Raw genomic sequence first — 56,515 nt, forward strand, 5'->3', positions numbered from 1 at the left:
GCTGCTGGGTGCGACGCTCGTTGGCCAGTGCCATGCCGGCGTTGTCGCGGGCCTCGCGGGCCAGGTCGAGAAGGGTGTCGAGCGGTTGCTGTTGCATTATTTACCCCCTCCAATGAGTGCTGTCAGCGACTGACGTGACTGGTCGGCGGTGGCTTGTTCATCGATCCGCTGCTGCAGGAACTGCTCCAGGTGCGGGTAGATCTGTACCGCATGGTCGAGCTGCGGGTCGTGGCCGGCGCTGTAGGCGCCGACGCTGATCAGATCGCGGTTGCGTTGGAAGCGCGAGAATAGCTGCTTGAACTGTTGCGCCTGGCGCTGCTGGTCGTCGGCGACGATGGCGGTCATGGCGCGGCTGATCGAGGCCTCGATATCGATGGCCGGATAGTGGCCGGACTCGGCCAGGGTGCGCGACAGCACGATATGGCCGTCGAGGATCGCCCGCGCCGAGTCGGCGATGGGGTCCTGCTGGTCGTCACCCTCGGTGAGCACGGTATAGAACGCCGTGATCGAGCCGCCGCCGCGTCGAGCGTTGCCGGCACGCTCGACGAGCCCCGGCAGCTTGGCAAATACCGACGGCGGATAGCCCTTGGTGGCCGGCGGTTCGCCGATGGCCAGGGCGATCTCGCGCTGGGCCATGGCGTAGCGGGTCAGCGAGTCCATGATCAGCAGTACGTTGCGGCCAGCGTCGCGGAAGCCTTCTGCCAGGCGGGTGGCGTAGGAGGCACCCTGCAGGCGCTGCAGCGGCGAGGTGTCGGCGGGGGCGGCGACCACCACGGCGCGGCGGCGCCCCTCTTCGCCGAGAATATTGTCGATGAAGTCCTGTACCTCGCGGCCGCGCTCGCCGATCAGCCCGACGACGATGACGTCGGCCTGGGTGTAGCGGGCCATCATGCCCAGCAGCACCGACTTGCCAACGCCGGAGCCGGCAAACAGGCCCATGCGCTGGCCGCGGCCGACGCTGAGCAGGGCGTTGATGGCGCGGATGCCGACATCGATCTGTGCCTCGATGGGCGCCCGCGACAGCGGGTTGAGCGGTGGTGTGGCCAACGGTGCGAAGGGGGCGTCGTCGAGCGGGCCCTGGTCGTCCAGCGGGCGGCCGTTGCCGTCGACCACCCGCCCCAGCAGCGAGTCGCCGATCGGGAAGCGCCGCGCGCTGCCGCCGTCGCCGTCGCTGAGCGGCAGTACCCGCGCGCCAGGGGAGAGCCCGCTGATCTCGGCCAGTGGCATGAGGAATAGTTTGTCGCCGGAGAAGCCCACCACCTCGGCCTCGGCGTACTGCGTCTCGCCGTGGCCGCTGAGTTCGATCCTGCAGGCGCTGCCCAGCGCCACCTTTAGGCCTACCGCCTCCAGCACCATGCCGGTAGCGCGCACGATGCGCCCGCTACTGCGGTAGTGGGGCACTGTTTCGATACGCGAGCTGACCCGCGACAGCGTCTTCTGCCAGTGGCGCTGGTGACGGTTGTCGGCGACGACGTCAACCATTGTCGGAGCCCTCTTCGCGGAGTGCCGCATCGCCATCACGGTCGCCGTTGGCGCGGGTGTCGCCTGGCTTGCGCTGGCGCACCATGGCGGTGATGGTGGCCCAGCGCCGCTCCCAGGTGGCATCCAGTTCGCCGCTGGGGCTGGTCACCCGGCAGCCGCCGCGGCTGATGGTGTCGTCGGGCTGCAGCTGCCAGTTGGCGGCATCGAATTCGTTACCGAGGTGAGCCTTGACCAGGCTCAGGTCGGCGGGATGTAGCCACAGCCGCGGGCGACCGCTGAGCGCCGGATCGGCGTGGAGCAGCTCGCGAACGATGTCGAGGATCTGCTCGGGATGGGCGTCGAGGGCCTCGCCGGCCAGCTGGCGCCCGGTGGTCAGCGCCAGCTCGACGAGGTCGTCGGCGATGTCCTGGTCGAGGCGGGACAGCGCCTCGCTGAAGTGCTGGGCCAGCGGGGCGAGTGGAGCCAGGGTCTTCTGGGCCTGGCGCTTGAGCTCTTGCTCGCCGGTCTCGCGGCCTTCGGCGAGGCCCAGGTCGTAGCCGGCCTGGTAGCCCTCGGCCTGGCCGGCGGCATAGCCTTCCTGGCGTGCTTCCTCGCGAACCTTCTCGCGCAGCGCTTCGATCTCGGCATTGCGCTGGAAGGCCTGCTGGCGGATCGCCTCGCGGCGCTTGCGCTCACGCTCTTGCTGGGCACGCTGAGGCTGCCCCAGCTCGTCCATCTGCCAGCGCCGCCAGTCGTCATCCTGGCGATCATCGAGATCGCGCCAGGCGTCAGACATAGGTGTCGTCTCCACCACTCAGTACGACTTCGCCGGCGTCGGCCAGGCGCCGCACCACTTGCAGAATGTTCTTCTGTTCGGTCTCGACCTGGGAGACGCGGATCGGCCCGCGGGCTTCCATGTCCTCCTGCATCAGTTGGGCGGCGCGCTGCGACATGTTGCGCATGAACTTTTCCATCAGCGCGTCCGGGGCACCCTTGAGCGCGATCACCAGGGAGTTGGTGTCGATCTCCTTGAGCACCAGCTGGATGGCGCGATTGTCCAGGTCGAGCAGGTTCTCGAACAGGAACATCTCGTCGATGATCTTCTGCGCCAGGTCTTCGCTGTGGGCGCGCACGGTCTCGATGACCACCTCTTCCTGGCTGGAATTCATCAGGTTGAGGATCTCGGCGGCGGTTCTTACGCCACCCATCTTGCTGCGCTTGAGATTCTGGCCGTCGAGCATGCCGCCGAGCACTTCGGTGAGCTCCTGCAGCGCCGCCGGCTGCACGCCGCTGAAGGTGGCGATGCGCAGCACCACGTCGTTGCGCAGCTTGTCGTCGAAGTGCTCGAGGATGTCGGCGGCCTGATGGCGCTCCAGGTGCACCAGAATGGTGGCGATGATCTGTGGGTGCTCGTCGCGGATCATTTCGGCGACCAGCGAGCCTTCCATCAGGTTGAGCGAGTCGATGCCGGAGCTGGTACTGGTGGTCTCGAGGATATCTTCGATAAGGCTCGAGGCGCGTTCGCTGCCCAGCGCCTTGGTCAGCACCGAGCGGATATGGTCGCTGGAGTGCAGGTTGATAGCGGTGAACTGCTCGGCCTCGTCATGAAAGTCGTTGAGGACCTGACGCATCTCCTCGTGGGAGACCTGGTCCAAGGTTGCCATCTCCTGGCTGATCTCCTGCACCTCGCGCGGCGCCAGGTACTTGAACACCTCGGCGGCGCTGTCCTCGTCGAGGGCGAGCAGCAGGATGGCGCTGCGGCGGGCGCCACTCATGGTGATTTGGGCGGTCTTGCTCATCAGCTGTTGCCCTCGTCTTTGTGGATCCAGCTGCGCACGATCATGCCGATCAGGCGCGGGTCTTCCTGAGCCATCTCGCGGACATCCTTGAGCTGTTGCTCATAGGCCGACGACTTGCGCTTCTTGCGCGGCGGCGGTGCGTAGCTGTCGTCCTCGAGCTGCTCGCTGGGCTCGCCGTCCTCGTCGTTGCCGACGGTGGCGCGGAAGCCCGGCTCGGGGATGGCGGCCGCGGCCAGCGGTTGCTCGGTGTAGCGCTTGATCAGCGGGCGCAGCAGCAGCAGGTAGAGCAGCAGGGCGATAAAGGCGATCAGCAGGTAGCGACCGGCGCTGATGGCCATGGCCTGGAGTTCCGGCGACTCCCACCAGGCGCGCTGGTCGAGCTCTTCCTGGTCGAGGGTGAAGGGGCTGTTGACCACTTCGACAGCATCGCCGCGCGCTTCGGAGAAGCCCATGGCCTGGCGCACCAGGCGGTTGAGCTGGGCGATCTCGGTATCGCTCAAGGCGACGCGCTGGGTGTCGCCGTCGGCATCGGTCTCTTCGCGGTAGTTGACCACCACCGCCACCGAGAGGCGCTCGATCTGGCCGCGACGATGCTGAATATGCTCGACGTTGCGGTCGACTTCGTAGTTGATGACGTTGTCGTGGCGCAGGTCGCTGGGGGCATCGCCCTCGGCCAGTGCTTCCGGCTCGATGGGATTGCCCTCGTCATCGAGGGGCTGGTTGATCGGCGAGGGGGCTACGCCCGGTGGGGTGTTGGTCAGTGCTCCGGGAATACCCATCGCCAGCTCATCGCCGCCGCGATAGGAGGTGCTCAGCTGCGAGCTGCGTACCGCGGCTTCGTTGGGCGCCTGGTTGGGCCCATAGCGCTCGGAGGTCTCCTCGCGGGTGGAGAAGTCGATCTGGGCGGCGACCTGGGCACGCACGTTCTGGCTGCCGAGGATCGGTGACAGGATGTTCTCGATGCGGCGTTTGTAGGAGCGCTCGACTTCGTCGATATAGGAAAGCTGGGTGCCGTCGAGGTCGCGGCTGGTGCCACCACGCTGCGAGAGCAGGCGCCCGGCCTGGTCGACCACGGTGACGTTGTCGGCGGAGAGTTCGGGCACGCTGCTCGAAACCATGTGCACGATGGCATCGACCTGGCCCTCGCTGAGGCTGCGCCCGCCATGCAGGGTGAGCACCACCGAGGCCTTGGCCGGCTCGCGCTCGCGCACGAACACCGACGGCTTGGCCATGGCCAGGTGAATGCGTGCCCGGTTGACTGGGCCGAGGGATTCGATGGAGCGCGACAACTCGCCCTCCAGGCCACGTTGGAAGTTGACCTGCTCGGCAAACTGGCTGACCCCGAAGGCCTGGTCGTCCATCAGCTCGAAGCCGACATTGCCGCCCTGGGGCAGGCCTTGCTCGGCGAGCTGCAGTCGCAGGGTATGGACTTGGTCGCTGGGCACCAGCAGCGCCTGGCCGCCAGGGCCCATGCGGTAGTCGACACCGCGGGTGTCGAGTTCGTTGATGATGCGTCCGCCGTCTGCCTCGCTGAGATTGCTGTAGAGCACGCGGTAGTCGGGGCTCTTGGCCCACAGCAGCAGGGCGATGATGATCGCGATGACCACCGCCACGGCGATCATCAGCGGCACCAGCGGATTGGCGCGCAGTTGCTCGGCAAGCTTGGCGGTCGTCAGGCCGCGCATCCCTGTCGTTGCGGCGCCCTCGGCGCTGCGCTGGTTGCCGGCCGGCTGTGCGCCAGCGTTGGTCTGGGCCTCGCTCACAGCGTGTCTCCTGAGGTCCTGCGGCGTTGCCCTGCGTCGGTGTCGAAAATCATTGCGCCATCCGGCTCCACAAGCTGTCCGATTCGCCGCCCAGTGTCGGCAGGCGGTCGTGTTGATGAACGCCATTATGCGGAGGTAGGTAAAGGCTAAAGGGAAGAAAAGCCGGAGTTTTGCTCGCCAATTGCCGCTTTGGTGGTAGCGGTTGCCTTGCTAGGCTTGCCTCACGCTCTCCAACCAGCGAGTCGAGACGCATGAGTACACCCGCGATTCAGTCGGCCGTGGCGCAGATGCAGTCGTTGGCGACCCAGGCCGCCGGCGCCCAGCACAAGGGCCAGCACCTCTCCACGGCGGTCGGCCAAGGCGGCTTTGCCAATGAGCTGCAGGCCTCGATCCAGCGCATCAACCGCCTGCAGCAGACCGCCAGCGCCAAAGCCACCGCCTTCCAGTCCGGCGACCCGGACGTGGCACTCAACGACGTGATGGTCGATATGCAGAAGGCCAGCGTGGCCTTCCAAATGGGCGTGCAGGTGAGAAATCGCCTGGTTACGGCCTATAAGGACGTGATGAATATGCAGGTCTAGGTAAACACTGAATAAAGGTCTGCACGAGCGAATCGCTGCGTTGCGCGTCATCTCGTTCGACGATTTCTTCAGTGCTTCCCTTGTTTAATACTGGCATTACATGACGATGCCCGGCCAAATGGCCGGGCATCGTGGTTACTGGTGGGTGGGCATCAGCTCTTGCGCAGCGAGGCGTCGAGGTGGTCGACCACCTCGGCCCAGTCGGCGTCGTCCTCCAGCGCCTCGTGAAGGAAGTTGGCCTGGGCGCGGCTCCAGAAGGGGGCGTCGGGCAGTGGCAGGGCGTCGGGCAGCGGGGAATGCTGTTCGATGAAGGCTTCGATGGAGGCGGCGTCAGCGGCCAGGCCGAGCTGTTCGAACAGCTCGCTGAAATGATGGACCGGTGGTTCCATGGCAGTTTCCCTGATGGACGATATGTCCCTACACCATAGCGGGTCGCAGCGGCCTTTGCCGCTCAACGTTCGCCGGCCAGCGCAGTGAGAAAGCGCCGCCTGCGCTCGGTGTCGTCGAGCGGCTGGGCCAGCAGGTGGACCAGTTTGGTGAAGGCGGCTTCCGGTGTCATGGCGTCGGCGGAAAGCACGCCGGCATCGGCAAGGCCGCGCCCGGCGGCGTAGTGGCCGATCTCGATGCCGCCGTGGGGGCACTGGCTGAGGGCGGCCAGCAGCTTGCCTTCGCCGCTGGCGCGGGCCAGTACGCCAAGCAGCTCAGAGTCGTCGGGAGCGTTGCCGCCACCCCAGACTTCGAGCAGGGCGCCCTGCACTGTGCTGGGCTCGAGCCAGGCAGCAACCTGCCAGGCGGCGATGCCGGGCCACAGCGCGATGCGTACTACGCTATTGCCGGCATAGTCGGGCAGCTCGAAGCGTGGTGCGCCGCGCTGCTGCTCAGCCAGGCCGCGGCTGGGATAGAGCACCGGGCGGTGGTCGACCAGTTCGCCGAGCAGCGGATAGTTGGGACTGGTGAAGGCATCGGCTGCCTGGGTATGCCATTTGCGCGTGCGGGTAGCGCGCAGCAGCTTGCCGGAAAAACACACCACGACCTCCTTGAGACCCGGCTCGGCGGCGAAGCGTAGCGCCGCCTCGATATTGTCCAGGGCGTCGGAGCCCTCGGCTTCCAACGGCAGCATGGCGCCGCTGACGACCACTGGGATGTCGATGCCCTGCAGCTGGTAGGCGAGGCTGGCAGCGCTCCAGGCCAAGGTGTCGGTGCCGTGTAGCACCACGATGCCGGTATAGCACTGGCGGCTGTGTTGTGCGGCGATCAGCCCGGCCAGCGCCTGCCAGGTGGCTGGGGTGGCGGTGCTGGAGTCGATGGGCTGTGGCGTCTCGACCAGCTCGTAGGGCGGCAAATCGGCGCGGCGTGCCGGCGGCAGGCTGGCTAGGGCGGCGTCGAGGCGGCGGCCGATGTCACCCCCGGGTGCCAGGCCCGCGGCGCTGGGCAGCATGCCGAGAGTGCCGCCGGAGTAGACGACGAGAAGCGGGCGAGGGGGCAGCGCCATGGCATGGTTCCTGTTGCGGCTCTAAGGATTCGGGCTGCCATGATACCCGAGGTTGGCGGTACGATTCAGTCGCCGACCCGGCGGCTGAGGAGGTCGATGCCGGCCATGTCGCCACGATCTCGGCGCTGCCAGCCGCCGCCGTGGACCAACCAGCGCCGCGGGTCATCGAGGGGCAGGTAGACATCTGTCTGTAACGCCCGGGGCCAGGCGCCGGGGATGTAGGTCAGCCCGCCATTTAACGAGATTGGCTCCTAGACCTCCAGGTTGATCAGGCGACCCTGCAGTTCGCTCAGCGATTCGGCGATGCGCAGTACTTCTTCACTGGGAATCTGGCGAATCACGTCACCGCTGTCGCGGTCGACGATCCGCGTCACGGTGCGCGAGTCGAACTCATCGAGGTGGAATTCGACGCCGTAGGGGCGCATCACTTCGTTGATACGCAGCACCGGCTCAATGAGATCACCCGCTGGTGGCAGCGCGGCAGCACCGCGCTCTGCCTGGCTCTCGGGGGTGGGGAGCGGGCTGTGACCGAGCTGTACGAGCATGCTGTCGAGGCGCTGCTGGGCGCTCAGGCCGCGAGTCGCGGGGCTAATATCGTTGATCAGGTCGCTCATGGTGGGGCCTCTTACCCTGCCGACTACTATTGTCATTGAATAGTATCGGCAGGGCGAGGAGGTTCTTTAGCGGTTGATCGATGGTTCGCTCACGGGCTAGGCGTCAGGCCGGCGTGGGGCTGGGCGTGGCCAACCGCGCGACCATGGCCGTGACCATCCGTGCCGAGTGGTCGGCAGCGGTTTCCAGGAACTGCTCGAAGCTAACGTGGTTGTCGTCTCCGCCGGCGATATCGGAGAGTGCACGGATCACCACGAACGGGCAGCCGTAGAGATGGCAGGTCTGGGCGATGGCGGCGGCCTCCATCTCGGCGGCGAGCATGGTGGGAAACCGCGAACGCGTTTTGGTGACCAGCTCCGGGCAGGACATGAACACATCGCCAGTGGCGATCAGGCCTTCGACCACGCGCACCTCGCCGAGCGACTCGACGCTCTGGCGTGCCACCGTGACCAGCCGCTGGTCGGGCAGGTAGGCGGCGGGCATTTGCGGTACCTGGCCGTGTTCATAGCCGAACACCACGGCGTCGACGTCATGGTGTCGCACTTCGCTTGAGATCACCACGTCGCCGATCTCGAGCCCTTCGCCGAAACCGCCGGCGGAGCCGGTGTTGATGATCGCCTCGGGCTGGTAGGTGTCGAGCAGCAGGGTAGTGCCGATGGCGGCGTTCACCTTGCCGATGCCGGACTGCAGGATCACCACCTCGACGCCGTGCAGGCGGCCGGTATAGAAGGTGCAGCCTACGTGCTGGCGGGTCTTGCTGTCGTCGAGCAGGCTCGCCAGGTGGGCGACCTCCTGGGCCATGGCGCCGATGATGCCGATACGCTTCATGCGAACACGTCCGTCCACTCGTCACGCTTGGCGAGGAACTCGCGGGCGATCTGCTGGGCGCCTGCGAGGCTGTGGCTGGCCGCCCAACCGCACTGCATCTCGTTGCAGGCCGGGACCTCTGTGGCGACCAGGATGTCTTCGAGGGTCTTGCGCAGCAGCTCGAGCACGTCGTCGTAGTCGTCGTGGTTGATCAGCGCGACGTAGAAGCCGGTCTGGCAGCCCATCGGGCTGATATCGACGACCTTGTCGCTATGGTTGCGCGACAGTTCGGCCATCAGGTGTTCGAGGGAGTGCAGTGCGGGCATCTCCATGTGCGCCTGGTTGGGCTGGCAGATGCGCATGTCGTACTTGTGAATCTGGTCGCCGTTGTCGCCGACCTTGACCCCGGCCAGGCGCACGTAAGGGGCCTTGACCTTGGTGTGGTCGAGATTGAAGCTTTCCACGTTCATCTGCTGTTCGCTCATGACGGCCTCGCGATGCTGGAAATGGGGGGCGTGTAGCCTTGAGAAGGCGCGCATTCTACCTGACTCGGCTCAGCCTTGCATGGCGTCGTGTAGGTCGGCGGCGTAGAGCGTGTTCTCGAGCAGCGAGGCGACGGTCATCGGTCCCACGCCGCCGGGCACCGGGGTGATGTGGCTGGCGCGCTCGGCGGCCGGGGCAAACTCGACGTCGCCGATCAGGCGTCCGTCGTCCTCGCGGTTGATGCCGACGTCGATGACGATGGCGCCGTCGCGCACCCACTCGCCCTTGACCAGCCCCGGCTTGCCGACGGCCACCACCAGCAGTTCGGCGCGCCGCACGTGCTCCTCGAGGTCGCGGGTGAAGCGGTGGCAGACGGTGGTAGTGCAGCCGGCCAGCATCAGCTCCAGTGCCATCGGCCGGCCGACGATGTTGGATGCGCCGACCACGGTGGCATTCAGGCCGCGGACCTTCAGGCTGCTCTCCTGTAGCAGGGTCATGATGCCCTTGGGGGTGCAGGGCCGCATCAGCGGCTGGCGCTGGGCCAGGCGCCCGAGGTTATAGGGGTGAAAGCCGTCGACGTCCTTGTGCGGCAGAATGCGCTCGAGGATCGGTCCTGCGTCGAGATGCCCAGGCAGCGGTAGCTGCAGTAGGATGCCGTCGACGCTGGGGTCGGCGTTGAGCTCGTCGATCATCGCCTCGAGGTCGGCCTGGGTGGTAGCGGCAGGCAGTTGGTGCTGGACCGAGTGAACGCCGGCCTCGTCGCAGGCGCGGTGCTTGTTGCGCACATAGACGTGGGAGGCAGGGTCGTCGCCAACCAGGATCACGGCAAGGCCGGGTGTGCGTGCGCCAGCCTCACGGCGCGCCGCCACCCGGCGAGCTACCTGTTGGCGTACGTGAGCGGCAATCGCCTTACCATCGATCAACTGGGCGGTCATCGAGAAATCCCCTGGAGCATGGTGGTCGCCCGTGGCTGGACGCGGGCTGAAAACGTCGTGGGCGGCGATTTTCGCATGCCCCGGGCCGGAGTCAAAGCGTCCATGCGCGACACTGATGGCGCTAAGGGCTTGACCAGAGGCGAAACATACGTAGAATACGCCTCGCATTGTCGGGGCCTCAGAGGCGCCGATAAGCCGAGCGAGATGTCGCCGGGGTGTAGCGCAGTCTGGTAGCGCGCCTGCTTTGGGAGCAGGATGTCGGGGGTTCGAATCCCTCCACCCCGACCATTTCAACCCTATGATTATATTGAATAAATATCATCCTTGGGTTGTCGGTATGAGCCTGAAGGTCGTAGAATGCGCCTATAGCTCAATCGGATAGAGCAACGGCCTTCTAAGCCGTAGGTTGCAGGTTCGAGTCCTGCTGGGCGCGCCAAGTAAGGCGCCGTCGTGGCGGGTTCGATGAGTGGCCTTGATCGGTTGTGGGTGACGCAGTGGTGGATGTAGCTCAGTGGTAGAGCCCCGGATTGTGGCTCCGGTGGTCGTGGGTTCGATCCCCATCATCCACCCCATTCGTCAGCATGATCGTTGTTGGTTGTCAGGTGTCAAGGTAGTGGTGGATGTAGCTCAGTGGTAGAGCCCCGGATTGTGGCTCCGGTGGTCGTGGGTTCGATCCCCATCATCCACCCCATTACCTCCCGCATGGTATTCTCTTCTCCCCGTATTTCGTCTCGCTACGCCGGTTGGCGTTGGCGATCTTTGGCGTATGTGTCGTGATAAATCCAGCCCAGTGAGGCAGCACGCCTTGCAAATAGCCGCATCGCCCCCATTGTCGAGGCATGACGCGCTTGCCAGCGGCTGGCGGGGTTCATAGAATTACCCCTTTGCTCTCGCTGCGCAAAACAGCCATTCACGCATTCAACAGACAACGCATTCATCAGAACGCCCAGTCGGTAGAGGACTATTCATGCAAGTTTCCGTCGAAACGACCTCCCAGATCGAACGCCGTGTAAAGGTTCAGGTGCCGGCAGAAGAGGTCGATCAGGCCGTTGCGGCCCGCCTCAAGGATACCGCCAAGAACGTTCGCTTGAACGGCTTCCGCCAGGGCAAGGTGCCGATGGCCGTGGTGCGTCAGCGCTTCGGCGGGCAGGTGCGCAATGAGGTCGTCGGTGAGGTGATGCGTGAGCGTTACGTCCAGGCGATCACCCAGGAGAGCCTCAATCCCGCCGGCTTCCCGCAGATCGAGCCGACCGTCAACGAGTCAGGCAAGGATCTCGAGTTCGTCGCGACGCTGGAAATCTATCCCGAAGTGGCGCTCAACGGCATCGAGGGCACCGAGGTCGAGCGCCCGGTGGTCGAGGTCAAGGACGCCGATATCGATCAGATGATCGAGACCCTGCGCAAGCAGAACGCTTCCTGGGAGAGCGTCGAGCGCGCCGCCGAAGACGGCGATCAGGTCAGCATCGACTTCCAGGGGTTCCTGGGCGATGAGCCCTTCGAAGGCGGCAGTGCCGAGAATCACGACCTGGTGTTGGGCTCCAACAGCTTCATCCCCGGTTTCGAGGAGCAGCTGGTGGGTGCCAAGGCGGGCGACGACCTGGAGCTCAAGGTCACCTTTCCCGAGGACTACCAGGCCGAGAACCTGGCCGGCCAGGAGGCGACCTTCAAGGTCAAGGTGCACAAGGTCAGCGCCCAGCAGCTTGCCGAGGTCAACGAGGAGTTCATCCAGCAGTTCGGCGTCGAAGGGGGTGATGTCGAGAAGTTCCGTGCCGAAGTGCACAAGAACATGACCCGCGAAGCCAAGCAGGCAGTGGATAACCGCGTCAAGCAGCAGGTGCTCGAGGCGCTCAAGAACGCCAACGACATTCCGGTGCCGCAGGCGCTGGTGCAGCAGGAAACCGATGCGCTCAAGCGTCAGGCCGCGCAGCAGTTCGGCCTGGGCGAGGACTTCGACGTCTCCCAGCTGCCCAACGAGCTGTTCGCCGAGCAGGCCAAGAGCCGCGTACAGGTCGGCCTGCTGCTGGCCGAGGTGATCAAGTCCGGCGAGCTCGAGGCGAGCGACGATGAGATCAAGGTCAAGGTCGAGGAGCTGGCTCAGCAGTATCAGGAGCCGGAGCAGGTGATCGAGTACTACCTCGGCAACGACCAGCTCAAGACCCAGCTCAAGTCGGCGATCCTCGAAGAGAAGGCGGTCGACTCACTGCTTGAACAGGCCACCGTCAAGGATGTCGAGATGTCCTACGAGCAGGCGCTGCAGGCCGCTCAGCAGCAGGCCGAGGCCGCTGATGATGGCGAAGACGACGAAGACGCTGAAGCCAAGGGCTGAGCCCCCGCAAGCGTTGACAGGCCCGGCATCCGCCGGGTCTGGCGTCATGATGTAAGGTAGACGATATCCGGGCCAGTCCGGATGCTTACCACAGCAGATAAAGGACATCACACAGATGGGCAACGAGTTCGATATTCAAAACGCCGGTGGCCTGGTGCCGATGGTGGTCGAGCAGAGTGCACGCGGCGAGCGGGCCTACGACATCTACTCGCGCCTGCTCAAGGAGCGTGTGATCTTCCTGGTGGGCCCGGTGGAAGACTACATGGCCAACCTGGTGGTAGCACAGCTGCTGTTTCTCGAGTCCGAGAACCCGGACAAGGACATCCAGCTCTACATCAATTCGCCGGGCGGCTCGGTAACCGCTGGGATGTCGATCTACGACACCATGCAGTTCGTCAAGCCCGATATCTCTACGGTATGCATCGGCCAGGCGGCGAGCATGGGGGCGCTGCTGCTTGCCGGCGGTGCCGCCGGTAAGCGCTTCTGCCTGCCCAATTCGCGGATGATGATTCACCAGCCGCTGGGCGGCTACCAGGGCCAGGCTTCGGATATCGAGATCCACACCAAGGAGATCCTCAGTATCCGTCACCGCCTCAATCAGATTCTCGCTGATCATACCGGTCAGGACATCGAGACCATTGCCAAGGACACCGATCGTGATAACTTCATGACCGGCGCCCAGGCGACAGAGTATGGTCTGATCGATGCCATGCTGGATAAGCGTCCGGCATCCTGATAGCGTGATTTGCTACTGAGATTTCACGATAGGCAACTCCGGCGGCTTACCGGCCGCCGTCCGTAATGAGGTACGCGAATGGCCGACGGCAAAGGCAAGGACGACAGCGGCAAGCTGCTTTACTGCTCGTTCTGCGGCAAGAACCAGAACGAAGTCCGTAAGCTGATTGCAGGCCCGTCCGTCTATATCTGCGATGAATGCGTCGATCTGTGTAACGACATCATTCGCGAGGAAGTCCTCGAGGCCGACGCAGAGGGCGACGAAGATCGTCTGCCGGCTCCGCGCGAGATTCGTCACACCCTCGACGACTATGTGATTGGTCAGGACCGCGCCAAGATGGTGCTGTCGGTGGCGGTGTACAATCACTACAAGCGGCTGCGTGCCGATGTGAAGTCCGACGATGTGGAACTGGGCAAATCGAACATCCTGCTGATCGGCCCGACCGGCAGCGGCAAGACGCTGCTCGCCGAGACTCTGGCGCGACTGCTCAATGTGCCCTTCACCATCGCCGATGCCACCACGCTGACCGAGGCGGGGTATGTCGGTGAGGATGTCGAGAACATCATTCAGAAGCTGCTGCAGAAGTGCGACTACGATGTCGAGAAGGCCCAGAAGGGCATCGTCTACATCGACGAGATCGATAAGATCTCGCGCAAGTCGGACAACCCCTCGATCACCCGTGACGTGTCGGGCGAGGGCGTGCAGCAGGCGCTGCTCAAGCTGATCGAGGGCACTACCGCCTCGGTGCCGCCCCAGGGTGGCCGCAAGCATCCACAGCAGGAGTTTCTGCAGGTCGACACCGGTGACATCCTGTTCATCGTCGGTGGCGCCTTCGCCGGTCTCGACAAGGTCATTCGTGACCGCGCCGAGAAGGGCGGCATTGGCTTCAATGCCACCGTCAAGAGCAAGGACGAGAGCAAGGGCGTCGGCGATCTGTTGCTTGGCGTCGAGCCGGAGGACCTGGTCAAGTTTGGCCTGATCCCCGAGTTCGTCGGTCGCCTGCCGGTGATTGCCACCCTCACCGAGCTCAGCGAGGATGCGCTGATCCAGATCCTCACCGAACCCAAGAACTCGCTGGTCAAGCAGTATGCCAAGCTGTTCGACATGGAGGGGGTGGAGCTGGACTTCCGCGAGGACGCCCTGCGCGCCGTGGCCGGCAAGGCCATGGCCCGCAAGACCGGCGCCCGCGGGCTGCGCTCGATTCTCGAGTCAGTGCTGCTCGATACCATGTACGAGATTCCTTCGCTGGAGGGTGTCACCAAGGTGGTGATCGATGAGTCGGTGATTGCCGGCGATAGCGAGCCACTGCTGATCTACTCTCAGCAAGACGAGGGCAAGGTGGCTGGCAAGGACGGTTGAGTCCGCCGCCGAACCGTGCACGGGGCCATGTCAGTCATGGCCCCGTTCGCTTGTAAACTGCCGGCGGTGCCCCCATCACCAGACCAACCACCCGATTTTGAGGAACGTCTGCGATGCAGCAGAACGCCGAACAGACCCTGAGTCTGCCCCTTCTTCCCCTGCGCGATGTGGTCGTCTATCCGCAGATGGTGATTCCCCTGTTCGTGGGGCGCGAGAAATCCATCCAGGCCCTCGAAGCGGCCATGGAGGCCGACAAACGCGTGTTGCTGGTCGCCCAGCGCGAGGCCGGCCAGGACGATCCCGATACCCAGGACCTGTTTGCGGTCGGCACCGTGGCCGAAATCATGCAGCTGCTCAAGCTGCCCGACGGCACCGTCAAGGTGTTGATCGAGGGCGCCTCGCGCGCCGATGTCGGCGCTATCAGCGTGGCCGAGGCCGGCTATACCCAGGCCAGTGTGGCGCTGCGCGAGAGCGTACCCTTGACCGAGCGCGAGCAGGAGTCGCTGGTGCGGGTGCTGCTCAACCAGTTCGAGCAGTACGTCAAGCTCTCCAAGAAGGTGCCCAACGAGGTGCTCAGCTCGTTGTCCGGCATCGAGGACCCGAGCCGGCTGGTCGACACCGTCTGCGCGCATCTGTCGCTGAAGATCGACGACAAGCAGCAGCTGCTGGAGATGGACCGGGTGCGCGACCGTATCGAGCATCTGATGGCGCTGATCGAATCGGAGATCGACCTGCTGCAGGTCGAGAAGCGGATTCGCTCACGGGTCAAGGATCAGATGGAGAAGTCGCAGCGCGAGTACTATCTCAACGAGCAGATGAAGGCCATCCAGAAGGAGATGGGCGAGCTCGAGAACGTGCCTAACGAGGCCGAGAAGTACGAGACGGCGATCGAGGAGTCCGGCATGCCCAAGGAGGCTGCCGACAAGGCCAATCAGGAGCTGGGCAAGCTCAAGATGATGTCGCCGACGTCCGCGGAGGCGACCGTGGTGCGCTCCTACCTCGACTGGCTGATCTCGGTGCCGTGGAAGAAACGTACTCGGGTCAAGCACGACCTGGCGCGTGCTGCGGCGGTACTCGACGAGGACCACTACGGCCTCGAAGAGGTCAAGGAGCGCATCCTCGAGTATCTTGCCGTGCAGAAGCGCGTCAAGAAGCTCAAGGGGCCGGTGCTGTGCCTGGTTGGCCCCCCCGGGGTCGGCAAGACCTCGCTGGGGCAGTCGATCGCGCGGGCCACCAACCGCAAGTATGTGCGCCTGGCACTGGGCGGGGTGCGCGATGAGTCCGAGATTCGCGGCCACCGCCGCACCTATATCGGCTCGCTGCCGGGCAAGATGGTGCAGCGCATGAGCAAGGCGGGGGTCAAGAACCCGCTGTTCCTGCTCGACGAGGTCGACAAGATCGGCATGGACCATCGCGGCGATCCGGCCTCGGCGCTGCTCGAGGTGCTCGACCCGGAGCAGAACGACAAGTTCAGCGACCACTACCTGGAGCTCGACTACGATCTCTCCGAGACCATGTTCATCTGTACCGCCAACTCGATGAACATTCCCGGGCCGCTGCTCGACCGCATGGAGATCATTCGGCTGCCGGGCTATACCGAAGACGAGAAGCTGGCCATCGCCAGACGCTACCTGGTGCCCAAGCAGCTCAAGGCCAACGGCTTCAAGGAGGGTGAGCTGGAGCTTGCCGACGACGCGCTGCTCGAGCTGATTCGCTACTACACGCGTGAGGCCGGCGTGCGTGAGCTGGAGCGCCAGATCGCCAAGGTGTGCCGCAAGGTGCTGCGCGAGCGGCTCGAAGCGGAGGCCAAGGAGGGGGCCCAGGCGCCACGCGTGCTGGCGGCGGTGGATGTCGAACAGCATGCCGGCGTGCGCCGCTACAGCTACGGCCTGGCCGACCTCGAGAATCAGGTCGGTCGAGTGACCGGCCTGGCCTGGACCTCGGTGGGCGGCGAGCTGCTCAATATCGAATCGGTGGTGACCCCGGGCAAGGGGCGCATCAACAAGACCGGCTCGCTGGGCGACGTGATGAAGGAGTCGGTGAGCGCTGCCCAGACCGTGGTGCGGGCGCGGGCCGTGGCACTGGGGATCGACCCGGAGCGCTTCGAGAAGGAGGATCTGCATATCCACGTGCCCGAGGGCGCCACGCCCAAGGATGGCCCGAGCGCGGGGATCGCGATGGTCACGGCGATGGTCTCGGCCTACACTGAACGACCGGTGCGCTGTGACCTGGCGATGACCGGCGAGGTCAATCTGCGCGGCGAAGTCATGCCGATCGGCGGGCTCAAGGAGAAATTGCTGGCTGCCCGTCGGGGTGGTATAAAGAAAGTGCTTATACCCGAAGAGAACCGTCGTGACCTCAAAGAGGTTCCGGACAACATCAAGAACGCCTTGGATATCATGCCAGTGCGTTGGATTGATGAAGTGCTGGACGAGGCGTTAGTGGCAAAGCCTGGCGTCAAGAGCGACGAGCCGCGCCAGGATGATAAAGGCGCGTCGCACTCAATGATCAGTACGCATTAGTGGTATTTTTTCCATTATGGCTGACGTAGAAGTCAGTCATGATGGGGTCTGGGGCCAATAGTTGCTTGACAGATCTTTGCGTGCATTGCTATAAATCATGCTTTGACGTGATCGAGTAAGCCGATAAAAGATAGCGCCGATTAAAAGTCAATTTCCGAAATAGTCAAGGGGTGAAGTGTGAACAAGTCCGAGCTGATCGAAGCCATCGCTGCATCTGCAGATATTCCCAAGGCGGCTGCTAGCCGTGCGCTTGACGCCATGGTCGATAGCGTGACTGACAGTCTCAAGAAGGGCGATTCCGTTTCTCTTGTGGGCTTCGGGACCTTTACCGTCAAGGAGCGCGCTGCGCGCACTGGCCGTAATCCCCAGACCGGCAAGCCGATCGAAATCAGTGCCGCCAAGGTGCCGAGCTTCAAGGCAGGTAAGGCGCTGAAGGATTCGGTCAACTAAGCAGGGTCAACGCCCCGCCGACGTGCCGTAATGCCGCCAGGCGCATCGCGAAAGCGGTGCGCCTTTTTTACTGGGCGCTATTCGCCGCACCGCGAGACGACGATAGTCGCCGCATGCGGCGGGCAGGTATAATATGCGCCTACTCGATCTCCAGGGATTTCGTGCCACTCTTCAGCTGAGGCTAGCATGCTGCAAAGTATTCGGGACCGCTCCAAGAGTTGGGGCGCCAAGATCATCATCGGTGCCGTCGTGGTGACCATGGCCCTGTTCGGGGTCGACTCGCTGGTGACGCTGTTCACCGGCAGCCCCGACGACGTGGCCGAGGTCAACGGCCAGACCATTACCCGCCAGCAGGTGGAGATGAACGTGCAGCGCGCCATCCGCAGCGGCCAGGTGCCGCCGGAGCAGGAGCGGGCGCTGCGCAACCAGGTGCTGAATGAGCTGATCACCGATGCGCTGCTCGATAGCTACGCCGAGGATGGGGGGTTGTATCTCTCGGAAGGCCAGCTCGACCAGCTGATCGTCACGCTGCCGGAGTTCCAGGACCAGAACGGCCGCTTCTCCTCCGACCTGTTCCGCAACCGCCTGGCCAGCGCCGGCTACTCGCCGACCAGCTTTCGCGAGGAGTTGAAGGCCGACATGCAGCGACAGCAACTGCAGCAGGGCCTCGCCTTTAGCGACTTTACCTTGGACAGTGAGCGTGAGCGGCTGGGTGAGCTGCAACGCCAGGCCCGCAGTTTCCGCTACTACCTGCTCGGCGAGGCCGACCTCGAGACGTCGCCGCAGGTCAGCGAGGAGCAGCTCGAGGCCTACTACGCCGAGAACGCCGACAGTTATCAGCGCCCCGAGCAGGTGCGCATCGAGTACGTGATCATCGATCGCCAGGAGATGGCCGCCGAGTACGACCTCGACGAGCAGCAGCTGCGCGATGCCTACGCTGAGCGTGGCCGTGATGCCGAGCGGCGCGTGTCGCACATCATGGTGACCTTCAACGGCGAGCGCAGCCGTGACGAGGCCGAGGCGCGTCTCGAAGAGGTCCAGGCGCGTCTGGACGCCGGGGATGAGTTCGCCGAGCTTGCCGAGGAGTACTCCGACGATACCTCCACCAGCGAGGCCGGCGGCGACCTGGGCACGGTCAGCCGCGGCTTCTTCGATGATGCCTTCGAGGAGGCGGCCTTCAGCCTTGGCGAAGGCGAGACCTCGGATATCGTCGAAAGCGGCAACGGCCTGCACTTGATTCGCGTCACCGAGCTCGACATGCCCAGTTTCGAGGCGATGCGCGATGAACTGCAGCGCGATGCGGCGCTGTCCGAGGTGACCGATGACTTCAACCGTCGCGTCCAGCAGTTGATCGATGACAGCTTTGCCGCCGATGACCTGCAGAGTGTGGCGGACGATATCGGTCTCGAACTGCATACCACCGACTGGGTGTCGCGTGATGGTGCCGAGGGCGTGTTGTCGGAGCCCGGCGTCATGAATGCCGCCTTTAGCGACGACGTGCTTGTGGAAGGCTTCAACAGCGAGGTGATCGAGCTCGACGATGACCGCCGCATGGTGCTGCGGGCTGCCGAGCATCGTGACGCCACGCTGCTAGAGCTCGATGAGGTGCGCGAGCGGGTCGAGGCCTCGGTGAGTGCCAATCTACGCCGTGAAGCGCTGCGCGAACTGGCCGAGGAGCAGATCGCGGCGCTGCGTGACGGCAATGAACTCGATCTTGACTGGCAGGCCGTGGAGGCCGCCGGCCGCCAGTCCGGCGCCGCACCACGGGCGGTCATCCAAGCCGCCTTCCGTCTGCCGCAGCCCGACGGCGAGACCCGCTACGGCCATGTGCTCGACGGCGACCAGGTAGCGATCATCGCCCTGGATGAGGTCGCCAGCGGCGAGGTGGATGCCGAGGTCGATGGCTTCGTCACCCAGATGGCCGAGCGCCTACGCGCCCAGGCGGCGATCCAGGGGCTGCTGGAGTACCTGCGTAGTACCGCGGAGATCGAGCGCCTCTAGGGAAACACTGAGCGATTTTTCAGCGCTTCCTAAGGCCATTCTGTCAATAGGTAAACGCGTGGCTTTGGCCGCGCGTTTTTTTACCTAAAATATGTTATAAAGTAACGATTGAGAGCCTGCGACTCGAGGTGACCATGCAGCGCAGCGATGACAACACGCAGCCGATACCGGTGCACGTGGTGACCGGCTTTCTGGGTAGCGGCAAGAGCAGCCTGATTCGCCACCTGGTGGCGCATAAACCCGCCGATGAGCGCTGGACCGTGGTGATCAACGAGTTCGGGCAGGTGGGCATCGACCAGGCGCTGTTCGAGTCACGCGACGACGTGGTGGTCAAGGGCCTGCCGGGGGGCTGCCTGTGCTGCCAGTTGGCCTTCGTGCTGCAGGCTGCACTGGTCAATCTGATCCGCCGCGAACGCCCCGACCGGCTGATCATCGAGCCCTCGGGACTGGGGCATCCCGCCGGGCTGCTGGACATGCTGCGCAGCGAGGCCTTCGCTGGGGTGCTGGAGGTGCGCGAGATCATTGCCCTGCTCGATCCGCGTCGCCTGGATGACCGGCGTGCCCGCGAGCACGACACCTTTCGCGATCAACTGCTGATGGCGGATGCCGTGGCCTTGACCATGGTCGACCTGAGCAGCGCGGCCCAGCGCCGCGTGGCCCAGCGCTATGTGGATGCGATGTGGCCGCCCAAGCGCTGGGTGGACGAGGCGCCCCACGGGCGCTTGTCGCCGTCGCTGCTGTTCACGGCGCCGACGACCAGTAGCCTCGAGAGGGCGCCTGGCGTTGATCACCGTCAGCGACCGGCGGCGCTGATGCTGGATGAGTTCAGTTACCGCGAGCCGGTGCCGGGGCAGCCGTGCTTCGCAGCGGGGGAGGCGCTGGGCCATGCCAGCGTCGGTTGGCGCTGGCACGCGTCGGACTGCTTCTCGCTGGATGCCCTGACGCAGCTGCTGGACGGTCTCGACCGGCACTTGCGCGTCAAGGCAGTGTGGCACACCGATGTCGGTTGGCGGCTGTTCAACCGCGGTGACGGCTGCGCCGAGCTCACCCCCAGCGCCTGGCGGCGCGATTCACGGCTGGAGGTGATCGGCGAGGCCGGTAGCTTGCCGGATCCCGGGGAGCTTGGCGCGCAGCTGGCGGCTTGCCGGATGGCCGAGCCACTAACCGAGTGACACGCTCAACCGCCAGACAGTGGGAACTCGAGCAGATGCGGCGGGCGTTGGGCCTCGATGCGCACTTCCCAGCCGCGCTGAGGCTGCCAGTCGCCGAGTACCAGGCGCCGCGCGGGCTGGCCGTCGACCTCCAGTACATGCACGCCGGGGCGGTGGGTGTGGCCGTGGATCAGGGTCGCGACGTCGTGCTCGAGCAGCGCCTTGTCGACCTCTTCGGGCGTCACGTCCATGATGTCCTCGGCCTTGTTGGAGTTGGCCTCACCGGACTGCTGGCGCAGGCTCTTGGCCAGTTCCAGGCGCGCCGCCAGCGGCATCGCCAGCACCTGGGCTTGCCACTGCGGGTCGCGGGCCTGGGTGCGGAAGGCCATGTAGGCCTCGTCGCGGGTGCACAGGCTGTCGCCATGCATCAGCAGCACCGGCTTACCGCCGAGTTCGACACGGTAGGGGTCGGGCAGCAGGGTGGCGCCGCAGGCCTCGGCGAAGCGTGTGCCGAGCAGAAAGTCGCGATTGCCATGCATCAGGTAGAGTCGGGTACCGCCGCCACTCAGCGCCTTGAGTGCCTCGACCACCTGGGCGGCTAGCGGGTCGTGATCCGGTGTGTCGAGGATATCGTCGCCGATCCAGGCTTCGAACAGGTCGCCGAGAATGTATAGGGCATCGGCCTGGCTGGCGCGCGTTGCCAGGTAGGCGAGAAAGCCCTCGGTAACCTCGGGGGCGTCGGGATGCAGGTGCAGATCGGCGATCAACAGAGTGGTCATGGCATGGCTCCGCAGGCGTCAGGCGAAATAAAACGCCCGCGGGTCGGCGGGCGTTCTAGTCTGGCTTCGGGATCAGGCGTCCTTGAGGTAGGCACGCTGGATGACCACGTCCTCGGCAGGCACGTCGGCGTGCATGCCGCGACGGGTCGTGGGTACCTCCTTGATGCGCTCGACCACCTCCATGCCCTCGACGACTTCGCCGAACACGCAGTAGCCCCAGCCCTGGATCGACTTGCCGCTGTGGTTGAGGAAGTCGTTGTCGGCAACGTTGATGAAGAACTGCGCCGAGGCGGAGTGGGGGTCCTGGGTGCGTGCCATGGCCAGGGTGCCGGTGAGGTTCTTGAGGCCATTATCGGCTTCGTTCTCGATTGGGTCACGGGTCGGCTTCTGGTTGAAGTCGGTGTCGAAGCCGCCGCCCTGAACCATGAAGCCGTCGATGACCCGATGGAACAGGGTCCCGTCGTAGTGGCCGTCGGTGACGTACTGTTCGAAATTGGCGGCAGTCTTGGGGGCCTTGTCGTGCTCGAGGCGAATAACGATGTCACCGAAATTGGTCTGCAGAACGATCATGTGGGCTTCCTGAGGGTCTGTAAGGGTGCGCCTTGGCGTAGCGCGGCTGCGTCACGCTATAATAGCCGTTTTGCATCGACACGCGAAGTCGCAAGGGCCGGGCCGTTACCCTCCTTGGGCCGAGGCGGTCGCCATCGCGCCAACCAGAGGTTTGCTCTCACACCATGACCACCGATACTACCAGCGCGCCGAATTTCATTCGCAACCAGATTCGCGACGAGATCGAGGGCGGTCGTGGCGACAAGATCGTCACCCGCTTTCCTCCGGAGCCCAACGGCTTTCTGCATATCGGGCACGCCAAGTCGATCTGTCTGAATTTCGGGCTCGCCGAGCATTTCGGTGGTGACTGCCATCTGCGCTTCGACGACACCAACCCGGCCAAGGAAGAGCAGGCCTACATCGACGCCATCAAGGCCGACGTGGAGTGGCTGGGCTTTCAGTGGGCGGGTGAGGTGCGCTTCGCCTCGGACTACTTCGACCAGCTCTACGCCTGGGCACAGCACCTGATTCGCGACGGCAAGGCGTATGTCGACGACCTCTCGCCGGACGAGATTCGCGAGTATCGCGGCACGCTCACCGAGCCCGGCAAGCCGAGCCCGTATCGTGAGCGCTCCGCCGACGAGAACCTCGATCTGCTGGAGCGCATGCGCCAGGGGGAGTTTGCCGAGGGGAGCAAGGTGCTGCGCGCCAAGATCGACATGGCCGCGCCCAATATCAATCTGCGCGACCCGATCCTCTATCGCATTCGCCATGCCCACCATCACCAGACCGGCGACAAGTGGAAGATCTACCCCTCCTATGACTTTACCCACGGTCAGTCGGATGCCCTGGAGGGCGTGACCCACTCGATCTGCACCCTGGAGTTCGAGGATCACCGCCCACTCTACGAATGGTTCCTGGCCAACCTGCCGGTACCCTGCGTGCCGCGCCAGATCGAGTTCGCGCGCCTCAACCTCAACTACACCCTGACCTCCAAGCGCAAGCTCAAGCTGCTGGTGGATGAACAGATCGTCGACGGTTGGGACGACCCGCGCATGCCGACCATCTCCGGCATGCGCCGGCGCGGCTATACCCCCGGCTCGATCCGCAAGTTCTGCGAGATGATCGGCGTGACCCGCGCCGATGGCGGCCTGGTGGATATCGCCATGCTGACCCATGCGATCCGCTCTGACCTCGAGGACAACGCCCCGCGTGCCATGTGCGTGCTCAAGCCGCTCAAGGTGGTGCTGACCAACGTGGCGGAGGATTTCGAAGAGGTCTATGACGTGCCCGGCCATCCGGCCCGCGACGACCTCGGCGTGCGCAAGGTGCCGTTGACCCGGGAAATCTATATCGACCACGACGACTTCATGGAAGAGCCGCCCAAGAAGTTCTTCCGCTTGGCGCCGGGCAAGGAAGTGCGCCTGCGCAACAGCTATGTGATCCGCTGCGATGAGGTGGTCAAAGACGCCGCCGGCGAGATCGAGGCGCTGTACTGCTCGGTGGATTTCGACACCCTGGGCAAGAATCCCGAGGGGCGCAAGGTCAAGGGCGTGATCCACTGGGTCAGCGCCGAGCACGGTGTGCCCATGGAGGTGCGCCTCTACGACAACCTGTTCCAGGTCGAGCAGCCGGACAAGGACAAGGACGCCGACTTCCTCGAGCACCTCAACCCCGAGTCATTGCAAGTGTGTCAGGCGATCGGCGAGCCGAGCCTTGCCGAGGTCGCGCCGGAGAGCCGTTTCCAGTTCGAGCGGGTCGGCTACTTCTGTGCCGATCGCCATGCCTGTACCGACGGCAAGCGGGTATTCAACCGCACGGTAGGCTTGAAGGACACGTGGGCCAAGGTTCAGAAGCAAGAGGCCCAGAAGCAAGAGCCAGGTCACAAGAAGGGCTGATATGCAGATTTACAACACGCTGACGCGGCGCAAGGAACGCTTTACCCCCATCGAGCCGGGACGGGTGCGCATGTACGTATGCGGCATGACCGTCTACGACTACTGCCACCTGGGGCATGCCCGGGTGATGGTGGCCTTCGATGTGATCACCCGCTACCTGCGTGCCCGCGGCTTTGAGGTGACCTATGTGCGTAACATCACCGATATCGACGACAAGATCCTCAAGCGTGCCGACGAGAACGGCGAGAGCATCGGCGCGCTCACCGAGCGCATGATTGCCGCCATGCATGAGGACGAGGCGCGGCTCTTCGTGCTGCGTCCGGATGCCGAGCCCCGCGCCACCGGCCATATTGACGAGATCGTCGCCATGATCGAGACGCTGATCGACAAGGGCTACGCCTACGCAGCGGACAACGGCGACGTCTACTACCGGGTGCGCAAGTTCGAGGGCTACGGCAAGCTCAACAACCGCGACCTGGACGAGATGCGCTCCGGTGCCCGAGTCGAGGTCGAGGCGCACAAGGAGGACCCCCTCGACTTCGTGCTGTGGAAGGCGGCCAAGCCGGGCGAGGCGAGCTGGCCCTCGCCGTGGGGCGAGGGACGCCCCGGCTGGCACATCGAGTGCTCGGCGATGTCGACCTGCTGTTTGGGCGAGACCTTCGACATTCACGGCGGCGGGCCGGATCTGACCTTCCCCCACCATGAGAACGAGATCGCCCAGTCGGAGGCGGCCACCGGCAAGCCTTACGTCAACACCTGGATGCACGCCGGTGCGGTGCGCGTGGACCAGGAGAAGATGTCCAAGTCGCTCGGCAACTTCTTCACCATTCGCGAGGTGCTCGAGCACCACGACCCGGAAGTGGTGCGCTACCTGCTGGTGGCCAGCCACTACCGCAGCCCGATCAACTACGCGCCCGACTCGCTGGCCGAGGCGCGCAAGTCGCTGGAGCGGTTCTATACCGCCCTCGATGGCTTGGATCTGGAGGGCGTCAAAGAGGTCGACAGCGAGGTGCTGGTCGAGGCGCAGCGCGCCTTCAACGCCGCCATGGATGACGACTTCAATACCCCGGTGGCGCTGGCCGCGCTGTTCGACCTGGTGCGTGAACTGAACCGCGCGCGCAAGGAGACCCCCGCGGCGGCCCCCGGCTTGGCGGTGGGCCTCAAGCGCCTGGCCGGCGTGCTCGGCCTGCTGCAGCAGGATCCGGCGCGTTTCCTCCAGGGCGGTGATACTGCGCTGCCGCTGCCGGCGGACGATATCGAGGCGCGCATCGCGGCGCGTGCCGCCGCCAAGCAGGCCAAGGACTTCGCCACCGCCGATCGCATCCGCGATGAGCTGGCGGCGCTGGGGATCGAACTCAAGGACTCCCGTGAGGGCACCACCTGGGTACTGGCCAGCGCCGACGACCCGGCGTAGCGGCGCTGCGCCAGGTCTTACTATCCGCATGTCCTTTGACGCCCGATTCACCCTGAGGGGGTCGGGCGTCTTAGATGGTATCTACAAATTACTGCGCTCGGCCATACTGCGTTGAAATCACCTTCAAAATACTCATTTACACACTCGTAAACTCCGCCTTTTTCAGCTGATTTCGCCTTGCCTGGCCTTCGCTCGTGACGTTTGTAAGCACCCTCTTGGATTACCTTATGAGCAATATATCGCTCACAGTATCGCATCATGGCAATATTTGAGTGATATATTGCTCAAACAGTGGGCTGGCTGCTATCCTTTGAGCATTATATTGCCCATTGGGGGTGCCATGCATCTCACGCTTCAACTCTATCTGGATCAGCACTGGCAGGATGTTGCCGAACTCGAACTGCCGGCGCCCGAGCGGGGTATTCAGGGTCGCGCTGGCCTGCGCTATCAGCAGGAATATGCACTCGACTGGATGTTCCGAGACGACGAACATGCCTGCAGCATGAACCTGCCCGTAGAACTGATGATGACGCATCGCAGCAAAGGCTGGTTCGGCTTCCTGGAAGACATCATGCCCGCGGGTGCCAGCCGGCGATACTGGGTCGAGCAGTTGGGGCTGCAGGGGCTACCTGCCGGTGAACAGGACAGTCGACTGCTTGCCCAGGGGACCATTGCTCCGGTCGGCAATCTGCGTATCAAGGAGGCCGTGCCGGCGCTGCCGGGCGGCTCAGGCTTGCGTGAACGACGCTTCGCGCTGGCCAGCGTGGTCGAGAGGCATAGCGACTTTCTCGAGTACGCCCAGCAGATGGGCGCCGCTTCCGGCGGCGCCACGGGAGCCGGCGGCGAGGCGCCTAAATTGCTGTTGCGGCGGAGCGCGGATGATGAGGTATGGATCGACACCTGGCAGGACGACCCGCAGCAGCGCGATGATTACCTGCTGGTGAAGTTTCCACGCGGTCGGCGCAGCCAGGATGACTGCGATATCCTGCGTGCGGAGTATCACTACTATCAGGAGCTCGCCGCGTTGGGGGTAGACACCATCGCCACCGATGGCATGCGGTTGATCGAGGGTGAGCGCTATCCGTCGCTGTGGCTGCCTCGCTTCGATACTGAGTGGCGCGGCGATCGGCTGGTGCGCCATGGCCTGGAATCCGTCTACTCTGTGCTTGGCACGCCCGCCGGGAGCCATCTGAATCACTTCCAGGTCATTCGTCGCCTGGTGTCTCTCCTGCAAGGACAGTTTCGTGTGGTTGAGCTGAACGAGCGCTTCGATCGAGAGGCGTTCGTGATCGAATGGGTGAAGCGCGACCTGATCAATGTGGCGTTGGGGAATTCGGATAATCACGGCCGCAATACCGCCCTTATCAAGCGGCCCGAGGGGATCTGGTTGGCGCCGATGTTCGATGTCGCCCCGATGAAGGCGGATCCCGAAGGCGTCACGCGCACCACTCGCTGGGGAGCACCCTTCGAGGAGGGCGGCGAGTTTCGTTGGTCCGCGATTGCCGATGCGCTGGACGATCTGGTCCCGGCCGAACGCCTGATGAGCGCGCTGCGCCAGTTCGCCGCTGAGCTGATGGGGGTGGAGAGCCGGCTGCGTCAGCGCGGCGTGCCTGAGCGCATTCTCTCCATGCCGGCGGTGGGGCTGGCATCGCTCGACGAGCGGTTGGTTCGCTGGGGGCTGCAATGAGAACGGGGCAGGAAGACCGTGAGGGGCAGCTGCTGGCGGCGCTGCGCTGCCTGCTTGCCGACGAGATAAGCGAAGGGCAGCTGCTGCGCAAGCTACGGCGCGAGGTGCTGGGTCTGTCGCAGCAGGAGTACGCCAGCCTGGTGGGCGTGAGTCGCCGCACCCTCTCCGACATGGAGGGTGACAGGGGCAATGTGTCACTGGCGGTAATGAATCGCGTCTACCGCCCCCTCGGCCTGCGGGTGGGGCTGCTACCGCGGCAAACGGCGCTGCTGCATGAGGTACTGGAAGCTGAGCGGCCGTCGCAACACGATGCATGACACGGTTTGACAGCGTCTGGCATCCTTCACTAGCCTATTTATCATGATAAATAGGCTGGCGGCGTGTCGTCAGCATCAACCAGGACGACATCATGGCGCTCACCTATGAGCAGGCCGGCGCGCTGGCCTGGCAGTGGCTGGAGCAGATCGCGCGGGTCAGCGAGACCGACGACCCGGAACGCAATGGCGTGACCCGGTTGTGCGCCACTCGCGAGCATCGCCAGGCGCTGGACATGCTGGGCGGCTGGATGCGCGACGCTGGGATGGCGCTGCGCAGCGACAATGGCGCCAACTTGATCGGCCGCTATGCCAGTGCCAACCCAGCGGCTCCTACGCTGCTTCTCGGCTCCCACCAAGACACCGTGCCCCACGGCGGCAAGTACGACGGCATCATGGGCGTGCTGCTGCCCCTGGCGCTGGTCCGCTACCTCGACCATCACGCCATTGCGCTGCCGTTCCACCTCGACGTGGTGGCCTTCAGCGACGAGGAGGGCACCCGCTTCAGCTCGACGCTACTCGGTTCCAAGGTGCTCGCCGGAACCTTCGAACCGGCCATGCTCGATGCCCAGGACGACCAGGGCGTGACCCTGCGCCAGGCGCTGATCGACTTCGGCTGCGACCCGGAGCGCATCGCCGACGACCGCTATGCGCCTGGCGAAGTGCTGGGGTTCGTCGAGGTACACATCGAGCAGGGCCCGCAGCTCGAGGCCGAGGGCCTGCCGATCGGCGTGGTCAGCGCGATCACCGGCATCGAGCGTCACAAGCTCAGTATCCATGGCTTGGCCGGCCACGCCGGCACGGTGCCGATGCATCTGCGCCAGGATGCGTTGGTAGGGGCCGCCCGGGTGATCGGCCTGGTCGATGAGCTGTGCAAGGCGACCGATGAGCTGGTTGGCGTGGTGGGCAAGATCGACAACTCGCCCAACGGGGTCAACGTGATCCCGCAGCGCACCGATCTCACCATCGAGCTGCGCTCCCCCGACGATGCCACGCGGCTGGCCGCCCGCGAGACGCTGCTGACACGTATCGACGCCGCGCTCGCCGAGCTCGACCTGCGCCTCGAGCAGCGGCTGATCTATGAGCAGGCCGCGGTGCAGTGTGCTCCGGCGCTGGTGAGTCGGCTCGAGGCCGCGGTCGCGGCGAGTGGCGTGACGCCGCGCACCCTGTTCAGCGGCGCCGGCCACGACGGCCTGGCGATGCAGGCCTTGTGCGATATCGGCATGCTGTTCCTGCGCTGCGAGCGGGGCATCAGCCACCACCCTGACGAAGCCATCGACCCCAATGACCTCGGCGTGGCGGTGGAGGTGCTGGCACGCTTCGTAACCGCCTTGGCCGAGGCGGAGCGCTGGTAGACCTGCTAGCGAACGGTAGCTGCCGCCAGGGGCGGTAGCGGAATGCGCCGCGGCCAGTCGTCGCCAACGATGAACAGCCGCTGCCAGCCAGTGGTGCCGTGCAGCATCACCGGCAGCGGCGCCGCGCGCGCCGCGAAGTGCGCGCGGATATGGGCATCCAGTGCCGGCATTGACAGCAGTTGAGCCGGCATCGGCGGGGCCAGCCAGTGCGGCTTGCTGAGCCAGGCGCCACGGGTGTCGGCGTCGAGTCCGTCCTGGAAGGCGGCCCACTGAGATTCATGCAGCCAGTGCCCGCGCAGGTGGTCGACGGTGGCCTCGCGAGGGGCGAGCAGGGCGGAGGCATCAGATGCCAGCGGGTAGAACAGTGCACCGGGAATCGCCAGGCGTTGTTGGATGCCGTTGAGCAGCGCATCCTCGACCAGCGCCGCTGAGCCAAGCAGTTGGCCGAGGGTGTCGGTATCGCTGACCCGATCGAGCAGCGGTAGCTGGTGGTCGTGAAGATGCTGTCGTTTGACCGCCAGACTGTCGACGCAGCCGGGGCCGATCCAGCGCGACTGGCTGTCGGCGCCGCCGGGGCCCTCCACCAGGCCCAGGTAGAACTTGATCGCGACCTCCAGGTGTACCAGGCGACCGTCGCGGCGCCGCTGGTAGATCAGGTCGAGTTCGCCCAGGGTGCGCTTATCACGCTCGATGCGGCAGTTGTGGGCAATCAGGCGCGTGCCCGGTGCGCTGGCCAGCAGGTGCTGCCAGAGTCGCTCGTGGTAGTGGCCGAGGCGACCGCTGGCGCTGTCGGCGACGCGCCGTTCCAGCGGCAGCGGGTCGTGCTGCTGGGCGTCGAGGTACTCGGTGAGGGCAGTGCCGATGAGGCCCAGCTCTTCGCCAGTGGGCCGCCCCGGCCACGCCATCGCCAGCAGGTCGGGGGCGGTGATCAGCCAGGCCAGGTCGCGAACCAGCGGGTGGCTGTAGCGTGCGATGAGGCGTTGATCGTCCGTCTGGCACATGCGACTAGCTTCCTTGATACTGAGCCCACACCCATTTGACACCGGAGCGGTTGCGATGAACAGGACGTTGACGTGGATGAGTGCCGTGCTGGCCGGCGGCTTGCTGAGCCTGAGTAGCGCCCAGGCCGACGATCCCGTAGTGGTGTCGTCGAAGATCGATACCGAGGGGGCCGTGCTCGGCCAGTTGATCCTGCTCAGTCTGGAGCGGGCCGGTATCGACGTCGAGGATCGCACCCAGTTGGGGGGCACCAGCATCGTGCGCGAGGCGATCATCGCCGGCGAGATCGATATCTACCCGGAATACACCGGTAACGGCGCCTTCTTCTTCGATATGGCCGACAGCGACCTGTGGCGCGATGCCGAGGCGGCCCATGCCGAAGTTGCCGCGCTGGACCTCGAGCGCAACGGCCTAGTGTGGCTGACGCCCGCCAACGCCAACAATACCTGGGCGATGAGCGTGCGCGGCGATGTGGCCCGCGAGCACGGTCTCGAGACCCTCGAGGACCTGGCTGACTACCTGGCCGACGGCGGCGAGTTCATCTTTGCCGCCAGCGCCGAGTTCGTCGAGTCCGAGGCGGCGCTGCCGGCGTTCCAGGAGGCCTACGGCTTCGAGCTGAGCTCCGATCAGCTGGTGGTGCTGTCGGGGGGCAACACTGCCGCCACCCTGCGTGCTGCCGCGCTGCAGACCAACGGCGTTAATGCCGCCATGGCCTATGGCACCGACGGCGGGCTCAATGCCCTGGATATCAAGGTGCTCGAGGATACCCTGGCGGTGCAGCCGGTCTACCAGCCGGCGCCGCTGATCCGTGAGGATGTGCTCGAAGCCTATCCGCAGATCGAGTCGCTGCTGACACCGGTGTTCGAGGCCCTCGACCTGGAGACCCTGCAGCGCCTCAACGGCGACGTGGCGGTCGAAGGTGCCGACCCGCGCCAGGTCGCCAGCGAGTTTCTCGACGGGCTCTGAGCGACGTGAGTGATGTGATGTCGCCCGCCGCGGCGCCCAATCCGGTGCTGCTGGTGCTCACTGCACTGGCGGCATCGGTCATGCTCGGCCTGCCGCTGATCAGCGTGCAGCCCAATCGCATCATGCCCGGAGAGGGCCTGACGCTATGGGCCCTGGGTGGGCCGCTGGCGGTGGCCGCCGTGCTGACCCTGCTCGCCGCCCTGGCCTGGCTGGCGTGGCGGCCCACACGGCGTGCATTGGCGACGGCCCTGGCGCTGGTTGGCCTGTGCCTGGCGCTGCTGCCGTGGGGCCTGGTGGCGGTTGCGGCCGAGCAGATCGACCCCGACATGGCGTCGGCCAGGATCGGCCTCGGCGCTGGCCTGTGGGCGCTGCTGTTCGTGCTGCTGCTGGCGCTGCTGGAGCTGCTCAACCGCCTGGCGCTGGGGCCGCTGCCGCGCTGGGGGCTGACGCTGGTGTTGGCCTTGTCGCTGTTCGCCGCCTTGGCTGGCGGTGGGCTCGACAGCCTGGCGCTGATGCGTGAGTACCATGGCCGCAGTGCCACCTTTCATGCCGCACTGCGCTATCACCTGGTGCTGGTGGCGGCGGTGGTCGGCATCAGCTTGCTGTTGGCAGCCGCGCTGGCGCTGGCCATGCGCCGCTGGTCGCGGCTGCAGCGCGGCACCTTCAGCGTCCTCAGCGTATTGCAGACCATTCCCAGCCTGGCGCTGTTCGGGCTGCTGCTGGCGCCACTGGCCTACCTCGCCGCACGCTTTACCTGGCTGGGAGATCTGGGGGTTCGCGGTATCGGCTGGGCGCCAGCGCTGATCGCCCTGGTCGCCTATAGCCTGCTGCCGATGACCCGCAACGCCTACGTGGCCCTCGATGAGGTGGCCGCCGATGTCACCGACGCCGCCCGCGGCATGGGCATGAGCCCGGGGCAGGTGTTCTGGCAGGTGAGGCTGCCCTTGGCGCTACCGGTGATGCTGGAGGGCATCCGCATCACCGCGGTGCAGGCCATCGGCCTTGCCGCGGTGGCGGCGCTGATCGGCGCCGGCGGGCTGGGCACCTTCATCTTCCAGGGGCTGGGTCAGGCAGCGATGGACCTGGTGCTGCTGGGCGCCTTGCCGATCATCCTTATCGCACTGCTGGTGGATGGCGCGTTCAGCGCCCTGGCCGAGCAGCTGCGCCGATCTCAGGGACGAGGAGACACAGCCCATGGCGGATGAAAGACAAGCGGCAGCGGCCAAGATCGAGCTCGATGCGGTCACCAAGCGCTTCGGCGATGTCACTGCGGTGGATGCCATCCGCTTGGCCATTCCCCGCGGCGAGCTGTGCGTGCTGGTGGGGACGTCCGGCTGCGGCAAGTCGACCACGCTGCGCATGATCAATCGCCTGATCGAGCACACTGCCGGGCAGATCCGCATCGACGGCCAGCAGATCCGTGACTTCGACGAGCAGCGTCTGCGGCGGCGAATCGGCTACGCCATCCAGAGTACCGGGCTGTTTCCGCATTGGACGGTGGCGCGCAATATCGGCCTGGTGCCGCGTCTGCTGCGCTGGCCGGCGTCGCGCATTGCCGCGCGCGTCAGTGAACTGCTGGCACTGCTGGGCCTCGACGAGAGCGAGTTTGCCGGCAAGTACCCTCACCAGCTCTCCGGCGGCCAGGCGCAGCGCATCGGCGTGGCGCGGGCCCTGGCCGCGGATCCCGAGGTTCTGCTGATGGACGAGCCTTTCGGTGCGCTCGACCCGATCACCCGCGAGAGCCTGCAGGACGAGCTGCTGCGGCTGCAGTCGCGGCTGCACAAGACCATCGTCTTCGTCACCCACGACATGGACGAGGCGCTCAAGCTGGCCGACCGTATCGTGGTCATGGATGCCGGTCGTATCGTCCAGCAGGGCAGTGCCGAGGCGCTGCTTCAGGCGCCGGCCGATGCCTTCGTCGAGTCGCTGCTGGGCGGGCGCGACCGTGGCCTCAAGCACGCCGCGCTGACCCGCGTGGCCGAACGCATGCGCCCGCTCAGCGACGCCCAGCGAGGCGATCAGGCGCTGGAGACGCTGAGCGTTGCCGCCGACGACAGCCTGCGCCAGGCGCTGTCACTGATGCTGTGGCACGGCGTCGACAGCCTGCTGGTCAACGATGTCGAAGGGCAGATGGTCGGCAGCCTCTCGCTGCGCGATGTCGTGGTGGCGAGGGGGGCGAACTCATGAGCCTGGCGCGACGCTTGAGTGCGCCGCTGGCCTGGGCGCTACTGCTGGCGGCTCTGATGCTGCTGATGCCGCTGTTCGAGGAGGTCTTCCGCCTGGTCGCCCCGGACACGCGTGCGGTGATCTACCAGCGCGACAGCTTCGCCAGCTTGGTCGCCAACCATCTGCTGCTGGTCGGAGTAGCCTCGCTGTGCGCCATCGTGGTGGGCATGGGGGCGGCGATCCTGGTTACCCGCCAATGGGGGCGTGATTTCCTGCCCCTGGTCAGCCAGCTGGCCTCGATCGGCCAGACCTTTCCGCCGGTGGCGGTGCTGGCGCTGGCGGTGCCGGTACTCGGCTTCGGTAGCCAGCCGACCATCGTCGCTCTGATCCTCTACGGGCTACTGCCGATCGTGCGCAATACCCTGGTCGGGATCCAAGGCATTGCCCCAGGGGTGATGGAGTCGGCGCGCGGCATGGGCATGTCGGGGCGCCAGATTCTGTGGCAGGTGGAACTGCCGCTGGCACGACCGGTAATCCTGGCCGGCATTCGCACTTCGGTGACCATCAATATCGCCACCGCGGCGATCGGCTCGACCATCGGCGCGCGGACCCTGGGTGACCCGATCATCGCCGGCATCGTCAACGGCAATACGGCGTTCATCTTGCAAGGCGCGCTGCTGATCGCGCTGCTGGCGCTGTGCGTGGATAGCCTTTTCGAGCGGCTGCAGTTACGTTAGCCCCTGCTATTGGCAACCCTTCATCATATACCTCGGCTGTCAGTTGCTTGGCAAGAATGTCGGCAATAAAAGGCGGGCTGTTTATAATATTTCATTGAATTAAAAATTGCTAATTTCTCCCTTCCTTGTCAATGCGCCATGCAGGCGTATGGGGAATAGGTGGAGATAGTTCAATGGAAAACATATCAGTAAAGAAGATGGTGGCGATCCCTCTCTTGTTATTGCTTGGCATGATCGTGTTACTGGGCGGTATGGGTATGATGGCAGAGCGTGAATCGGCTCAGGTGCTGACTGAAATCAACCAGATCAGCGCCCAGCAGGCGAGCGCTGCCAACCGGGCGGAAACCAACCTGATGGAAGTGCGTGTGCGGCTGGAAAGGATGGTACAGCACTACCGTAGCGACCGGCCTGAAAGGGCGCAGGTCGCGCTAGAGGAAGCGCTCCAGGCACTCTCCAGAAGTGATGCGCGGATCGAGTCGCTCGCCAATGTCACGCTGCCCGAAGGCTCCGAACGGCGGATATTGATCGACAACATAGTGGATGGATACCGGTATGTCGTTAGTGATGCGCTGCGTGGCGATCTCGACAGCGCCCGGTTCGACGCCATCGAGCGCCAACTCGACCCTATTAACCAGCGGTTTCCTGCCTTTAGCGAAGCCATTGACGTGTTTAATCGTTATGCCCTGGAAAGAGGCAATCGGGTACATGCCGATAGTGTCAGAGATGGACAGATCTTATTGATAACGGTAGCGGTGCTAATAGTGGTTGCCGTCGGGCTTTATTTGGTGATGCAGCGCTTGCTTAATCGGTTACTGGTCTCACCGTTACAGCGTGCCGTACAAGTTTGTGAAAACATCGCCAAAGGCGACCTGACCAGCGATATAGATGCCAAAGGGCATAATGAGATGGGACGCTTGTATGCTGCGATGGCTAACATGCAGGAGCGCCTCGAAGAGATGATCGGCACACTGCACCAGAGTAGCGAAGCGGTGGCCAGTAGTTCGCAGCAAATTGCCAGTGGCAGTCAGGACCTGGCATCGCGTACCGAGCAGCAGGCCGCGGCGCTACAGCAAACCGCGGCGAGCATGGACGAGATATCCTCCATCGTTCGCCAAAACGCCGAGACCGCGAGCCAGGCCGAACGCCTGACCCAGGAGGCCTCGCGCAAGGCCGAAAGCGGCCAGCAAACGTCACACCAGACCAGCCAACTGATGCATGGACTGGAAGAGAGCTCGAAACGCATCAACGAGATCATTCAGGTCATCGACTCGATCGCCTTCCAAACCAACATACTGGCTTTGAATGCGTCGGTCGAAGCGGCCCGGGCGGGTGAGCACGGCCGTGGGTTCGCAGTCGTCGCCAGCGAAGTCCGCTCGTTGGCGACTCGAACCTCTGACTCCTCGAAAGAGATCCGTCACATGATCGAAGACATCTCCCAACGTATCATCGAAGGCGCCAATCAGGCCCAGCAGAATGGCAAAAGCATGGATGGCATCAATCAGGCGGTGACAAGGGTCAATGACATGATGCAGGCACTGGCGCTAGCGGCTAAAGAGCAAGAGACCGGCATCGACCAGATCAGCACGGCGGTGACCGAGATGGACTCCGCGACCCAGGAAAACGTGTCATTGGTCGAGGAGACCAGCACGGCGTCGGCATCGCTGCAGCATGAAGCCAGCTCCCTGGCCGAGCTTGTCGCCACCTTCCGGCTTACCCGTGCCGCCCAGCACAGCACTCCCACACTGGCCAATGCGTCCGTGGCTCCGCGCTTGCAGCAGCCAGACGCAAGCGTAACGGACGCTAGGCAAGTGTCATCTCGCTCCACTCCGGAGTGGGACACTTTCTAAGCGTTCACCACCATCTGGCGTATCGCGCTACCCTGCCGCTGTGCGGGGTAGCGCATAGGGCTGGACAGCAGCTGGATCAGCATAGGCAAGCTCAATGTAACATCGCGCTTGGTGACGTTAACGTAAACTGATGATAGCGTTGATCCAGATATGGGTGAGATGACGCCGAGCAGCTACCTTGAGATCAGGAGCATAGATCCCACCGCCCAACGGCCGCGCCCACAAGGCGACGCGTCTCCTCCGACCACTACCCCAGGGAGAGGATCATGAATCGCGACACTTCTACCACACACGTCCCGCACTTCATGACCGGTGATGAATGGCAGATTCCGACCTTTGCGCTGCTGCGCCAGAACGGCACGCTGCATGACGGCGCTGCGGCTCCGGAACTGAGCCACGACAAGGCGCTGCGCATCTACCGCGCGATGCGTTTCACGCGGGTGCTCGACGAACGCATGCTCGCCGCCCAGCGCCAGGGGCGGCTGAGTTTCTACCTGCAGTGCACCGGCGAGGAGGCCACCGTGGTCGGTGCCACGGCGGCGCTGCAGGATGACGACATGATCATGGCGCAGTACCGTGAGCAGGGCGCGTTGGCCTATCGCGGTTTCTCCATCGACGAGTTCATGAACCAGCTGTTCGGCAATGCCCTGGACTACGGCAAGGGCCGCCAGATGCCGATCCACTACGGCTCCGCCGAGTACCACTACATGACCATCTCCTCGCCGTTGGCGACCCAGATTCCCCAGGCGGTGGGCTACGCCTATGGCCAGAAGCTGGATGGTGAAGGGCGCTGTACCATCACCTTCTTCGGCGAAGGGGCCGCCTCCGAGGGGGATTTCCATGCCGCCCTCAATATGGCCTCGGTGCATCAGGTGCCGGTGATCTTTCTGTGTCGCAACAACGGCTACGCCATCTCCACCCCGACCTGCGAGCAGTTCGCCGCTGACGGCATCGCCCCGCGAGCCTTTGGCTATCGCATGCACGTGATCCGCGTCGACGGCAACGACCTGCTGGCGGTCTACCAGGCCACGCTGGAGGCGCGGCGGCTCGCCGTCGAAGACAACAAGCCGGTGCTGATCGAGGCCATGACCTACCGCCTGGCGGCGCACTCATCGTCGGACGATCCCTCCGGCTATCGCAGCCAGAAGGAGGAGGCGGCGTGGCGTGAGAAGGACCCGCTGGCGCGCATGCGCCACTGGCTCGAGCGCCAGGGCTGGTGGGACGACGACGAGGAGCGCCGGCGCGAGGAGCAGCTGCGCGACGAGGTGCTGGCCGCCATGAAGCGCGCCGAGCGCCAGCCACCGCCGCCGCTGGCCAGCCTGGTCAGCGACGTCTACGACGCAGTGCCGGCGGCCCTGGCCGAGCAGCTGGCAGCGCTGGAAGCGCATGTGCGCCGCTACCCCGAGGAGTATCCGCGCGGCGCGGCCGGGCTCGACGGCGTCGCTGGGTCAGCGGCGGGAGGGCGGTGACATGGCGCACATGAATATGCTGCAGGCGATCAATCAGGCGCTGGATATCGCCATGCAAAGCGACACCCGGGTGATCTGCTTCGGCGAGGACGTAGGCAGCTTCGGCGGGGTGTTCCGAGCCACCAGCCACCTGCAGGAGAAATACGGCAAGGCGCGTTGCTTCAATACGCCGCTGGTCGAGCAGGGTATCGTCGGCTTCGCCAACGGCCTGGCGGCCCAGGGCCACAGGGCGGTGGCCGAGATCCAGTTCGCCGACTACATCTATCCGGCCTTCGACCAGATCGTCAACGAGAGTGCCAAGTTCCGCTACCGTTCGGGGAATCTGTTCAACGTCGGCGGCCTGACCATTCGCACCCCCTACGGCGGCGGCATCTCCGGCGGCCACTACCATTCGCAGTCGCCGGAGGCCTACTTCGCCCACACCCCGGGCCTCAAGGTGGTGGTGCCGCGCAACCCGCACCAGGCCAAGGGGCTGTTGCTGGCGGCGATCCGCGACCCCAACCCGGTGCTGTTCTTCGAACCCAAGCGCCTCTATCGTGCCTCCAGCGGCGAGGTACCCGAGGGCGACTACCAGCTACCGCTGGGCGAGGCCGAGGTGGTTAAGGAGGGGGCCGATCTCACCCTGGTGGCGTGGGGCGCGCAGATGCCGATCATCGAGGAGGCCGCCGAGCTCGCCGAGCGCGACGGTATCTCCTGCGAGGTGATCGACCTGCGCAGCATCCTGCCCTGGGATCGCGACTGCGTGGCCGAATCGGTGTTCAAGACCGGGCGCCTGGTGATCAGCCATGAGGCGCCGCTCACCGGCGGCTTTGCCGCCGAGATCGCCGCGGCCATTCAGCAGCACTGCTTCCTGTATCTGGAGTCGCCCATTGCCCGGGTCACCGGGCTGGATACGCCGTTTCCGCTGACCCTGGAAAAGGAGTACCTGCCCGATGCCCTCAAGGTGCTAGAGGCGATCCGTGCCAGCGTCAATTTCTAGGGATGGGAGTCGTGTGATGAGCGAATTCAAGCTGCCCGATATCGGTGAGGGCATCGTCGAGTGTGAAGTGGTCAAGTGGCTGGTGGGTGAGGGCGACGCGATCCACGAGGACCAGCCGGTGGTCGAGGTGATGACCGACAAGGCGCTGGTCGAGATCACTGCGCCGGAGAGCGGCCGGGTCACCGCACTGCATTACGCCGAGGGCGAGAGCGCCAGGGTGCACTCGGCGCTGTTCAGCTATCGACCCGCCGGGCAGGCGGAAGCCGAGCCTGCGGCCGAGGCTGAAGCGGAAGGCAACGCTGCGTCGCCTGACGTGGGACCGACCTCGCTGCCGCCCGAATCGGCCAGTGCCGGGGCGAGTGAGCCATTGCCGGCGGCCGCGCAGCGGACCCCGGCGAGCCCTGCGGTGCGACGCCTGGCCCGGGAACTGGGCGTGGCGCTGAGCGAAGTGGTGGGCTCCGGCAAGGATGGCCGGGTCCTCAAGGAGGACCTGCAGGCGATTCAGCGGGCGGCGTCCCGGTCCGCTGTGAGCAGCGAAACGGCGGTACGCGTCGAGCAACAGAGCGGGCTGCGTGCGGCGATGGCGCGGCATATGCGCGAGGCGGTGTCGATTCCGCATTTCCACTATGGCGAGGAGATCGACGTCACCGCGCTGCTGGCGTTGCACCAGCGGCTCAAGGCCACGGCGGATGCCCGAGGCCAGCGGCTGACGCTGATGGCGCTGTTCATGAAGTCCCTGGCGCTGGCGCTGGGCGAGCATCCGCGCGTCAACGCCGGCTATCGGCTGGACGCCGACGAGGTGCACTTTCATCAGCACTGCCATATCGGCATGGCGGTGGACAGTCCCACGGGGCTGATCGTGCCGGTGGTGCGCCACGTCGAGCGCAGCAGCCTGCTGGCGCTGGCCGGCGAGATCGCGCGCTTGACCCAGGCCGCCCGCGACGGCCGAGTGGGCGGCGACGATCTCAGGGGGGCGACCATCACGCTATCCAATATCGGGGCGCTGGGCGGCACCTATGCGACGCCGATCATCAGCGCGCCTCAGGTAGCGATCGGCGCCATCGGGCGGGTACAGCACCTGCCGCGCTTCGATGCGGATGGTGCGGTGGTGGCACGGGCGATCATGACGGTAACCTGGGCCGGCGACCACCGGGTACTCGACGGCGGCGATATGGCACGCTTCTGCCAGGCGTGGAAGGGCTATCTGGAAGCGCCGGAATCGATGCTGCTGCATCTCGGCTGAGGCCGCACTCGATGAGCCAGGCGCCGCTGCAGCAGTTCTACATTCCCGAAGAGCAGTCGATCTATCTGCTCAGCCACGACGATGCGCGCAAGCTCAAGGAGTGGGTGGCGCTATGTCGCTCGCAGCTCGAGCAGCTCGGATATCGTGACATCGAGTTGATTGGCAAGGGTGCCTACGGCTTCGTCTTCGCCGGCCGGCCGCAGGCGCTAGACAGCGCCTGGTTGGTGTTCAAGTTCAACCGCATCACGCTGTCGGTACACCTCAAGGCGCGCCTCGAGGAGGAGGCCTTCATGCTCGAGCAGGTCGCGCATCCGCAGGTGCCACGGCTGGTGGCCTTTCAACGCGTGCGCCAGCAGTCGATCCTGGTCATGGAGCGCGCCCCGGGGCTCAACCTCGAGGAGGTCTCGCTACGCGAGGGGCCGCTGAGCCCACGCCTGGTGGTGCATATTGCCGCGCAACTGGCGGATATCCTGCGCGCCTTGCGCGGCGGGTCGCGGGTGGTGGTGCACGGCGATATCAAGCCCTCGAACCTGGTATTCGATGCCGCCAGCGAGCGCGTCGCGCTGATCGACTGGGGCTCGTCGGTGTTCGCCCAGCTCGACGCCGAGCTGCAGTTTCTCGGCGAGGGGATCAGCGCGCTGATGGCCGATGGAATGCAGCAGACCAATGCGCGGCTGGGCGATGTCTATTTCATTGGCGAAGAGCAGCTCAATGGTGCGCTGTCGTCGCCGCGTTTCGATGAGCAGGGCGCGGCAGCCACGTTGTATGCGCTGGCAGCGGGGCAGTCGTGCCGCTTCGCCTGGCGCGCCATGCCGCCGACCTCGCTGGGGCTGCCGCGGGAGTTTGCGCGGGTGCTCGAGGCGCTGCTCGATGACGACCCGGCGCTGCGCCGCCGTGCCGGCGACTACTTCCTAAGCGAGATGCCGCGCCTGGCGCGCCACGTGTTGATCGACCTGCCAGGCTCGCCACCGGCGCCGCTGGTACCGGTGTGGAGCCGGCGTGCCGACCGCGACATCGATACCGTGGTGTACAGCTCGCGGCGCGCGTTTCTGCGTGAGGAGGGGGCACTGGCTTCGCCGAGCGAGGTCAACGATGTGCAGCTCGATCGCTACTACAAGCAGTTCATGCAGGGCATGGGTGACACCGAGAAGGCCTTCCTGTCGGCGGTCAGCCGGCTGGGGCGCTATCCGGTGGTCGGTGGCCTGGCGGTGCGCTGGGAGCGCGATGGGGTCTATATCGACACCTCGCTGAATCTCCACGATCCGTCGCGGCGTGACGCCTTCGTCAGCGCGGTCAACGCCATGGTCCAGCTGGCCCGGGCCATCTACCGCCAGGGCATCTTCAAGAGCTGCCTGTTCAACGCCCGCGATACCCTGCATATCGACCGCGCCGAACCCAATCAGCCGTTTCGTGCCGAGCCGGGCATGGCGCTGCCCTATGAAGTCAGCGCGGTACCCGAGCTAGAGGATGAGAGTCGTGTGCACTCCTACTTCGAGGATGGCCCCGACCCTGAGGAGCTGCTGGTACTGCCGGCGACCATCATCAATGCGCTGGAGGCGCTCAACGGCATTCGCCATACCGGCATGATCATCTTCGAGGCGCTGCCCACCCATCTCAAGATACACAGCTATTATCGGCTGCTCGATCCCACGCAGGAGCGCACCTTCGCCGAGCTGCTGGCAACGATGCTCGCGGCGGTCGATCAGATCGAGGGGCTCGGGGTATCGGGCTATATGAAGATGCCCTACAAGGACACTCGCTTCTTTACCCATATCGAACGCCTGCCCGAGCGCTACTATCCGGCTAACCCGCGTGCCGAGAGCCATGGTAGGAGCGTTCCCGCTCGGGACTGATCCGTCGACAGGTCTACGCCCCCTCTACGACCTGTCCCCGGCGTCCCTCGCTAGGCGCGCTGCCCCAGGGGCGTTGACCGATTCGGCCCAGGGGCTAGAATGGCTCGCTAACTGCATTCTCACGCCCGGGACGACCCGGCGCGTGCCTGCCGTTTCGGGGACGGCCCCGCCCGACGTGAGTCATCGTTCATGCATATTGCCTGGATATACCTGCTGGCGGCAGGGCTGCTGGAAGTCGCCTGGGCGCTGGGGCTCAAGGCCTCCCACGGCTTCACCCGGCCATTGGCCAGCGTGTTTACCGTGGTCACCATGGCGGCGAGCTTCTATCTTCTCTCATTGGCCATGAAGAGCCTGCCGGTGGGCACCGCCTATGCCATCTGGGTGGGAATCGGAGCGCTGGGCACGGTGCTGCTGGGCATCGTGATCTACGGCGACAGCGCCAGCCCCTGGCGATTGTTCAGCCTGGTGTTGATTTTGGCTGGACTAATAGGCCTCAAGCTGGCCAGTTAGCTGTTACAGCAAGCCCTGGCGACGCATGGTGTCGGTGATGATCGGCACCGGCGTCATAAGGTGTTCGCACATCATCGCACTGGCGCGCTCGGCATCGCGGGCCAGCACCACCTCGACCAGCGCAGCGTGCTCCTGACGCTTGGCCTCCAGCGCGCTTTCCGAGAACACCGTCTCGCGCAGCCACAGATGGCGATAGCGCTCGACTTGGTCGAACAGGCTGTCGCGCACCTGAAGCAGATGCGGGGAGTTGCAGCCGGCCACCATGGCGGTGTGAAACGCCTTGTGGCGGCTGTCCCAGACGTCGAGCACCTCGTCCGGGCCGTTGACCTCCATGACCCGCGATAGGGTGTGGGCCTTGGCCAGGATATTGGCCTCCCAGGCATCGTCGCCGCGCTCGATGGCCAGGCGCAAGAGCATGGCCTCGAGCTGCGAGCGGGCGTCGTAGAGGTCGTGGAGTTCGGCCAGTGACATCGGCGCGACCCGGTAGCCGCGCTGGCTGATGGCGACCACCAGACGCTCCGCCACCAGCTGCGACAGCGCTTCGCGCAGCGGCCCCACCCCAAGGCCATAGCGCTCCTTGAGGGTGCTCATGAGTAGCTTCTCACCGGGGCGGAACTGGCCGCGGGTGATATCGCGCTTGAGGCCTTGATAGGCGCTGATGGCGAGGTTCTGGCGCGGTTGGCTGTCCGTGGTCGAGGGCATGGCGGTCCTTGGCTGAGTGACGATACTGCCCCGGATGATACTCAAACCGCGCGGAGCTGGCGAAATATTCGCCTGGAAGCTGATATTATCCAGTAATGTCAACATTCAGCCTAGCGTGAGGCGCGCGTGTACGATTTCATCATCATCGGCGGCGGGATTCTCGGGCTCTCCACGGCCATGCAGCTCAACCGCGTCTATCCTGGTCGTCGCATGCTGCTGCTCGACAAGGAGGAGGGGCCGGCGCGCCACCAGAGCGGGCACAACAGCGGCGTGATCCATGCCGGCGTCTACTACACGCCGGGCAGCCTCAAGGCGCGCTTCTGCCTGGCCGGTAACCGCGCCACCAAGGCGTTCTGCGATGAGCACGGGATCGCCTACGACACCTGCGGCAAGCTGCTGGTGGCCACCAACGCACTGGAGCTGGAGCGCATGCAGGCGCTATGGGAGCGCACCGAGGCCAACGGCCTGGAGCGTTACTGGCTGAGTGGCGCCGAGTTGCGTGAGCGGGAGCCCAATATCGTTGGAGAGGGGGCGATATTGGTGCCGTCCAGCGGCATCGTCGACTACGCCGAGGTGACGCGGGCCATGGCCGCCGAGTTCGAGCGCCAGGGCGGTGAGCTGCAATTCGCCACCGAGGTCACCGGCATCGAGGAGCGCCCCCACGAGGTGGTGCTAAAGACCCGCCAGGGCGAGTTCGTCAGCCGCTACCTGGTGTCCTGCTCCGGATTGATGGCCGACCGCCTGGTACGCATGCTGGGCAAGAACCCAGGCTTCACCATCTGCCCGTTCCGCGGCGAATACTATCGGTTGCCGGCCACCCATAACGCCATCGTAAAGCACCTGATCTACCCGATTCCCGATCCCTCGATGCCGTTTCTGGGCGTACATCTGACGCGCATGATCGACGGCAGCGTCACGGTGGGCCCCAACGCGGTGCTGGCACTCAAGCGCGAGGGCTATCGCAAGTCCGACGTGTCGCTGCTCGACATGGCCAGGATGTTCTCCAACCCCGGCATTCTCAAGGCGCTGGGCAAGAACCTGCGCCCGGGGCTGGTGGAGATGAAGAATTCGTTCTTTCGCAAGGGCTATCTCGAGGAGGTGCGCAAGTACTGCCCGAGCCTGACCCTGGACGACCTGGGCCCCTACCCCTCGGGAGTGCGCGCCCAGGCGGTGTCGCGGGAGGGCAAGCTGATCGACGACTTCCTGTTCGTCAATACCAAGCGCACGGTCAACGTCTGCAATGCGCCGTCGCCGGCGGCCACCTCGGCGCTGCCGATCGGTGCACATATCGTCGACAAGGTGCGTGCCCAGGTGGACGCCTGAGTCGAGAAGGTGTCGCCGTACCGGGCCATGCGGCCGCTAGTCGCGCTGGCCAAGCTCACTCCAAGCAGCGTAGGTGCTGAGAAACACGCGGCCGGTGATTTCGTCGAGGAAGTGGCTGCGGTTGAGCTGGTCCATCACCGGCCCCTTGATCTCGGCCAGATGCAGGGTGACGTTGGAGTCCTTGAGGCGCGCGTTGATGGCGTCGAGGCTCTCCAGCGCCGAGGCGTCGATCAGGTTGACCGCCGAGCAGATCAGTACCACGTGCTCCAGTTCGGGCCGGCTGGCCACCAGGTCGTAGACGGTATCCTCGAGATAGCGGGCGTTGGCGAAGTAGAGGCTCTCGTCGATGCGCAGCAGGGCGACGTGGCTGGCGGTTTCCACCTCGTGGCGGGTCAGGTTGCGGAAGTGCTCGGTGCCGGGCACGCGGCCGACCAGTGCACTGTGCGGGCGGCTGGTGCGATACAGGAATAGCCCGATGGAGAGTGCGACCCCGGCGATGATGCCTGCCTCCACGCCCTCGACCAGAGTCAGCAGGATGGTCACCGCCATGGCGGCGAAGTCGCTGCGCGAGTAGCGCCAGGTCTGGCGCAGCATGTCGATATCCACCAGGGTCAGGATCGAGACCGTGATGGTCGCGGCCAGGGTGGCGATCGGCAGGTAGTAGAGCAGCGAGGTCATCGACAGCGTGACCAGGGCGATGCCGAGTGCGGCGAAGGCGCCGGCGGCGGGGGTCTGGGCACCGGCATCGAAGTTGATCACGGTGCGCGACAGCCCGCCCGTGACCGGCATGCCGCCGCTGAAACCGGCGGCGAGGTTGGCACCGCCGAGGCCGATCAGCTCCTGGTTGGGCGAGATCCGCTGGCGCCGCTTGGCGGCCAGCATCTGGCCCATCGAGATCGACTCGACGAAGCCCACCAGGCTGATCAACAGGGCAGGGATCAGCAGTGCCCGCCACAGCGACAGCTCGCTGAACGGCAGGGTCAGCGGCGGCAGCCCTTGGGGGATGGCGCCGACCACCGCCACGCCGCCCGCGGCCAGCTCCCAATGCCAGCTGGCCAGCGTCGTGGCGACCACCGCGAACACCGGCCCGGCCTTGGCCAGAAGGTCGGCCAGGCCGTGCATCAATCCCAGGCGCAGCAGTGCATCGCGGCCGTAGCGGCGCATCAGCACCAGGAAGGCCAGGGTGCCCAGGCCGATGGCCAGGGTTGGGACGTGCACGTCAGTAAGATTAGGTGCCAGGGTGATAAGGCGCTCGAGCAGCGTGAAACCGCTGCTGTCGATGCCCAGCATACTGCCCAGCTGGCTGGCGGCGATGAGGATCCCCGAGGCGGTGAGAAAACCCGAAATCACCGGGTGGCTGAGAAAATTGGTAAAGAACCCCAGTTTCATCAGCCCCATGACGGCGAGCATGCCCCCCGACAGTAGCGACAGCACCAGCGCCGCCTGCAGGTATTCCGGGCTGCCGGGGCTGGCCACCGCCGACAGCGCGGCACCGGTCATCAGCGCGATGATCGCCACCGGGCCCACCGCCAGGGTGCGGCTAGTGCCGAACAGACAGTAGACCAGCTGGGGCAGGATACTGGCGTAAAGCCCCACCACCGCGGGAAGGCCGGCGAGAATCGCATAGGCCAGCGACTGTGGGATCACCATCACCGTGACGATAATGCCGGCCAGCAGGTCGGCGCCTAACAGCCGTCGGTGATAGTGGGGCAGCCAGGTGAGAATCGGCAGGTAGCGCTTGAGCATCACGGGCCCGTGTCGGAAGGCGATATGGCATTGATGAGTCTGATAAACAATCAAGGTTACCGGAAATCAACCAGGATGTTGATCGCTAAGCGACGGCTAGCAGGTAACATGCGTCATAACAGGTCCCTGATGCGAGATGCCGATGTCACTGGATACTCACTACCTCGAGAAGCAGCTGTTGGCGCTGCTGGCGATACCTTCGCCATCGCTGCATACCGCCGCGATCGCCGACCACCTGGCGGATGAACTCACGCGCTTGGGAGTGGTGACCCGGCGCACTGCCCGCGGTGACCTGCTGGCCGAGGCGCCGGGCGGCGCAGCGCGGCGGGCGATTACCGCACACATGGATACCCTGGGTGCGATGGTGGTGCGACTCAAGGACAACGGCCGGCTGGCGGTACGCCCGATCGGCTCGTGGAATGCACGCTTTGCCGACGGCGCGCGGGTCAAGCTGCATGACGAAGTAGGAGAGGTGTTGGCGACCGGCACCCTGCTGCCGATCAAGGCGTCGGGGCATGTCTACAATGAGGCGGTCGATCGCCTGCCGGCGGACTGGGCGCATATCGAGCTGCGCCTTGATCTGGTCGAGACCGCTCCGGCGGCGCTGCGTGAGCAGGGTATCGAGGTGGGCGCGTTGGTCAGCGTCGACAGCCAGCCCAGCGTCACCGAGAGCGGCTTTGTCAATGCCCGCCATCTCGACAACAAAGCAGCCATCGCCTGTTTGCTGGCGGCAATTCGCGCGGTTGGCCTGCCCGACGACGTGCGGCTGGTGTTCTCCTGTGCCGAGGAGCTCGGGGTGGGTATCAGCCACGTGATGTTCGACGGCATCGACGAGGTGCTCAACCTGGATATCGCCGCCCAGGGCGAGGGCCAGAACGTCTGCCACCACGGGGTGACCATCGCCATGCTCGACTCGCTGGGGCCCTTGCATCCCGTGGCGACCCGGCGGCTGATTGCGCTGTGTCGTGAGCAGCAGATCCCCTTTACCCGCGACTGCTTTCCCTACTACTACTGTGACGGCGACGCTGCGGCCAAGGCCGGCCTCGACGTACGCAATGCGCTGGCCTGCTTCGGCGCCGATGCCTCCCATGGCTGGGAGCGGGTGCACCGCGACTCGCTGCTGGCGCTGAGTCGGCTGGTCAGCGCCTGGCTGCCGGCGCCGCAGGGCTAAGCGTCGGGCGTTGATCTGCCCGGCCAGTGGCCCTGCAGCGCCAGGTATTCGCGGCTGGGAGTGCTGGCCGCGCCGGTGGCCTTGAAGAAGGTCTTCTCCAGCATCGCCTCGCGGGTCTCCATCAGCGCCTGGGCGGCACGCATATGCTCGGCCATGACACGGCTGGCGCGCTCGGCGTTTGCGTCGCGCAGCGCGGCGATCAGCTGCTGCTGGTAGTCGTGGCCGCGCTGGCGTAGCTCCGGGTAGGGCTGCTGATAGATGCGCTGGCAGACGGTGTGGTTCATCAGTAGCCGAATTGGGTAGCGACACATCAGTGCCAGCAGTGGATTGGGGCAGTGCTCGACCAGCAGCAGGTGGAATTCGAGCTCCTTGTGACGCTGGGTGCGCTCCTCCTCGAGGGTGGCCGGCGGGTGGTCGTAGTAGGCCATCACCGCCTCCAGGCCGGCGAAGGCCGCGGCGTCAAGCCGGCCGGCGATGCTCGCCACCAGCGCTGGCTCGAGCTGCTTGCGTACCTCGTAGATGTCGTGAATGGTCGGCGGACGAAAGAAGAAGTAGTTGCCGAGCAGCTCCATGCTGCGGTTGGCGCTGACCTCGGCGATAAAGGCGCCGCCCTTGGGGCCGGTGCGGGTCTGGATCAGGCCCTGTGCCTCGAGGGCGCGCAGCGCCTCGCGAATGGTACCTTTGGAGGCGCCCAGGGCGTCGATCAGATGCTGCTCCTGGGGCAGTCGCTCGCCGGGCGTCAGGCCGTGCTCGGCGATATAGTCCTTGAGCGCCTCGGCGATGGCATGGGTGCGCTTGCGGCGCGGAGCAGCGGCGGGCGATGACGAATTCATGGTGCTCCCGGCGTGGTGTTGGTCGAGGCGCTAGCCTGCCATGGCCCCCGCTCGGGGTACAGGCAGGCGGCGCGATGCGAATATTGGTCAAGCGCGTTCAGCGCAGGCGGTGCCTGGCGGCAGTCATCGCGGGCCTTGGGGCAGCGCGGCGCGAAGGCGCAGCCGGGCGGTGGGTCGAGCGGATCGGGCAGCTCGGCGGCGCTGGACTCGGCAACGATGGGCGGCCCGCCGGGTACCGGCGCGCTGCCCAGCAGCAGCCGGGTATAGGGGTGGGCGGGCTCGCTGAACAGCCGGCGCGCGGGGGCCTGTTCCACCACCCGCCCAAAGTACATCACCGCGATGCGCTGGCTGATGGTCTCGACCACCGACAGGTCGTGGCTGATGAACAGGTAGGTGAGGTCGAATTCGGCCTTGAGCCGACGCAGCAGCTGCAGCACCTGGGCCTGGACCGAGACATCCAGCGCCGAGACCGGCTCGTCGAGCACCAGCACCTCGGGTTCGGCGGCCAGCGCCCGGGCGATGCCGATGCGCTGGGCCTGGCCGCCGGAAAACTCGTGGGGATAGCGACTCACGAACTCGGGACGCAGATTGACCACCTCGAGCAGCTCGGCGATGCGCGCGTCCAGCGCCCGGCCCGAGAGGCCACGCAAGTGCTTGAGCGGGGCGGCGAGGATATCGCGGATACGCATGCGCGGGTTGAGCGAACTGAGCGGGTCCTGGAAGACGTACTGGATGCGTCGCGACAGCGCGTGACGGTCGTGGCGGCGCATGGTTTGCAGGTCTTCGCCGGCGAAACGCACCTGGCCGGCAGTGGGGGTGTCGAGCCCGACCAGCATGCGCGCCAGGGTCGACTTGCCGCAGCCGGACTCGCCGACGATGCCCAGGGTCTCGCCGCGCGCCACCTGCAGGTCGACGCCCTGCACGGCGTGCACGCCCGGTTTGGCCACGCCCAGCAGGCTGCGGCCACCGCCGAAGGTGCGCGTCAGCCCGGTGATGTCGAGCAGCGGTTCAGGCATGGGCAGCTCCGGTCGTGGTGCGGTTGGCCAGCGGCTTGATGCAGCGCACCTGGCGCTGGGCGTCGCTGGCGATCAGGGCGATGTCCCCCTCGCGGCAGCGCGGCTCGGCCAGGTCGCAGCGCTCGGCGAAGGCGCAGCCTTCTGGCAGGGCGTTGGCCGCCGGTGGCAGACCGGGAATCGCCGCCGGCTCGTGGTCGGGGTCGCCGAGGCGGGGCACACAGTCGATCAGCCGCCGGGTGTAGGGGTGGCGCGGATTGGCCAGCAGTTCCTGCGTGGGACCTACCTCGACGATGCGGCCGGCGTACATCACCGCCACGCGGTCGCAGATCTGCGAAACCACGCCGAAATCGTGGGTGATGAACAGCACCGCGGTGCCCTGCGCCTCGCGCAGCCGCTTGAGCAGGGCCAGGATCTGCGCCTGAACCGTGACGTCCAGCGCCGTGGTCGGCTCGTCGGCGATGATCAACTGCGGATCATTGGCCAGCGCCATGGCGATACCGACACGCTGGCGCATGCCACCGGAAAGCTCGTGGGGGTACTGGGCCGCGCGGCGCTCGGGGTTGGGGATCCGCACCTGGCCGAGCAGCGCCACGGCACGCTGATGGGCGGCCTGGCGCGACAGCGGCTGATGGGTGCGAATCGCCTCGACCAGCTGCTCGCCGACCTTGATCAGCGGATGCAGGGTCGAGAGCGGATCCTGGAACACGTAGGCCACCTGGTTGCCGCGCACCTTGCGCAGCTCACGGATGCCAAGGTCGAGCAGGTCGCGACCCTCGAACTCGACGCGCCCGCCGCTGATCACGCCCGGCGGCGAGGCCACCAGGCCCAGCAGCGACAGCGCGGTGACCGACTTGCCGGAACCCGATTCGCCGACCAGTCCCAGGCACTCGTTGGGCTCGAGGGCGAAGCTCACGCCGTTGACGGCACGGTAGGTGTCGCGGCCGACCTCGAAATCGGTGTGCAGGTCGTCGACCTCGAGCAGCGCCGGTGCCTGGTTGGGCACGCGCACCGCGTCATCGACCTTGGCATGGCGCCGACGGCGCAGGCGGGTCTGCGGCGCCGGGCGCGACAGCGCGCCGGACTTGAGGCGCGGGTCGAGGGCGTCGCGCACGCCGTCGCCGAGCAGGTTGATGCTCATCACCAGCAGGAAGATCGCGATCCCTGGCAGGGTGGCGACATGCGGGGCGTTGATGATCATGCGCCGGCCCTCGCCGAGCATCGAACCGAGGTCGGCTTGGGGCGGTTGGGCGCCGAGGCCGAGGAAGCTCAGTCCGGCGGTCTCGAGGATCATCCAGCCCACCGTGGTGGAGAGGGTGATGACGATCACCGGCAGCACGTTGGGCAGTATCTCGCTGAGCAGGATGCGCAGGTCGCCCTTGCCCGACAGCCGCGCGGCGTCGACGAACTCACGGTGGGCGATGCTCACCGTGGCGCCGCGGATGTTGCGCGCGAAGAACGGGATATTGACGATGGCGATGGCGTAGAGGGCGTTCATCAGCCCCGGCCCCAGCACCGCGACGATGGCCAGCGCCAGCAGGATATAGGGGAACGCCATCAGCATGTCGATGCCGCGCATCAGTACGTTGTCGGTGCGCCCGCCGAAGTAGCCCGATACCAGCCCGATCAGCGAGCCGATAAAGGCCGCCACCAGCGAGGCGGCGATGCCCACCGCGAGGCTGACCCGCAGGCCCCATAGCAGCCGCGAGAGAATATCGCGGCCGAGCTGGTCGGTACCCAGCCAGTGGCCCTCGGCGAGCGGCGGTTGTAGGCGGTTGGCGGGATTGGTGGCGTTGGGTTCGAGCAGCGGCAGCAGCGGGGTGACCAGCGCCAGCAGCACCAGAGCGAGCAGCAGCAGGCCACCGAATGCCGCCAGGCGGTTGCGCGCCAGCAGTTTGAGGAATGCCATCATGCCTTGATCCTCGGGTCGAGCCAGTACTGCAGCAGGTCGGCGCATAGGTTGAACAGCACATAGCTGGCGGCCACCACCAGCACGCCGCCCTGGACCAGCAGGATGTCGCGGGTCGAGATGGCGGTGACCAGCATGCGGCCGATGCCGGGCCACTGGAACACCGTCTCGATGTACACCGCACCGCCGATCACGAAGCCGGCCTGCACGCCGATCACCGGGATCAGGTTGACCAGCGCCACCTTGAAGGCGTGGCCGAGGATCACGCGATTCTCGTCGAGGCCCTTGGCGCGGGCGGTGCGAATATAGTCCTGGCGTAGCACCTCGAGCATGTTGGAACGGGTCAGTCGCGCAATCACACCCGCCGCCACTACCGCCAGGGCGATGGCCGGCAGCACCAGATGGCGCAGCAGGTCGGGCAGGTCGCCGCCGCCGTAGATCGAATACATGCCGCTGACCGGAAACCAGCGCAGTTCCACGGCGAACAGCAGGATCATCAGCATGCCCAGCCAGAAGGCCGGCACCGAGATGCCGATTAGTACCAGCAGGGTGATGATGCGATCGGCCCAGCCGTACTGGCGCACCGCCGAGACGATGCCGGCAACCACGCCGATCACCACGCACAGCGCCAGCGAGGTGCCGGCCAGGATCAGGGTCGCGCCGAAGCGCTCCAGCACCTCATCGAGTACCGGCCGGTTGAGATGATAGGAGCGCCCGAAGTCGCCCTGCAGGATATTGGTCAGCCACACCCAGTACTGCTGCGGCAGGCTGAGGTCGAGGCCGAGGTTGGCGCGCAGCCGTGCCAGGTTCTCCGGCGTGGCGTAGGAGCCAAGGATGGCCAGTGCCGGGTCGCCGGGGATCAGCGACATGATCAGAAACACGATCACCGTCAGCCCCAGCAGCACCGGCACCGTCATCAGCAGGCGGCGCAGTACGTAGAGATGCATGTCATCACTCCGCTTGGCGTGGGCCTCCGGGCAGGCGTGCCTGCCCGGGGCACGGCGTGCTTACGGCTTGCTGACCTCGTGGAGCAGCAGGAAGAACGACGGCTGCAGGCGGAAGCCCTCCACCGCGGCGCTGGACACCGCGTTCTGCTGCCAGTTGGCGACGAAGGCCCAGGGCGCGTCCTCGTGGACGATGGCCTGCATCTCCTTGTAGAGCGCGGCACGCTCGTCCTGGTCGACGCTGCGGCGGGCCTGCTCGAGCAGCGCGTCGACCTCCGGATTGCTGTAGTAGCCTGAGTTGAAGCCGCCCTGGTCGGGCATGGCCTCGCTGCGCAGGGCCAGGAACGGCAGGGTGTCCGGGTCGTTGGTCATCCACGCCATCTGCGCCATGTCGGCCTTGCCTTCGAGGCCCGGGTTGACCTCGCCGAGGAAGGTGTTCCACTCGTAGGTCGCGATGCTGACGTCGAGGCCTACGTCGGCCAGGTCAGCCTGGATCGCCGCGCCCATGGGGATTGGGTCGAGCATCCCCGAGCCGCCCTCGGTGACGTAGAAGGTCAGCTCGGCGCCCTCGTGGCCGGCCTCGGCGATCAGCTCGCGGGCGCGCTCCGGGTCGTAGGGGTAGGGTTCGAGCTCCTCGTTGTAGGCCCACTCGAAGGCCGGCGGAATCGGGCCGGCGGCCACCGTGGCGGTGCCCTCGAGGATATTGTCGACCAGCGACGCCTTGTCGATGGCGTAGTTGATCGCCTGGCGCATGCGCTGGTCGGCGAAGGGGCCCTCCTTGGTATTGAGGATCAGGAACCAGAGGTGCGGGCCGGCCTGTTCGGACACCTGGTACATCGGGTCCTCGGCGAACTGGGCGACGTTGTCCGGTGGCACCTCGACCATCAGGTCGATACCGCCGGCCATCATCTCGGCGACCCGGGTGTTGGCATCGGTGATCGGCCGAAACACCACCGCCTCCAGCGCCGGCGCGCCGTCCCAGTAGTCGGGGTTGGCGCTGGCCACCACGCGGCTGTTGCTCTGCCACTCCTCGAACTGGAAGGGCCCGGTGCCCGAGGGGTTGCGGCCGAAGTCCTCGCCGTGCTCCTCCACCGCCGCCGGCGAGACGATCAGGCCGGTGGGGTAGGCGAGGTTGGAGAGGAAGGGCGCATAGGGCTCGTCAAGGGTGAAGGTGACCTCGTGCTCGCCGCTGGCCTCGACGCTGTCGATGGCCTCGAAGAAGAACGCCAGCGGGAACGGGCCAGTGTCGTGGTAGGGGTGCTCCTCGTCGAGCATGCGCTCGAAGTGGAACACCACCGCCTCGGCGTCGAAGGCGCTGCCATCGTGGAAGCTGACGTCGTCGCGCAGGGTGAAGGTGTAGACGGTGCCGTCGTCACTGATCTGCCACTCGCTGGCCAGCGCCGGCTCGACCTCGAGGGTGCCGTCGGCGTAGCGCACCAGGCCGTCGTACATGTTCATCATGATGCGGAAGTCGTTGACCGCGGTGACCTGGGCCGGGTCCAGCGACTGCGGCTCGGCGATCTGGCCGACTACCAGCACGTTGGGCGGGGTCTGGGCGGCGAGCGGGGCGCTCAAGCCGGCCACGGCCAGCGCCAGGGCCGAAAGACCCAGGCCCTTGGGCAGTGCGAGGGAGCGAATCATCGTGCCTCTCCTGATGTTGTTGAGGTTGTCGTGGGTGAGCACAAGCGGCTACGCTGAAGGTGTTTTGTATTTATCATGATAAATGTCTCCCATTAGGTATGGCATAGCCCAGAACACGATGCAAGTCGCGGGGTGAGACAGGTGGATACGGGGATTTGCCGAGCAAGAGGGAAGCCGGGCCTTTGCTCATAGCGAGGGACGCTGGGGGCAGGTCGAAGAGGGGGTGTCGATGCCATGGATGGCATCGGTAGCGCCCAGGGATGGTTTACAGCGCCCCCTCGTAGGCCTGCCGACGGATCAGTCCCGAGCGAGCATCTGCGATTACACTGCCGGACCCTTTCATCGCCTGCGCCCCTGTCGTCCCTCGCCTAGGGTGGGGAAGGCAGACTTGCTTATGACCCTATTGGGACGAGGTGGCGGGAAGGTGGATTTCCCGACGATAGGGCAACCGCTGGGAGGTAGGAACACTGGGCCACCGGCAACCCAAGTAATGCAGAGTCGAGGGGGATGCAATGACCTACAGCATTATCGGATATGACTACGCCAGCGGTGCCCACGGCATCGCCTGCGCCACCGGCGGTCCGGCGCTGGGTGCCTTCGTGCCGCATCTGCGTGTTGGGGTTGGGGCAGCAATCACCCAGGGATACAGCACCAATGTACTGGCCGCCGAACAGGGCTTGGCGGCGTTGGCTGACGGCATGTCGGTAGAGGAGGTGGTGGAAGCGCTCCAGCGCGACGACCAGGGTGCCGCCTGGCGACAGATCGCGCTGATGGATGCCCGGGGCCGCAGCGCCGGCTGGAGCGGTGAATACAACGTACCGGTGGTCGCGCTACTGCGCGAGCCGGGCGTGGTGGTAGCCGGCAATATGCTGGCAAGTGATCGGGTCGGAACGCTGATGATAGAGGCGTATCGGCGTAGCCGCGCAAACGCCGACAACCTGGACGCCGCGCTGCTCGCGGCGCTGAACGCCGGCTGCGACGCCGGTGGCGATGCCCGCGGCACGCGCTCGGCGGCACTCAGGGTGCGGGCGCCGGGGGGGTTGCCGCTGGACCTGCGCATCGACGATGCCATGAATGCAGTGGTCGAGCTGCTGGCCCTCAAGCGGCGGGTCGACCAGGATCGCGACTATCAGGCCTTTCTTGGGCGGCTGCCGACGGCCAATGACCCGCATCGTCACTGATCGAGCAGGGTGGCATCAGAGACGGGAATTCACGTGAGTCAATCGATACGCGAATGTTGAAAGATTATAATTTTTAAAACTCAATGCAGGGGCCAGGCTAGGGGCTATCCTAACAACACGCCTGATCACAAGGCCACGACACGAGATGCCCAGCATGCTGAACGTCGATTCCCCGCTCTATCGCGAGCAGGTTGGCAGCGAATCAACCGCCGACCCCGCGCTCAATCACGCCTTCTGGATGCCGTTTACCGCCAACCGCGACTTTCACGCCAAGCCGCGCATGGTGACCGGCGCCGAGGGGCGCTACTTCATCGATCGCCACGGCCGCCGGCTGTTCGATTCGCTGTCCGGGCTGTGGACCTGCGGCGCCGGCCACAACCGCGAGGAGATCCGCGACGCGGTTTCCCGGCAACTGGGCAGCCTCGACTTCGCGCCGGGCTTCCAGGTCGGCCATCCGCTGGCCTTCGAGCTGGCGGAGAAGGTCGCGAGCCTGACGCCGGCGGGGCTCGACCACGTATTCTTCACCAACTCCGGCTCCGAGGCCGCCGACACCTCGGTCAAGATGGCCAAGGCGTACTGGCGTCTCAAGGGCAAGCCGGAGAAAACCCGTCTGATCGGCCGTGCCAAGGGCTATCACGGGGTCAATATCGGCGGCACCAGCCTGGGTGGCATCGGCGGCAACCGCAAGCACTACGGTCAGCTGATGGATGTCACTCACTTGCCGCACACCCTGCAGCCACAGCTCGCCTTTACCCGCGGCCAGGCCGAGACCGGCGCCGAGCTCGCCGATGCGTTGCTCGAACAGATCGCGCTGCATGACGCCTCCAACATCGCCGCGGTGATCGTCGAGCCGATGTCGGGCTCGGCGGGGGTCATCGTGCCGCCCAAGGGCTATCTACAGCGCCTGCGCCAGATCTGCGACCAGCACGACATCCTGCTGATCTTCGACGAGGTGATCACCGCCTTCGGTCGCTGTGGCGCCACCACCGGCGCCGAAGCTTTCGGCGTCACGCCGGATATCATGAACGTCGCCAAGCAGCTGACCAACGGCGCGGTGCCGATGGGCGCGGTGATCGCCTCGGGCGAGATCTTCGACACCTTCATGCACGGCGGCGGTGCCGAGCATGCCATCGAATTCCCCCATGGCTATACCTACAGCGGCCACCCGGTGGCCTGTGCCGCGGGCCTGGCGGCGCTGGAGCTGTTCGAGCGCGAACAGTTCCCGGCCCAGGTGGCAGCCATCGCGCCGCTCTTCGAAGACAAGCTGCACGCCCTGCAGGGGCGGCGGCATATCGTCGATATTCGCAACTACGGCCTGGCCGGCGCCCTGCAGCTGGCGCCACGCGACGGCGATCCCACGCTACGTCCCCGCGATGCCGCGGTAGCGCTATGGGACGCCGGCTTCTACGTGCGTTACGGTGGCGATACCCTGCAGTTCGGTCCGCCGTTCTCGACCACCGGCGATGAGCTCGAGCGGCTCTTCGATGCCGTGGCCACGACCCTCGATCATCTTGCCTGAACCCAGCGCTCAGGCAGCAATATACGTATTTCAGGAGTCAGCATGGAACAGGTTACCCATTTTATCGGCGGTGAGCGCGTCGCCGCCGAGCGCTATCTCGACATCACCAATCCCTCGACAGGTGCGGTGATTCGTCAGGTGGCGGACGCCGATGGCACTACCGTCGAGCAGGCCGTTGCCGCGGCCAAGGCGGCCTTTCCCGCCTGGCGCGACACCCCGCCGGCCAAGCGCGCCCAGGTGATGTTTCGCTTCAAGCAGTTGCTCGAGGACAACGCCGAGCGGCTTACCCGTCTGATCAGCGAGGAGCATGGCAAGGTACTCGAGGATGCGCTGGGCGAGCTCAAGCGCGGCATCGAGAACGTCGAATACGCCTGCGGCGTGCCGGAGCTGGTCAAGGGCGAGTACTCGCATAACGTCGGGCCGAGCATCGATGCCTGGTCGAACTTCCAGCCGCTGGGCGTGGTGGCCGGCATCACGCCGTTCAACTTCCCGGCGATGGTGCCGCTGTGGATGTATCCCATGGCCATCGCCTGCGGCAACACCTTCATCCTCAAGCCCTCGGAGAAGGACCCCACCTCGGCGCTGGCGATCGCCGAGCTGCTCGAGGAGGCCGGCGCGCCCAAGGGCGTGATCAACGTCGTTCACGGCGGCCGCGAAGCGGTCGAGGCGCTGCTCGACGCACCGGACGTGGAGGCACTGTCTTTCGTCGGCTCGACGCCGATCGCCGAGGCGATCTACTCCCGCGGCTGTGCCAACGGCAAGCGGGTGCAGGCACTGGGCGGGGCCAAGAACCACGCCGTGGTGCTGCCCGATGCCGATATCGACAACGCCGCCAATACCCTGATGGGGGCCGCCTACGGCAGCTGCGGCGAGCGCTGTATGGCGATCTCGGTGGCGGTCTGCGTCGGCGATGAGACCGCCGAGCGGCTGATCGAGGCGCTGCGGCCCAAGATCGATGCGCTGAAGATCGGTGCCGGCACCCAGCCCGGCCTCGACATGGGGCCGCTGGTTACCGCCGAGCATCGCGACAAGGTGCTCGGTTTCATCGACGACGGCGTGGCCGCCGGCGCCGAGCTGGTCGCCGATGGCCGTGGCCTGACCGTGCCGGGCCACGAGCAGGGCTTCTTCATCGGTGGTTGCCTGTTCGACAAGGTCAGTGCCGACATGCGCATCTACCAGGAGGAGATCTTCGGCCCGGTGCTGTGCGTGGTCAGGGTCGACAGCCTGGATGCAGCCATCGCGCTGATCAACGCTCACGAATACGGCAACGGTACCTGCTTGTTCACCGGT

49 protein-coding genes and 4 tRNA genes (2 of these 53 running past the window's edge) are annotated in these 56,515 nt (G+C 65.4%); 32 read left to right on the top strand and 21 right to left on the bottom strand.

The features are described from left to right. The 5 genes in view from fliJ to fliF are tightly spaced (each overlapping or abutting the next) and all read right to left on the bottom strand, a layout consistent with a single transcriptional unit that may run on beyond the window. Window positions 1-97, bottom strand: the 5' portion of a protein-coding gene (gene fliJ / locus CK498_RS01420; RefSeq protein ID WP_095619074.1) for a flagellar export protein FliJ. It extends 362 nt beyond the left edge of the window; only the first 97 of its 459 coding nucleotides appear in the window; it begins with the start codon at window positions 95-97; its stop codon lies beyond the left edge, outside the window. Beyond that, window positions 97-1,482 carry a flagellar protein export ATPase FliI gene (gene fliI / locus CK498_RS01425; RefSeq protein ID WP_095619075.1) on the bottom strand — a complete coding sequence of 462 codons (1,386 nt, stop codon included), beginning with the start codon at window positions 1,480-1,482 and terminating at the stop codon, window positions 97-99. The genes fliJ and fliI overlap by 1 nt, the downstream gene beginning before the upstream one ends. Continuing rightward, window positions 1,475-2,257 (bottom strand): flagellar assembly protein FliH, encoded by a 783-nt coding sequence (fliH, locus tag CK498_RS01430; RefSeq protein WP_095619076.1) that lies wholly within the window; start codon window positions 2,255-2,257, stop codon window positions 1,475-1,477. Before fliH ends, fliI begins: the two co-directional genes overlap by 8 nt. Continuing rightward, window positions 2,250-3,260 (bottom strand): flagellar motor switch protein FliG, encoded by a 1,011-nt coding sequence (gene fliG, locus CK498_RS01435; RefSeq protein WP_176475683.1) that lies wholly within the window; start codon window positions 3,258-3,260, stop codon window positions 2,250-2,252. The genes fliH and fliG overlap by 8 nt, the downstream gene beginning before the upstream one ends. Next, window positions 3,260-5,023 carry a flagellar basal-body MS-ring/collar protein FliF gene (fliF, locus tag CK498_RS01440; RefSeq protein WP_407645813.1) on the bottom strand — a complete coding sequence of 588 codons (1,764 nt, stop codon included), beginning with the start codon at window positions 5,021-5,023 and terminating at the stop codon, window positions 3,260-3,262. Before fliF ends, fliG begins: the two co-directional genes overlap by 1 nt. Before the next feature lie 251 nt (window positions 5,024-5,274). Here fliF and fliE point away from each other — a divergent pair, with 251 nt between their 5' ends. Next, window positions 5,275-5,604: a flagellar hook-basal body complex protein FliE gene (fliE, locus tag CK498_RS01445; protein WP_095619077.1), complete on the top strand. Its 330-nt coding sequence runs from the start codon at window positions 5,275-5,277 to the stop codon at window positions 5,602-5,604. Between the two features lie 152 nt (window positions 5,605-5,756). Here fliE and CK498_RS01450 read toward each other — a convergent pair whose 3' ends face one another. The 6 genes from CK498_RS01450 to folD form a co-directional block, all read right to left on the bottom strand. Further along, window positions 5,757-5,993 carry a DUF2789 domain-containing protein gene (locus CK498_RS01450; RefSeq protein WP_095619078.1) on the bottom strand — a complete coding sequence of 79 codons (237 nt, stop codon included), beginning with the start codon at window positions 5,991-5,993 and terminating at the stop codon, window positions 5,757-5,759. Window positions 5,994-6,055: 62 nt separating this feature from the next. Next, window positions 6,056-7,096, bottom strand: a complete 1,041-nt coding sequence (locus tag CK498_RS01455) for an asparaginase (RefSeq protein WP_095619079.1) — start codon at window positions 7,094-7,096, stop codon at window positions 6,056-6,058. A gap of 251 nt (window positions 7,097-7,347) precedes the next feature. Next, the gene (locus CK498_RS01460) at window positions 7,348-7,710 is read right to left on the bottom strand and encodes a flagellar protein FlaG (protein WP_095619080.1); all 363 of its coding nucleotides are present in this window, start codon (window positions 7,708-7,710) and stop codon (window positions 7,348-7,350) included. Window positions 7,711-7,813: 103 nt separating this feature from the next. Further along, window positions 7,814-8,536, bottom strand: a complete 723-nt coding sequence (gene mtnN / locus CK498_RS01465; RefSeq protein ID WP_095619081.1) for a 5'-methylthioadenosine/S-adenosylhomocysteine nucleosidase — start codon at window positions 8,534-8,536, stop codon at window positions 7,814-7,816. Then, window positions 8,533-9,000: an S-ribosylhomocysteine lyase gene (locus tag CK498_RS01470; protein WP_095619082.1), complete on the bottom strand. Its 468-nt coding sequence runs from the start codon at window positions 8,998-9,000 to the stop codon at window positions 8,533-8,535. Before CK498_RS01470 ends, mtnN begins: the two co-directional genes overlap by 4 nt. A 69-nt stretch (window positions 9,001-9,069) precedes the next feature. Further along, window positions 9,070-9,933 carry a bifunctional methylenetetrahydrofolate dehydrogenase/methenyltetrahydrofolate cyclohydrolase FolD gene (folD, locus tag CK498_RS01475; RefSeq protein WP_176475684.1) on the bottom strand — a complete coding sequence of 288 codons (864 nt, stop codon included), beginning with the start codon at window positions 9,931-9,933 and terminating at the stop codon, window positions 9,070-9,072. 211 nt (window positions 9,934-10,144) lie between these two features. On the opposite strand from folD, the gene CK498_RS01480 reads away from it, so the two are divergent. The 11 genes from CK498_RS01480 to CK498_RS01530 all read left to right on the top strand — a co-directional run bounded on the left by CK498_RS01480 (window position 10,145) and on the right by CK498_RS01530 (window position 20,499). Next, window positions 10,145-10,221, top strand: a tRNA-Pro gene (locus tag CK498_RS01480). A 71-nt stretch (window positions 10,222-10,292) separates the two neighbouring features. After that, window positions 10,293-10,369: transfer RNA gene (locus tag CK498_RS01485), tRNA-Arg, on the top strand. 61 nt (window positions 10,370-10,430) lie between these two features. Further along, window positions 10,431-10,505: transfer RNA gene (locus CK498_RS01490), tRNA-His, on the top strand. Window positions 10,506-10,549: 44 nt separating this feature from the next. Next, window positions 10,550-10,624, top strand: a tRNA-His gene (locus CK498_RS01495). Window positions 10,625-10,900: 276 nt separating this feature from the next. After that, entirely contained in the window at window positions 10,901-12,259 is a 1,359-nt protein-coding gene (gene tig, locus CK498_RS01500; RefSeq protein WP_095619084.1) for a trigger factor, read from the top strand. A 115-nt stretch (window positions 12,260-12,374) separates the two neighbouring features. Then, window positions 12,375-12,995, top strand: a complete 621-nt coding sequence (gene clpP / locus CK498_RS01505; RefSeq protein WP_095619085.1) for an ATP-dependent Clp endopeptidase proteolytic subunit ClpP — start codon at window positions 12,375-12,377, stop codon at window positions 12,993-12,995. Between the two features lie 78 nt (window positions 12,996-13,073). After that, entirely contained in the window at window positions 13,074-14,354 is a 1,281-nt protein-coding gene (gene clpX, locus CK498_RS01510) for an ATP-dependent Clp protease ATP-binding subunit ClpX (protein ID WP_095619086.1), read from the top strand. 113 nt (window positions 14,355-14,467) lie between these two features. Next, on the top strand, window positions 14,468-16,876 hold the full coding sequence (lon, locus tag CK498_RS01515) for an endopeptidase La (protein WP_095619087.1): 2,409 nt from the start codon (window positions 14,468-14,470) through the stop codon (window positions 16,874-16,876). Window positions 16,877-17,053: 177 nt separating this feature from the next. Further along, window positions 17,054-17,326, top strand: a complete 273-nt coding sequence (gene hupB / locus CK498_RS01520) for a nucleoid-associated protein HU-beta (protein WP_095619088.1) — start codon at window positions 17,054-17,056, stop codon at window positions 17,324-17,326. A 186-nt stretch (window positions 17,327-17,512) separates the two neighbouring features. Then, window positions 17,513-19,327, top strand: coding sequence for a SurA N-terminal domain-containing protein (locus CK498_RS01525; protein ID WP_095619089.1), 1,815 nt, complete (start codon window positions 17,513-17,515; stop codon window positions 19,325-19,327). A gap of 134 nt (window positions 19,328-19,461) precedes the next feature. Next, window positions 19,462-20,499, top strand: coding sequence for a CobW family GTP-binding protein (locus CK498_RS01530; RefSeq protein WP_095619090.1), 1,038 nt, complete (start codon window positions 19,462-19,464; stop codon window positions 20,497-20,499). A gap of 5 nt (window positions 20,500-20,504) precedes the next feature. Here the strand turns inward: CK498_RS01530 and CK498_RS01535 are convergent, their stop codons facing one another. Together CK498_RS01535 and CK498_RS01540 are read right to left on the bottom strand one after the other, a co-directional pair. After that, window positions 20,505-21,257, bottom strand: a complete 753-nt coding sequence (locus CK498_RS01535; RefSeq protein WP_095619091.1) for a UDP-2,3-diacylglucosamine diphosphatase — start codon at window positions 21,255-21,257, stop codon at window positions 20,505-20,507. Window positions 21,258-21,329: 72 nt separating this feature from the next. After that, complete coding sequence (locus tag CK498_RS01540; RefSeq protein ID WP_095619092.1) at window positions 21,330-21,827, bottom strand: peptidylprolyl isomerase; 498 nt, start codon at window positions 21,825-21,827, stop codon at window positions 21,330-21,332. Between the two features lie 164 nt (window positions 21,828-21,991). On the opposite strand from CK498_RS01540, the gene CK498_RS01545 reads away from it, so the two are divergent. The 5 genes from CK498_RS01545 (at window position 21,992) to CK498_RS01565 (ending at window position 28,474) form a co-directional block, all read left to right on the top strand. Continuing rightward, a complete protein-coding gene (locus CK498_RS01545) occupies window positions 21,992-23,704 on the top strand; it encodes a glutamine--tRNA ligase/YqeY domain fusion protein (protein WP_095619093.1) in 1,713 nt (570 codons plus the stop codon). 1 nt (window position 23,705) lies between these two features. Continuing rightward, window positions 23,706-25,118, top strand: a complete 1,413-nt coding sequence (gene cysS / locus CK498_RS01550; RefSeq protein ID WP_095619094.1) for a cysteine--tRNA ligase — start codon at window positions 23,706-23,708, stop codon at window positions 25,116-25,118. A gap of 340 nt (window positions 25,119-25,458) precedes the next feature. Beyond that, complete coding sequence (locus CK498_RS01555) at window positions 25,459-26,805, top strand: type II toxin-antitoxin system HipA family toxin (RefSeq protein ID WP_095619095.1); 1,347 nt, start codon at window positions 25,459-25,461, stop codon at window positions 26,803-26,805. Beyond that, a complete protein-coding gene (locus CK498_RS01560; RefSeq protein ID WP_095619096.1) occupies window positions 26,802-27,122 on the top strand; it encodes a helix-turn-helix transcriptional regulator in 321 nt (106 codons plus the stop codon). Before CK498_RS01555 ends, CK498_RS01560 begins: the two co-directional genes overlap by 4 nt. A 92-nt stretch (window positions 27,123-27,214) precedes the next feature. Further along, a complete protein-coding gene (locus tag CK498_RS01565; protein WP_095619097.1) occupies window positions 27,215-28,474 on the top strand; it encodes an allantoate amidohydrolase in 1,260 nt (419 codons plus the stop codon). 5 nt (window positions 28,475-28,479) lie between these two features. Here the strand turns inward: CK498_RS01565 and CK498_RS01570 are convergent, their stop codons facing one another. Then, window positions 28,480-29,475 carry a DUF1853 family protein gene (locus tag CK498_RS01570; RefSeq protein WP_095619098.1) on the bottom strand — a complete coding sequence of 332 codons (996 nt, stop codon included), beginning with the start codon at window positions 29,473-29,475 and terminating at the stop codon, window positions 28,480-28,482. 55 nt (window positions 29,476-29,530) lie between these two features. Here CK498_RS01570 and osmF point away from each other — a divergent pair, with 55 nt between their 5' ends. From osmF to sugE, 10 genes are all read left to right on the top strand, one after another. Further along, window positions 29,531-30,439, top strand: a complete 909-nt coding sequence (gene osmF / locus CK498_RS01575; RefSeq protein WP_095619099.1) for a glycine betaine ABC transporter substrate-binding protein OsmF — start codon at window positions 29,531-29,533, stop codon at window positions 30,437-30,439. Window positions 30,440-30,456: 17 nt separating this feature from the next. Then, complete coding sequence (locus CK498_RS01580) at window positions 30,457-31,644, top strand: ABC transporter permease (RefSeq protein ID WP_095619100.1); 1,188 nt, start codon at window positions 30,457-30,459, stop codon at window positions 31,642-31,644. After that, on the top strand, window positions 31,634-32,626 hold the full coding sequence (locus CK498_RS01585) for an ABC transporter ATP-binding protein (protein WP_095619101.1): 993 nt from the start codon (window positions 31,634-31,636) through the stop codon (window positions 32,624-32,626). The genes CK498_RS01580 and CK498_RS01585 overlap by 11 nt, the downstream gene beginning before the upstream one ends. After that, the gene (locus tag CK498_RS01590; protein WP_095619102.1) at window positions 32,623-33,342 is read left to right on the top strand and encodes an ABC transporter permease; all 720 of its coding nucleotides are present in this window, start codon (window positions 32,623-32,625) and stop codon (window positions 33,340-33,342) included. Before CK498_RS01585 ends, CK498_RS01590 begins: the two co-directional genes overlap by 4 nt. Before the next feature lie 173 nt (window positions 33,343-33,515). Continuing rightward, complete coding sequence (locus CK498_RS01595; RefSeq protein WP_095619103.1) at window positions 33,516-35,189, top strand: methyl-accepting chemotaxis protein; 1,674 nt, start codon at window positions 33,516-33,518, stop codon at window positions 35,187-35,189. 266 nt (window positions 35,190-35,455) lie between these two features. Then, window positions 35,456-36,658, top strand: coding sequence for a thiamine pyrophosphate-dependent dehydrogenase E1 component subunit alpha (locus CK498_RS01600; RefSeq protein ID WP_229358923.1), 1,203 nt, complete (start codon window positions 35,456-35,458; stop codon window positions 36,656-36,658). 1 nt (window position 36,659) lies between these two features. Continuing rightward, window positions 36,660-37,637 (top strand): alpha-ketoacid dehydrogenase subunit beta, encoded by a 978-nt coding sequence (locus tag CK498_RS01605; protein ID WP_095619104.1) that lies wholly within the window; start codon window positions 36,660-36,662, stop codon window positions 37,635-37,637. A 16-nt stretch (window positions 37,638-37,653) separates the two neighbouring features. Continuing rightward, entirely contained in the window at window positions 37,654-38,880 is a 1,227-nt protein-coding gene (locus CK498_RS01610) for a 2-oxo acid dehydrogenase subunit E2 (RefSeq protein ID WP_095619105.1), read from the top strand. Between the two features lie 11 nt (window positions 38,881-38,891). Beyond that, entirely contained in the window at window positions 38,892-40,733 is a 1,842-nt protein-coding gene (locus CK498_RS01615) for a protein kinase domain-containing protein (protein WP_095619106.1), read from the top strand. 189 nt (window positions 40,734-40,922) lie between these two features. Beyond that, a complete protein-coding gene (gene sugE, locus CK498_RS01620; RefSeq protein WP_095619107.1) occupies window positions 40,923-41,243 on the top strand; it encodes a quaternary ammonium compound efflux SMR transporter SugE in 321 nt (106 codons plus the stop codon). Window positions 41,244-41,246: 3 nt separating this feature from the next. Here the strand turns inward: sugE and csiR are convergent, their stop codons facing one another. Then, a complete protein-coding gene (gene csiR / locus CK498_RS01625) occupies window positions 41,247-41,945 on the bottom strand; it encodes a DNA-binding transcriptional regulator CsiR (protein ID WP_095619108.1) in 699 nt (232 codons plus the stop codon). Window positions 41,946-42,071: 126 nt separating this feature from the next. Between csiR and lhgO the strand changes: the two genes are divergently transcribed. Beyond that, a complete protein-coding gene (gene lhgO / locus CK498_RS01630) occupies window positions 42,072-43,268 on the top strand; it encodes an L-2-hydroxyglutarate oxidase (protein ID WP_095619109.1) in 1,197 nt (398 codons plus the stop codon). A gap of 36 nt (window positions 43,269-43,304) precedes the next feature. On the opposite strand, the gene CK498_RS01635 is transcribed toward lhgO, so the two are convergent. Further along, window positions 43,305-45,014, bottom strand: a complete 1,710-nt coding sequence (locus tag CK498_RS01635; RefSeq protein ID WP_095619110.1) for a SulP family inorganic anion transporter — start codon at window positions 45,012-45,014, stop codon at window positions 43,305-43,307. Between the two features lie 142 nt (window positions 45,015-45,156). On the opposite strand from CK498_RS01635, the gene CK498_RS01640 reads away from it, so the two are divergent. After that, window positions 45,157-46,185 (top strand): zinc-binding metallopeptidase family protein, encoded by a 1,029-nt coding sequence (locus tag CK498_RS01640; RefSeq protein ID WP_217987671.1) that lies wholly within the window; start codon window positions 45,157-45,159, stop codon window positions 46,183-46,185. On the opposite strand, the gene CK498_RS01645 is transcribed toward CK498_RS01640, so the two are convergent. From CK498_RS01645 to CK498_RS01665, 5 genes are read right to left on the bottom strand one after another with little or no spacing between them, the layout of a single operon-like run. After that, window positions 46,182-47,018 carry a FadR/GntR family transcriptional regulator gene (locus CK498_RS01645; RefSeq protein WP_095619112.1) on the bottom strand — a complete coding sequence of 279 codons (837 nt, stop codon included), beginning with the start codon at window positions 47,016-47,018 and terminating at the stop codon, window positions 46,182-46,184. The genes CK498_RS01640 and CK498_RS01645 overlap by 4 nt on opposite strands. Continuing rightward, entirely contained in the window at window positions 47,015-48,034 is a 1,020-nt protein-coding gene (locus CK498_RS01650; RefSeq protein ID WP_095619113.1) for an ABC transporter ATP-binding protein, read from the bottom strand. Before CK498_RS01650 ends, CK498_RS01645 begins: the two co-directional genes overlap by 4 nt. Further along, complete coding sequence (locus CK498_RS01655) at window positions 48,027-49,943, bottom strand: dipeptide/oligopeptide/nickel ABC transporter permease/ATP-binding protein (RefSeq protein WP_095619114.1); 1,917 nt, start codon at window positions 49,941-49,943, stop codon at window positions 48,027-48,029. The genes CK498_RS01650 and CK498_RS01655 overlap by 8 nt, the downstream gene beginning before the upstream one ends. Then, window positions 49,940-50,887, bottom strand: a complete 948-nt coding sequence (locus CK498_RS01660) for an ABC transporter permease (RefSeq protein ID WP_095619115.1) — start codon at window positions 50,885-50,887, stop codon at window positions 49,940-49,942. Before CK498_RS01660 ends, CK498_RS01655 begins: the two co-directional genes overlap by 4 nt. 60 nt (window positions 50,888-50,947) lie before the next feature. Continuing rightward, entirely contained in the window at window positions 50,948-52,525 is a 1,578-nt protein-coding gene (locus CK498_RS01665) for an ABC transporter substrate-binding protein (protein ID WP_095619116.1), read from the bottom strand. Window positions 52,526-53,037: 512 nt separating this feature from the next. Here CK498_RS01665 and CK498_RS01670 point away from each other — a divergent pair. The 3 genes from CK498_RS01670 to CK498_RS01680 form a co-directional block, all read left to right on the top strand. Continuing rightward, window positions 53,038-53,706, top strand: a complete 669-nt coding sequence (locus CK498_RS01670; RefSeq protein ID WP_095619117.1) for a DUF1028 domain-containing protein — start codon at window positions 53,038-53,040, stop codon at window positions 53,704-53,706. 154 nt (window positions 53,707-53,860) lie between these two features. Further along, the gene (locus tag CK498_RS01675) at window positions 53,861-55,225 is read left to right on the top strand and encodes an aspartate aminotransferase family protein (RefSeq protein ID WP_176475685.1); all 1,365 of its coding nucleotides are present in this window, start codon (window positions 53,861-53,863) and stop codon (window positions 55,223-55,225) included. Window positions 55,226-55,267: 42 nt separating this feature from the next. Beyond that, window positions 55,268-56,515, top strand: the 5' portion of a protein-coding gene (locus CK498_RS01680; protein ID WP_095619119.1) for a CoA-acylating methylmalonate-semialdehyde dehydrogenase. It continues 249 nt past the right edge of the window; the window shows 1,248 of its 1,497 coding nt (coding positions 1-1,248); its start codon is at window positions 55,268-55,270; its stop codon lies beyond the right edge, outside the window.

The organism is Halomonas salipaludis (assembly GCF_002286975.1).
Classification (GTDB): Bacteria; Pseudomonadota; Gammaproteobacteria; order Pseudomonadales; family Halomonadaceae; genus Franzmannia; species Franzmannia salipaludis.

What these genes read in the sequence shown, in the direction of transcription:
- CK498_RS01570 (WP_095619098.1), bottom strand. Translation starts at nt 29,475, where the DNA reads ATGTGCCAGACGGACGATCAACGCCTCATCGCACGCTACAGCCACCCG.
- CK498_RS01610 (WP_095619105.1), top strand. Translation starts at nt 37,654, where the DNA reads ATGAGCGAATTCAAGCTGCCCGATATCGGTGAGGGCATCGTCGAGTGT.
- CK498_RS01560 (WP_095619096.1), top strand. Translation starts at nt 26,802, where the DNA reads ATGAGAACGGGGCAGGAAGACCGTGAGGGGCAGCTGCTGGCGGCGCTG.
- folD (WP_176475684.1), bottom strand. Translation starts at nt 9,933, where the DNA reads ATGACCGCCCAGTTGATCGATGGTAAGGCGATTGCCGCTCACGTACGC.
- CK498_RS01470 (WP_095619082.1), bottom strand. Translation starts at nt 9,000, where the DNA reads ATGAGCGAACAGCAGATGAACGTGGAAAGCTTCAATCTCGACCACACC.
- CK498_RS01555 (WP_095619095.1), top strand. Translation starts at nt 25,459, where the DNA reads ATGCATCTCACGCTTCAACTCTATCTGGATCAGCACTGGCAGGATGTT.
- CK498_RS01665 (WP_095619116.1), bottom strand. Translation starts at nt 52,525, where the DNA reads ATGATTCGCTCCCTCGCACTGCCCAAGGGCCTGGGTCTTTCGGCCCTG.
- sugE (WP_095619107.1), top strand. Translation starts at nt 40,923, where the DNA reads ATGCATATTGCCTGGATATACCTGCTGGCGGCAGGGCTGCTGGAAGTC.
- CK498_RS01450 (WP_095619078.1), bottom strand. Translation starts at nt 5,993, where the DNA reads ATGGAACCACCGGTCCATCATTTCAGCGAGCTGTTCGAACAGCTCGGC.
- CK498_RS01545 (WP_095619093.1), top strand. Translation starts at nt 21,992, where the DNA reads ATGACCACCGATACTACCAGCGCGCCGAATTTCATTCGCAACCAGATT.
- CK498_RS01605 (WP_095619104.1), top strand. Translation starts at nt 36,660, where the DNA reads ATGGCGCACATGAATATGCTGCAGGCGATCAATCAGGCGCTGGATATC.
- CK498_RS01580 (WP_095619100.1), top strand. Translation starts at nt 30,457, where the DNA reads ATGTCGCCCGCCGCGGCGCCCAATCCGGTGCTGCTGGTGCTCACTGCA.
- csiR (WP_095619108.1), bottom strand. Translation starts at nt 41,945, where the DNA reads ATGCCCTCGACCACGGACAGCCAACCGCGCCAGAACCTCGCCATCAGC.
- CK498_RS01645 (WP_095619112.1), bottom strand. Translation starts at nt 47,018, where the DNA reads ATGAATTCGTCATCGCCCGCCGCTGCTCCGCGCCGCAAGCGCACCCAT.
- CK498_RS01540 (WP_095619092.1), bottom strand. Translation starts at nt 21,827, where the DNA reads ATGATCGTTCTGCAGACCAATTTCGGTGACATCGTTATTCGCCTCGAG.
- cysS (WP_095619094.1), top strand. Translation starts at nt 23,706, where the DNA reads ATGCAGATTTACAACACGCTGACGCGGCGCAAGGAACGCTTTACCCCC.
- clpX (WP_095619086.1), top strand. Translation starts at nt 13,074, where the DNA reads ATGGCCGACGGCAAAGGCAAGGACGACAGCGGCAAGCTGCTTTACTGC.
- CK498_RS01455 (WP_095619079.1), bottom strand. Translation starts at nt 7,096, where the DNA reads ATGGCGCTGCCCCCTCGCCCGCTTCTCGTCGTCTACTCCGGCGGCACT.
- clpP (WP_095619085.1), top strand. Translation starts at nt 12,375, where the DNA reads ATGGGCAACGAGTTCGATATTCAAAACGCCGGTGGCCTGGTGCCGATG.
- fliG (WP_176475683.1), bottom strand. Translation starts at nt 3,260, where the DNA reads ATGAGCAAGACCGCCCAAATCACCATGAGTGGCGCCCGCCGCAGCGCC.
- CK498_RS01650 (WP_095619113.1), bottom strand. Translation starts at nt 48,034, where the DNA reads ATGCCTGAACCGCTGCTCGACATCACCGGGCTGACGCGCACCTTCGGC.
- CK498_RS01615 (WP_095619106.1), top strand. Translation starts at nt 38,892, where the DNA reads ATGAGCCAGGCGCCGCTGCAGCAGTTCTACATTCCCGAAGAGCAGTCG.
- CK498_RS01670 (WP_095619117.1), top strand. Translation starts at nt 53,038, where the DNA reads ATGACCTACAGCATTATCGGATATGACTACGCCAGCGGTGCCCACGGC.
- CK498_RS01600 (WP_229358923.1), top strand. Translation starts at nt 35,456, where the DNA reads ATGAATCGCGACACTTCTACCACACACGTCCCGCACTTCATGACCGGT.
- fliH (WP_095619076.1), bottom strand. Translation starts at nt 2,257, where the DNA reads ATGTCTGACGCCTGGCGCGATCTCGATGATCGCCAGGATGACGACTGG.
- lon (WP_095619087.1), top strand. Translation starts at nt 14,468, where the DNA reads ATGCAGCAGAACGCCGAACAGACCCTGAGTCTGCCCCTTCTTCCCCTG.
- CK498_RS01635 (WP_095619110.1), bottom strand. Translation starts at nt 45,014, where the DNA reads ATGCTCAAGCGCTACCTGCCGATTCTCACCTGGCTGCCCCACTATCAC.
- osmF (WP_095619099.1), top strand. Translation starts at nt 29,531, where the DNA reads ATGAACAGGACGTTGACGTGGATGAGTGCCGTGCTGGCCGGCGGCTTG.
- mtnN (WP_095619081.1), bottom strand. Translation starts at nt 8,536, where the DNA reads ATGAAGCGTATCGGCATCATCGGCGCCATGGCCCAGGAGGTCGCCCAC.
- CK498_RS01640 (WP_217987671.1), top strand. Translation starts at nt 45,157, where the DNA reads ATGTCACTGGATACTCACTACCTCGAGAAGCAGCTGTTGGCGCTGCTG.
- CK498_RS01655 (WP_095619114.1), bottom strand. Translation starts at nt 49,943, where the DNA reads ATGATGGCATTCCTCAAACTGCTGGCGCGCAACCGCCTGGCGGCATTC.
- CK498_RS01525 (WP_095619089.1), top strand. Translation starts at nt 17,513, where the DNA reads ATGCTGCAAAGTATTCGGGACCGCTCCAAGAGTTGGGGCGCCAAGATC.
- CK498_RS01460 (WP_095619080.1), bottom strand. Translation starts at nt 7,710, where the DNA reads ATGAGCGACCTGATCAACGATATTAGCCCCGCGACTCGCGGCCTGAGC.
- CK498_RS01585 (WP_095619101.1), top strand. Translation starts at nt 31,634, where the DNA reads ATGGCGGATGAAAGACAAGCGGCAGCGGCCAAGATCGAGCTCGATGCG.
- CK498_RS01565 (WP_095619097.1), top strand. Translation starts at nt 27,215, where the DNA reads ATGGCGCTCACCTATGAGCAGGCCGGCGCGCTGGCCTGGCAGTGGCTG.
- CK498_RS01660 (WP_095619115.1), bottom strand. Translation starts at nt 50,887, where the DNA reads ATGCATCTCTACGTACTGCGCCGCCTGCTGATGACGGTGCCGGTGCTG.
- fliE (WP_095619077.1), top strand. Translation starts at nt 5,275, where the DNA reads ATGAGTACACCCGCGATTCAGTCGGCCGTGGCGCAGATGCAGTCGTTG.
- tig (WP_095619084.1), top strand. Translation starts at nt 10,901, where the DNA reads ATGCAAGTTTCCGTCGAAACGACCTCCCAGATCGAACGCCGTGTAAAG.
- CK498_RS01535 (WP_095619091.1), bottom strand. Translation starts at nt 21,257, where the DNA reads ATGACCACTCTGTTGATCGCCGATCTGCACCTGCATCCCGACGCCCCC.
- CK498_RS01595 (WP_095619103.1), top strand. Translation starts at nt 33,516, where the DNA reads ATGGAAAACATATCAGTAAAGAAGATGGTGGCGATCCCTCTCTTGTTA.
- CK498_RS01530 (WP_095619090.1), top strand. Translation starts at nt 19,462, where the DNA reads ATGCAGCGCAGCGATGACAACACGCAGCCGATACCGGTGCACGTGGTG.
- CK498_RS01675 (WP_176475685.1), top strand. Translation starts at nt 53,861, where the DNA reads ATGCTGAACGTCGATTCCCCGCTCTATCGCGAGCAGGTTGGCAGCGAA.
- CK498_RS01590 (WP_095619102.1), top strand. Translation starts at nt 32,623, where the DNA reads ATGAGCCTGGCGCGACGCTTGAGTGCGCCGCTGGCCTGGGCGCTACTG.
- fliI (WP_095619075.1), bottom strand. Translation starts at nt 1,482, where the DNA reads ATGGTTGACGTCGTCGCCGACAACCGTCACCAGCGCCACTGGCAGAAG.